The 52967-nt window shown below is 63.0% G+C and carries 61 protein-coding genes, 2 tRNA genes and 2 pseudogenes (1 of these 65 running past the window's edge); 29 read left to right on the top strand and 36 right to left on the bottom strand.

Annotated features, from left to right (window positions below; genetic code table 11):
* Positions 1-59 precede the first annotated feature (59 nt).
* Positions 60-2657, bottom strand: a complete 2598-nt coding sequence (locus V6M61_RS12005) for an AAA family ATPase (RefSeq protein WP_332776812.1) — start codon at positions 2655-2657, stop codon at positions 60-62.
* 314 nt (positions 2658-2971) lie between these two features.
* A tRNA-Arg gene (locus tag V6M61_RS12010) sits at positions 2972-3047 on the bottom strand.
* A 222-nt stretch (positions 3048-3269) separates the two neighbouring features.
* Here V6M61_RS12010 and V6M61_RS12015 point away from each other — a divergent pair.
* Positions 3270-3809 (top strand): c-type cytochrome, encoded by a 540-nt coding sequence (locus tag V6M61_RS12015; protein WP_332776813.1) that lies wholly within the window; start codon positions 3270-3272, stop codon positions 3807-3809.
* Positions 3810-3955: 146 nt separating this feature from the next.
* Here the strand turns inward: V6M61_RS12015 and V6M61_RS12020 are convergent, their stop codons facing one another.
* Genes V6M61_RS12020 through V6M61_RS12030 form a run of 3 tightly spaced genes read right to left on the bottom strand, consistent with a single transcriptional unit; the run spans position 3956 to position 6195 of the window.
* Positions 3956-4501, bottom strand: a complete 546-nt coding sequence (locus V6M61_RS12020) for a DUF2946 family protein (protein WP_332776814.1) — start codon at positions 4499-4501, stop codon at positions 3956-3958.
* A gap of 29 nt (positions 4502-4530) precedes the next feature.
* Positions 4531-5733: a YheT family hydrolase gene (locus V6M61_RS12025; RefSeq protein ID WP_332776815.1), complete on the bottom strand. Its 1203-nt coding sequence runs from the start codon at positions 5731-5733 to the stop codon at positions 4531-4533.
* Positions 5734-5748: 15 nt separating this feature from the next.
* Complete coding sequence (locus tag V6M61_RS12030) at positions 5749-6195, bottom strand: YybH family protein (protein ID WP_332776816.1); 447 nt, start codon at positions 6193-6195, stop codon at positions 5749-5751.
* A gap of 334 nt (positions 6196-6529) precedes the next feature.
* Between V6M61_RS12030 and V6M61_RS12035 the strand changes: the two genes are divergently transcribed.
* The 5 genes from V6M61_RS12035 to V6M61_RS12055 all read left to right on the top strand — a co-directional run bounded on the left by V6M61_RS12035 (position 6530) and on the right by V6M61_RS12055 (position 9931).
* Positions 6530-7132 carry a LemA family protein gene (locus tag V6M61_RS12035; protein ID WP_332776817.1) on the top strand — a complete coding sequence of 201 codons (603 nt, stop codon included), beginning with the start codon at positions 6530-6532 and terminating at the stop codon, positions 7130-7132.
* Between the two features lie 7 nt (positions 7133-7139).
* The gene (locus V6M61_RS12040; RefSeq protein WP_332776818.1) at positions 7140-8045 is read left to right on the top strand and encodes a TPM domain-containing protein; all 906 of its coding nucleotides are present in this window, start codon (positions 7140-7142) and stop codon (positions 8043-8045) included.
* 10 nt (positions 8046-8055) lie between these two features.
* Positions 8056-8598, top strand: a complete 543-nt coding sequence (locus V6M61_RS12045; RefSeq protein ID WP_332776872.1) for a TPM domain-containing protein — start codon at positions 8056-8058, stop codon at positions 8596-8598.
* Between the two features lie 329 nt (positions 8599-8927).
* The gene (locus V6M61_RS12050; protein ID WP_332776819.1) at positions 8928-9350 is read left to right on the top strand and encodes a mobile mystery protein A; all 423 of its coding nucleotides are present in this window, start codon (positions 8928-8930) and stop codon (positions 9348-9350) included.
* Positions 9350-9931, top strand: a complete 582-nt coding sequence (locus tag V6M61_RS12055; RefSeq protein WP_332776820.1) for a mobile mystery protein B — start codon at positions 9350-9352, stop codon at positions 9929-9931. The genes V6M61_RS12050 and V6M61_RS12055 overlap by 1 nt, the downstream gene beginning before the upstream one ends.
* A gap of 92 nt (positions 9932-10023) precedes the next feature.
* On the opposite strand, the gene V6M61_RS12060 is transcribed toward V6M61_RS12055, so the two are convergent.
* From V6M61_RS12060 to V6M61_RS12105, 10 genes are all read right to left on the bottom strand, one after another.
* Positions 10024-10167, bottom strand: coding sequence for a hypothetical protein (locus V6M61_RS12060; RefSeq protein WP_332776821.1), 144 nt, complete (start codon positions 10165-10167; stop codon positions 10024-10026).
* Positions 10168-10398: 231 nt separating this feature from the next.
* A complete protein-coding gene (locus tag V6M61_RS12065) occupies positions 10399-10815 on the bottom strand; it encodes a F0F1 ATP synthase subunit epsilon (protein WP_332776822.1) in 417 nt (138 codons plus the stop codon).
* Positions 10816-10862: 47 nt separating this feature from the next.
* The gene (gene atpD, locus V6M61_RS12070; protein ID WP_332776823.1) at positions 10863-12266 is read right to left on the bottom strand and encodes a F0F1 ATP synthase subunit beta; all 1404 of its coding nucleotides are present in this window, start codon (positions 12264-12266) and stop codon (positions 10863-10865) included.
* A 49-nt stretch (positions 12267-12315) separates the two neighbouring features.
* On the bottom strand, positions 12316-13182 hold the full coding sequence (atpG, locus tag V6M61_RS12075) for a F0F1 ATP synthase subunit gamma (RefSeq protein WP_332776824.1): 867 nt from the start codon (positions 13180-13182) through the stop codon (positions 12316-12318).
* Between the two features lie 55 nt (positions 13183-13237).
* Complete coding sequence (atpA, locus tag V6M61_RS12080) at positions 13238-14791, bottom strand: F0F1 ATP synthase subunit alpha (RefSeq protein WP_332776825.1); 1554 nt, start codon at positions 14789-14791, stop codon at positions 13238-13240.
* A gap of 61 nt (positions 14792-14852) precedes the next feature.
* Positions 14853-15383 (bottom strand): F0F1 ATP synthase subunit delta, encoded by a 531-nt coding sequence (locus tag V6M61_RS12085; protein ID WP_332776826.1) that lies wholly within the window; start codon positions 15381-15383, stop codon positions 14853-14855.
* Positions 15384-15428: 45 nt separating this feature from the next.
* Complete coding sequence (locus V6M61_RS12090) at positions 15429-15899, bottom strand: F0F1 ATP synthase subunit B (RefSeq protein WP_332776827.1); 471 nt, start codon at positions 15897-15899, stop codon at positions 15429-15431.
* Positions 15900-15936: 37 nt separating this feature from the next.
* The gene (gene atpE, locus V6M61_RS12095) at positions 15937-16182 is read right to left on the bottom strand and encodes a F0F1 ATP synthase subunit C (RefSeq protein WP_332776828.1); all 246 of its coding nucleotides are present in this window, start codon (positions 16180-16182) and stop codon (positions 15937-15939) included.
* Between the two features lie 41 nt (positions 16183-16223).
* Positions 16224-17126 carry a F0F1 ATP synthase subunit A gene (gene atpB / locus V6M61_RS12100; protein WP_332776829.1) on the bottom strand — a complete coding sequence of 301 codons (903 nt, stop codon included), beginning with the start codon at positions 17124-17126 and terminating at the stop codon, positions 16224-16226.
* A 38-nt stretch (positions 17127-17164) separates the two neighbouring features.
* A complete protein-coding gene (locus tag V6M61_RS12105; protein WP_332776873.1) occupies positions 17165-17668 on the bottom strand; it encodes an ATP synthase subunit I in 504 nt (167 codons plus the stop codon).
* A gap of 284 nt (positions 17669-17952) precedes the next feature.
* Here V6M61_RS12105 and V6M61_RS12110 point away from each other — a divergent pair, with 284 nt between their 5' ends.
* The 9 genes from V6M61_RS12110 (at position 17953) to V6M61_RS12150 (ending at position 24802) form a co-directional block, all read left to right on the top strand.
* Entirely contained in the window at positions 17953-18387 is a 435-nt protein-coding gene (locus V6M61_RS12110) for a DUF4149 domain-containing protein (protein ID WP_332776830.1), read from the top strand.
* A gap of 76 nt (positions 18388-18463) precedes the next feature.
* Positions 18464-19006 carry a DUF2062 domain-containing protein gene (locus V6M61_RS12115; RefSeq protein WP_332776831.1) on the top strand — a complete coding sequence of 181 codons (543 nt, stop codon included), beginning with the start codon at positions 18464-18466 and terminating at the stop codon, positions 19004-19006.
* A 56-nt stretch (positions 19007-19062) separates the two neighbouring features.
* Positions 19063-19965 carry a D-amino acid aminotransferase gene (locus tag V6M61_RS12120; RefSeq protein WP_332776832.1) on the top strand — a complete coding sequence of 301 codons (903 nt, stop codon included), beginning with the start codon at positions 19063-19065 and terminating at the stop codon, positions 19963-19965.
* Positions 19962-20291 (top strand): YbeD family protein, encoded by a 330-nt coding sequence (locus tag V6M61_RS12125; protein ID WP_332776833.1) that lies wholly within the window; start codon positions 19962-19964, stop codon positions 20289-20291. Before V6M61_RS12120 ends, V6M61_RS12125 begins: the two co-directional genes overlap by 4 nt.
* Before the next feature lie 2 nt (positions 20292-20293).
* Positions 20294-21031 carry a lipoyl(octanoyl) transferase LipB gene (gene lipB / locus V6M61_RS12130; protein WP_332776834.1) on the top strand — a complete coding sequence of 246 codons (738 nt, stop codon included), beginning with the start codon at positions 20294-20296 and terminating at the stop codon, positions 21029-21031.
* A 24-nt stretch (positions 21032-21055) separates the two neighbouring features.
* Positions 21056-22066 (top strand): lipoyl synthase, encoded by a 1011-nt coding sequence (gene lipA / locus V6M61_RS12135; protein WP_332776835.1) that lies wholly within the window; start codon positions 21056-21058, stop codon positions 22064-22066.
* A gap of 3 nt (positions 22067-22069) precedes the next feature.
* Positions 22070-23113: an L-glyceraldehyde 3-phosphate reductase gene (mgrA, locus tag V6M61_RS12140; RefSeq protein ID WP_332776836.1), complete on the top strand. Its 1044-nt coding sequence runs from the start codon at positions 22070-22072 to the stop codon at positions 23111-23113.
* Between the two features lies 1 nt (position 23114).
* Positions 23115-23828 carry an AraC family transcriptional regulator gene (locus V6M61_RS12145; protein WP_332776837.1) on the top strand — a complete coding sequence of 238 codons (714 nt, stop codon included), beginning with the start codon at positions 23115-23117 and terminating at the stop codon, positions 23826-23828.
* Positions 23829-23932: 104 nt separating this feature from the next.
* Positions 23933-24802 carry a DMT family transporter gene (locus V6M61_RS12150; protein ID WP_332776838.1) on the top strand — a complete coding sequence of 290 codons (870 nt, stop codon included), beginning with the start codon at positions 23933-23935 and terminating at the stop codon, positions 24800-24802.
* Between the two features lie 32 nt (positions 24803-24834).
* Here the strand turns inward: V6M61_RS12150 and V6M61_RS12155 are convergent, their stop codons facing one another.
* The 5 genes and pseudogenes from V6M61_RS12155 to V6M61_RS12175 form a co-directional block, all read right to left on the bottom strand.
* Positions 24835-26154 (bottom strand): sensor histidine kinase, encoded by a 1320-nt coding sequence (locus V6M61_RS12155; protein ID WP_332776839.1) that lies wholly within the window; start codon positions 26152-26154, stop codon positions 24835-24837.
* Positions 26151-26840 carry a response regulator transcription factor gene (locus tag V6M61_RS12160; RefSeq protein ID WP_332776840.1) on the bottom strand — a complete coding sequence of 230 codons (690 nt, stop codon included), beginning with the start codon at positions 26838-26840 and terminating at the stop codon, positions 26151-26153. Before V6M61_RS12160 ends, V6M61_RS12155 begins: the two co-directional genes overlap by 4 nt.
* A 51-nt stretch (positions 26841-26891) precedes the next feature.
* Positions 26892-27350, bottom strand: a complete 459-nt coding sequence (locus V6M61_RS12165; RefSeq protein WP_332776841.1) for a DUF4260 family protein — start codon at positions 27348-27350, stop codon at positions 26892-26894.
* On the bottom strand, positions 27343-27807 hold the full coding sequence (locus V6M61_RS12170) for a Spy/CpxP family protein refolding chaperone (RefSeq protein WP_332776842.1): 465 nt from the start codon (positions 27805-27807) through the stop codon (positions 27343-27345). Before V6M61_RS12170 ends, V6M61_RS12165 begins: the two co-directional genes overlap by 8 nt.
* Positions 27808-28112: 305 nt before the next feature.
* Positions 28113-28371: pseudogene (locus V6M61_RS12175) on the bottom strand (putative PEP-binding protein); the annotation flags it as partial.
* Between the two features lie 179 nt (positions 28372-28550).
* Here V6M61_RS12175 and V6M61_RS12180 point away from each other — a divergent pair.
* Positions 28551-29927, top strand: a complete 1377-nt coding sequence (locus V6M61_RS12180; RefSeq protein WP_332776843.1) for an L-serine ammonia-lyase — start codon at positions 28551-28553, stop codon at positions 29925-29927.
* Positions 29928-29961: 34 nt separating this feature from the next.
* Here V6M61_RS12180 and ptsP read toward each other — a convergent pair whose 3' ends face one another.
* The 5 genes from ptsP to V6M61_RS12205 all read right to left on the bottom strand — a co-directional run bounded on the left by ptsP (position 29962) and on the right by V6M61_RS12205 (position 34652).
* Positions 29962-31731, bottom strand: a complete 1770-nt coding sequence (ptsP, locus tag V6M61_RS12185) for a phosphoenolpyruvate--protein phosphotransferase (protein WP_332776844.1) — start codon at positions 31729-31731, stop codon at positions 29962-29964.
* Positions 31732-32037: 306 nt separating this feature from the next.
* Complete coding sequence (locus V6M61_RS12190) at positions 32038-32307, bottom strand: HPr family phosphocarrier protein (RefSeq protein ID WP_332776845.1); 270 nt, start codon at positions 32305-32307, stop codon at positions 32038-32040.
* The gene (locus tag V6M61_RS12195) at positions 32276-32719 is read right to left on the bottom strand and encodes a PTS sugar transporter subunit IIA (RefSeq protein ID WP_332776846.1); all 444 of its coding nucleotides are present in this window, start codon (positions 32717-32719) and stop codon (positions 32276-32278) included. The genes V6M61_RS12190 and V6M61_RS12195 overlap by 32 nt, the downstream gene beginning before the upstream one ends.
* Entirely contained in the window at positions 32716-34065 is a 1350-nt protein-coding gene (locus tag V6M61_RS12200; protein ID WP_332776874.1) for an MFS transporter, read from the bottom strand. Before V6M61_RS12200 ends, V6M61_RS12195 begins: the two co-directional genes overlap by 4 nt.
* 35 nt (positions 34066-34100) lie before the next feature.
* Positions 34101-34652 carry a hypothetical protein gene (locus V6M61_RS12205; protein WP_332776847.1) on the bottom strand — a complete coding sequence of 184 codons (552 nt, stop codon included), beginning with the start codon at positions 34650-34652 and terminating at the stop codon, positions 34101-34103.
* Positions 34653-34844: 192 nt separating this feature from the next.
* Between V6M61_RS12205 and cynS the strand changes: the two genes are divergently transcribed.
* A complete protein-coding gene (gene cynS, locus V6M61_RS12210; RefSeq protein ID WP_332776848.1) occupies positions 34845-35288 on the top strand; it encodes a cyanase in 444 nt (147 codons plus the stop codon).
* 132 nt (positions 35289-35420) lie between these two features.
* Positions 35421-35497: transfer RNA gene (locus V6M61_RS12215), tRNA-Ala, on the top strand.
* Between the two features lie 297 nt (positions 35498-35794).
* On the opposite strand, the gene V6M61_RS12220 is transcribed toward V6M61_RS12215, so the two are convergent.
* The 6 genes from V6M61_RS12220 to V6M61_RS12245 form a co-directional block, all read right to left on the bottom strand.
* Entirely contained in the window at positions 35795-36328 is a 534-nt protein-coding gene (locus tag V6M61_RS12220) for a TetR/AcrR family transcriptional regulator (RefSeq protein WP_332776849.1), read from the bottom strand.
* A gap of 35 nt (positions 36329-36363) precedes the next feature.
* The gene (locus V6M61_RS12225) at positions 36364-36900 is read right to left on the bottom strand and encodes a dihydrofolate reductase family protein (RefSeq protein ID WP_332776850.1); all 537 of its coding nucleotides are present in this window, start codon (positions 36898-36900) and stop codon (positions 36364-36366) included.
* Positions 36901-37113: 213 nt separating this feature from the next.
* Positions 37114-37914 carry a transporter substrate-binding domain-containing protein gene (locus V6M61_RS12230; protein WP_332776851.1) on the bottom strand — a complete coding sequence of 267 codons (801 nt, stop codon included), beginning with the start codon at positions 37912-37914 and terminating at the stop codon, positions 37114-37116.
* Positions 37915-37947: 33 nt separating this feature from the next.
* Complete coding sequence (locus tag V6M61_RS12235) at positions 37948-38919, bottom strand: Bug family tripartite tricarboxylate transporter substrate binding protein (protein WP_332776852.1); 972 nt, start codon at positions 38917-38919, stop codon at positions 37948-37950.
* Between the two features lie 31 nt (positions 38920-38950).
* The gene (locus tag V6M61_RS12240; protein ID WP_332776875.1) at positions 38951-39724 is read right to left on the bottom strand and encodes an aldolase; all 774 of its coding nucleotides are present in this window, start codon (positions 39722-39724) and stop codon (positions 38951-38953) included.
* A 105-nt stretch (positions 39725-39829) separates the two neighbouring features.
* Positions 39830-40756, bottom strand: coding sequence for a LysR family transcriptional regulator (locus V6M61_RS12245; RefSeq protein ID WP_332776853.1), 927 nt, complete (start codon positions 40754-40756; stop codon positions 39830-39832).
* 44 nt (positions 40757-40800) lie between these two features.
* Between V6M61_RS12245 and V6M61_RS12250 the strand changes: the two genes are divergently transcribed.
* From V6M61_RS12250 to V6M61_RS12285, 8 genes and pseudogenes are all read left to right on the top strand, one after another.
* Complete coding sequence (locus tag V6M61_RS12250; RefSeq protein ID WP_332776854.1) at positions 40801-42036, top strand: CaiB/BaiF CoA transferase family protein; 1236 nt, start codon at positions 40801-40803, stop codon at positions 42034-42036.
* Positions 42037-42768 (top strand): alpha/beta fold hydrolase, encoded by a 732-nt coding sequence (locus V6M61_RS12255; protein WP_332776855.1) that lies wholly within the window; start codon positions 42037-42039, stop codon positions 42766-42768.
* Positions 42765-43271: a hypothetical protein gene (locus tag V6M61_RS12260; RefSeq protein WP_332776856.1), complete on the top strand. Its 507-nt coding sequence runs from the start codon at positions 42765-42767 to the stop codon at positions 43269-43271. Before V6M61_RS12255 ends, V6M61_RS12260 begins: the two co-directional genes overlap by 4 nt.
* 553 nt (positions 43272-43824) lie before the next feature.
* Entirely contained in the window at positions 43825-44295 is a 471-nt protein-coding gene (locus tag V6M61_RS12265) for a cupin domain-containing protein (RefSeq protein WP_332776857.1), read from the top strand.
* 77 nt (positions 44296-44372) lie between these two features.
* Positions 44373-44780 (top strand): rhodanese-like domain-containing protein, encoded by a 408-nt coding sequence (locus tag V6M61_RS12270; protein ID WP_332776858.1) that lies wholly within the window; start codon positions 44373-44375, stop codon positions 44778-44780.
* Positions 44781-45079: 299 nt separating this feature from the next.
* A pseudogene (locus tag V6M61_RS12275) lies at positions 45080-45172 on the top strand (Fic family protein); the annotation flags it as partial.
* Between the two features lie 82 nt (positions 45173-45254).
* The gene (locus V6M61_RS12280; protein WP_332776859.1) at positions 45255-45590 is read left to right on the top strand and encodes a type II toxin-antitoxin system RelE/ParE family toxin; all 336 of its coding nucleotides are present in this window, start codon (positions 45255-45257) and stop codon (positions 45588-45590) included.
* Positions 45591-45604: 14 nt separating this feature from the next.
* Positions 45605-45892 carry a helix-turn-helix domain-containing protein gene (locus tag V6M61_RS12285; RefSeq protein WP_332776860.1) on the top strand — a complete coding sequence of 96 codons (288 nt, stop codon included), beginning with the start codon at positions 45605-45607 and terminating at the stop codon, positions 45890-45892.
* A 59-nt stretch (positions 45893-45951) separates the two neighbouring features.
* On the opposite strand, the gene V6M61_RS12290 is transcribed toward V6M61_RS12285, so the two are convergent.
* From V6M61_RS12290 to V6M61_RS12305, 4 genes are all read right to left on the bottom strand, one after another.
* A complete protein-coding gene (locus V6M61_RS12290) occupies positions 45952-47217 on the bottom strand; it encodes a dihydrolipoamide acetyltransferase family protein (protein ID WP_332776861.1) in 1266 nt (421 codons plus the stop codon).
* 159 nt (positions 47218-47376) lie between these two features.
* Positions 47377-48387 (bottom strand): alpha-ketoacid dehydrogenase subunit beta, encoded by a 1011-nt coding sequence (locus V6M61_RS12295; RefSeq protein WP_332776876.1) that lies wholly within the window; start codon positions 48385-48387, stop codon positions 47377-47379.
* Entirely contained in the window at positions 48387-49628 is a 1242-nt protein-coding gene (locus V6M61_RS12300; protein ID WP_332776862.1) for a 3-methyl-2-oxobutanoate dehydrogenase (2-methylpropanoyl-transferring) subunit alpha, read from the bottom strand. The genes V6M61_RS12295 and V6M61_RS12300 overlap by 1 nt, the downstream gene beginning before the upstream one ends.
* Before the next feature lie 187 nt (positions 49629-49815).
* Positions 49816-50520: a DUF4197 domain-containing protein gene (locus V6M61_RS12305; RefSeq protein ID WP_332776863.1), complete on the bottom strand. Its 705-nt coding sequence runs from the start codon at positions 50518-50520 to the stop codon at positions 49816-49818.
* Positions 50521-50545: 25 nt separating this feature from the next.
* Between V6M61_RS12305 and V6M61_RS12310 the strand changes: the two genes are divergently transcribed.
* Complete coding sequence (locus V6M61_RS12310) at positions 50546-51049, top strand: TlpA family protein disulfide reductase (protein ID WP_442957770.1); 504 nt, start codon at positions 50546-50548, stop codon at positions 51047-51049.
* Between the two features lie 157 nt (positions 51050-51206).
* Here the strand turns inward: V6M61_RS12310 and V6M61_RS12315 are convergent, their stop codons facing one another.
* Positions 51207-51659: a c-type cytochrome gene (locus tag V6M61_RS12315; protein ID WP_332776865.1), complete on the bottom strand. Its 453-nt coding sequence runs from the start codon at positions 51657-51659 to the stop codon at positions 51207-51209.
* A 189-nt stretch (positions 51660-51848) separates the two neighbouring features.
* On the opposite strand from V6M61_RS12315, the gene V6M61_RS12320 reads away from it, so the two are divergent.
* Complete coding sequence (locus V6M61_RS12320; RefSeq protein WP_332776866.1) at positions 51849-52514, top strand: cytochrome b/b6 domain-containing protein; 666 nt, start codon at positions 51849-51851, stop codon at positions 52512-52514.
* An 83-nt stretch (positions 52515-52597) separates the two neighbouring features.
* A protein-coding gene (locus V6M61_RS12325; protein WP_332776867.1) for a GNAT family N-acetyltransferase crosses the window boundary here: on the top strand, positions 52598-52967 show its 5' portion. The gene runs 125 nt beyond the window's last position; 370 of the gene's 495 nt are visible here — the first part of the coding sequence; it begins with the start codon at positions 52598-52600; its stop codon lies off the right edge, out of view.

Here is a 52967-nt window from a genome sequence, read left to right on the forward strand (position 1 = left end):
TTTTCCTTTCGTTTGCTTGGCGGCTCACGATTGGAAGTTTCTGCGATGGACACCCATACCTACGCATACGTCAAACTTCTACTGCCTCCCCGGCAGAGCCGGGGGGTCTCCCAACGGACTAGATTTTCCTCCGGGATACCCAAGAGAGTGTTCAAGTTGTCCAGAAGTGGCTGCTTGCTCGCGTGCGCAAAAGTGGCAGCGCCCCGGAGCTTGATTCGTAGCGCATCGCAGAGCGTTCGAAGCTGCGGCTCCTTCCCCGGGCCCTCGATCTGCACGGAGATGTTGCCGACGCGGTGCGACTCAAGCCACTTCCAAGCCTTGTCCGTGAGCATCTCGAGCGACTTGCGCCCGTGGGAGAGCGCGTCGCGCGGGTCAAAGCGATCATCCAACGCTTGCCTCGCGCGCGCCATGTAGTTTTGACTGCCCACATCCGGGTTCACTCGGGGCTGATGATCGCCTCGATGGTGCAGCAACACGTATTGCTGGCAGTCGTCGCGAAGCTCCCGAGGCAAATGATTCTCGACATCTTTTACGAACTCCGGACTGTGGCAGGTGACGATAATCTGCGTCTCGCGGAAGCGGTCGGATTCGAAGATCGCGGCCCGGATGCCACTGCGATGGTCGTGATCAATGGCGTTGATCGCGTCGTCGAAGATGATGAGGGGCGAGCGCACGCTTTGAGCCTTCGCCAACAAGATTGCCAGTCCGAGGCAGCGGATGTGCCCCTCGCTCAGTGCCGTCAACGCATTCACTCGGCGCTGCGGGTTCCCGCGGAACGCGATCTCGATGATGCCGTCGCCGGTTAGGGGCAGGCGGAGGTCGGCGAGCTTGTCCTCGTCTCGGTCGCCGTGGTTGAACTCGTTGTAGAGCTCCAGGGTGGACGCGTTGAGGTCCGCCATCAACATGCCGGGGAGCTGTTCACGGAAGCGCTCCAGGAAGCCGTAGAAGCTGTCGTAGGCCTCCTTGATCGGCCGGTCGCGCTCGTTGGCTTGCGTCTCATCGCCGGCCCGTCTGATCAGGTCGGCGTTCGCTTCCTCCCATTGCGCGATCCGGGCACGGGCTTGTGTCGCGTCCTCCACGACCCGCGCGCGCCGGGTGTCGTGCTGTGCCATCCAGACGCGTGCGTCATTCAGCCGTTGCTGTTCTGCGAGATCGGCTTCGCGAACCCGCAGAGACTCGCGGGTTCTCGCGTCCCGCGCGGCTGCTCGGTCGGCGACTTCCAGAATCTGATCGAGGGATGGAGTTGCACCGGTCTCGTCCCTCTCAGGCGAATGGACCGCCATCCACCAATCGGCGGCGTCGGGGTTGCGCGGCAGTGCACGAAGATAGGCGCTGACGGGGCCGACCACTTCCTCTTCGCTCACCAGGAATTCTTCGAGGTTGCGAAGCCCTATTCGCAACGCGCGGCTCGCCTCTTCACGAACACGCTGCAGCCGCTCGTGATCCGCTTCCAGCACTGCGAGCTCTTCGAGTTCCCTCAGTCCGGCCTCGGCGCGCTCGAACGGATTGTTCGCAGCCTCTGCGATCGGCGTCAGGCAGGCCGGGCAGTGATCGGGGTGCTCCCCGCGCAGCGCCTGCACGGCCGTGAAGAGGTGCCGGAAAGAGACTTGGTTTCGCCGTTCGTTCAGGGCGCGCATGGAGATTGCCACGCCCTCAGCGCCAGCGTCGGCGTGCGCATAGAGCTCCGCGGCGAACTCTCGCGAGTTGTTCGTCAACGATGGCACTAGAGCCCGCAGCTTCGTGTCGAGTTCCTGCAATCTGCTGGGCGCCTCATCACTCCCGATCGCGAGGGCTTTGAGGTCATCGTAGGTGAGATCTGGGCCAACGCCCGCAGCGTAATCGGCCGCCACCTGGTCCAAGGCTCGGAGTTGCTCTGCTTCCGCATCCCGAGTCGCTTCGTCCGTCCTCAGCGCCAGCCTACGACCGGCGAGCTGGATCTGCGTCTGCGTTGTGAGCGTCAGCGCTGCGTCCATTGACTCGTTGAAGTGCGAGGCGAAGTCGTTGAATTGATCCATCCCGAACAGAGTTGCGATCAGGTCGTTCTTGCGCCCTGGTGGAGTGGCTGCGATCCGCGAGAAGTTGTCGATCCGGTTCCTCTCGACGAAGAAGAAGCGGAATGCGTCCTCATCAGCGGCGACGCGAACTTCGCGCCCAGCTGCGTCGCTGGCTGTCAGGACGGGGTCGACGAAACGCCCGGCGTGGAGGTTCGCCAGGTAGTCGCGATGGTCAATCCGCTTCGATCCGGCCTCTTCGACCGTCCCGCGCAGCGAGTATTCGAGCGCCTCACAGAGACTGCTCTTGCCGCTGCCGTTTGGCCCGTAGCAAAGGACCACGCGCTTGCGCAGATCGAAAGTCTGCGGCGCGCGGAAGCCGCGGAAGGGGCCCAAGGTCAGCTCGCGCAGCCGCGTCCATGGCCATTGCCCCTGCGCCACCTCCTCGGGTAATTGCGGGAGATCTGCGCTGAAGGTAGCCAGTTGTTCGCGGGCTATGCGCGCCAACAACTGTGACCGATTGTTGTGCTGTCTAGCCATCGCCGCCACCGCGTCGAAGTGGGCGAGCGTCAAGTTGGCGATCTTGCGCGCCCGCTCTGGCGCGCCACGCTGCGGCTCGTGCAGCCAGCGCACAAAGCGCTCGAAGTCTTGTTTAGCGGTTCCCATCTTGCCCTCCAGTCTGCGCGTATGAGGCAAGAGGGCGCGCGAGACACCCCCATTCTAGAAGGGGGAGATTACGGGCTCTTGGAGGGGTAAGCGCAACTTCACCTACCAATGCCAGCTTAGCGTACCAAGTCGACAGCTTGCTAGTACCCAGTGCAATAGCGCGCACTGTAGTGCAATGCACTCTGCAAAATCCTCCTGCCCCACGCAACACATTGGCACATTTTTGGCACACTCGGTGCGCTATTTTGTGCCGAAAATTGCGATGCACTGCTGCTCATTGCGCAGCGTAATCCATTGATTTTCAACAGGAAAATTGGTGCGGCTGGCGGGGATCGAACCCACGACCCTTGGCTTCGGAGGCCAATACTCTATCCACTGAGCTACAGCCGCAACGCTGGAAAATGACGGGCCCAAAATGCATGTTTTGGCATGCGCTCTGGGCTTCGGCTGCAAAGGTTTGCGCCCTGCTGGGAAGCGCCCTCTTTGCACCGGATGATCGATTCTATCAGCCAGAGAGATGCCTTCGCCGGCCCGCAGGGGCCTTGGCTATAATCGAAGGCTGCTGGAAAACCAGCGGTTCCAGCCCCCGATGTTCAGTTTTTTGAGGACGCCATGAGCGCAAACGATCACACCACGGCCCACGAAGAAGCCCATACCGGCCCGATCAAAACCCCGAAGCAGTTGCTGGCCGCGGTTTTTTTCTCTTTCGTGGTTCCCATTTTCGCCATCATTGGCTTGGTTTACTACGTGACGTCCGACACCCAGCCTGCCGCCGGTGCCGTGGATATCGAAAAAGCCGTGGCGCAACGCATCCAGAAAATCGGCACCGTGGAAATCCGCGACGCCAACCGCCCGCTCAAGTCGGGCGAGGAAGTATTCAAGGCGCAGTGCGTGGCCTGCCACGGCACCCCCGGCATCCCCAGCGCACCGCACCTGGGTGATGCCGGCGCTTGGGGCCCCCGCATCAAGACCGGCTACGACGCGCTGCTGAACTCCGCCCTCAAGGGCAAGGGCGCCATGGCCGCGCAGGGCGGTGGCGACTTTGAAGATGCGGAAATCGGTCGTGCACTGGTGTACATGGCCAACTCGGCCGGCGGCAAATTTGCAGAGCCCCAAAGGGCTGCGGCCGCGGCACCGGTCGCCGCCAAATAAGCCAGACGCATGGCCCCATTGAAAAAGCCGGTCGCTGACCGGCTTTTTTGTGGGTGTCTGGATGACTGCTTGAGCTCAAAAATTTATACAGAATAGAGCGCTAGCCCGCATTAAACATGCGTAAATAGCTATTATTTTAATAGCAACTACTCTTTAGCCTCCTGCCCATTGGCAGGACTGCGCACGTAAGCAAAACGCCCAGGCAGCTCGCGGGTGCTCACTACGCTGGGCACCCACAGGCCCTGCTCGACAGCGTCGGCGGCATACGCCATGTCAGCCGTGTGCACCAGTCCAAACCCGAGCTCGGTGTCGAGGTAAAGCCGCCCATGCTCGTCCACCACGCAGCGCTGCACCCGGGCCGGCTGGCCGGTATGGGCGGTGACTGAAAAATCCGCCGCCACCCGCCAGATCAGCGGCGTGGCTTCCAGCTCCACATACACACGCTGCGGGCCGTTCTGGAAAAACCACTGGCCTGCCACGTCGCTCTCGTAGTTGCGCTGAATGAAGTCAATCAGCTTGTCGTGCTTGAGCAGCGAGCCCTTGCTGGCCGCCGTGCCGCCGGTGAACGGCCCCGCAGCCTGCGCCCTGTCGTCACGCATGTACCAGTTGCCGCGCGCATCCAGCCCAAGCCAGCCGTAGCAGTTGGGCACATGGGGCCATTTGGCGATGGCTTGTCGAACAATGTCATCCATGGCGCTATTTTGCGCCGATCGGCTCAAAGTTAAAGCTGTGCCGCCAGGAAAGCGCTGACCGCCTCGGGCATGGCCCGTACATGCCCCGGAAACGGCGCCGACGGGAACCCTACATGCCCGCCCTCTTCGGTCTGCCAGAGCGTGACGTGGCTGCTGACATCGGCGGGCCGCGGCAGGCTGCTGGCCGGGATGAAGGGATCGTTCAGCGCATTGAGGACCACCGCGGGTACGGCTACCTTGTGCAAATGCGGCATGGCCGACGCGCGCGCCCAGTAGTCGTCGGCGTCCTTGAAACCATGAACCGGCGCGGTGAAGACATTGTCAAAGTCATAGAGGTCACGCGCGGCCAGCAGCTTTTTCCCGTCAAAAAGGCCCGGGTGCTGCGCCAGCTTTTGCAGTGCCTTGGGCACCATGGTTTTGAGGAACATGCGGGTGTACACCAGCCGGTTAAAACCCCGGCCTATGGCCCAGCCGCTGGCCGCCAGATCCAGCGGCGAACAGACCGAGGCGATGCCTGCCACCACTTGCCTGGCCTCCACACCCAACTCGGCGGCCCAGCGCATAAGCGCATTGCCGCCCAGGGAAATACCCACGGCCACCACAGGCCCGGTGTGCTGGCTGGCAAAGCGCCGCAGTATCCAGTCGATCTCGGCGAAATCACCCGAGTGATAGGCACGCGGCGCCAGATTGAGCTCGCCGGAGCAGCCGCGAAAGTGCGGCACGGCGCAAGCCCAGCCACGGGTGCGGGCGACGTCGGCAAAGGCTTCGGCATAGTGGCTGGCCGAGGAGCCCTCCAGGCCATGAAACACCACCAAAAGGGGCTGCTTACACGCTGGCGGCCGCAGCGCGGGGCCGCCCAAAACAATGCCAGCTTCCTGATGGCCAAGCGTATCACCGGCTGCGCCAAGCGTGAGGGCCGAGCGCAGCGCAGGGCCGCCCCAAGCAAGCTCAGCCCCCGAGGGGCTGACGTCCGCGGCTCCAAGCCTGCCTGCGCAGGCTTGGACGGACGGAAGAGCCGCTACGTCTCGTAGCGGCACGTCCAGCGAAGTACACGCAGGGACGAGCGTGGGGGCGCTATCAAGCCAGTCGACATCCACAAAGTCCTTATCGGGCGTGGTCCAGCGCTCGCGGCGAAACACCGGCTGCGGCCCGAGGAAGCGGCGCGAGCGCAATGCGGCCCAGATGGTCTGAAGGTTTCCGCCCGGTAGCCACCAGGGCGCTACATAGTTCATGACTGCCGGCTCCCGTCAGTGAAGCACGGGTGGCGTGTCGGAGATTTCCTGCACCTCGCGTGGCGTGCCCGGGCTGGCATGGTGGGCCACCATGCGCCAGCCTTGCGCGGTCTTCTGGTACACATTGGTCGCGATCACATAGGCATGGCGCGGGCCGTCCTCGGTCATGACGACAATGCGCTCGAGCACGCTGTGCACGCTGGAACTCATGGACTCGACCTTGCGCACCTTTTCGGGCCGCACCTGGATGCTGCCGTTGGCAAACATGGCATCAAACGCGGCCCGTATGGCCCCGGCCCCCACCAGGCGCGAACTGCCGGGATGCACACACACGATGTCGTCCTCATCGGCCCAGCAGGCCATGAGCTTGTCGATGTCGCCGCTTTGCAGGGCTTCATAAAAGGCCGCGGCGATATCGTCGGCGTTGTCGTTAAGGGCGGGAGGAACTTTGGGTTTGGACATGAGAGGTGTTTCAAATACAGACACAGGGCCTCGCGCGCCACGCCGCTGCGGACCTGACGCTGGCATCACCCCCGTATTAAGCCATGCCGGCCTGCCGCCGTGTGCATTTTGCGCCGTACAGGCCGGCACGCCACCTGACCCCCACACTTGTCACTGCGTGTACTGCGCTGGACGTGCCGCTACGAGACGTAGCGGCTCTTCCGTCCGTCCAAGCCTGCGCAGGCAGGCTTGGAGCCGCGGACGTCAGCCCCTCGGGGGCTGAACTTGCTCGGGGCGGCCCTTCGCTGCGTTCTGACTATGTTAGTGTTGCGCCTGAGTTTTTGGAGGCTTACCCATGAAATCCCGCTTTTTGATGTTGATGGTGGCAGGTTTTTTCAGCTTGCTGCTCACGGGCTGCGGCTACAACGACTTCCAGCGCCTCGATGAGCAGACCAAATCGGCCTGGTCGGAAGTGCTGAACCAGTACCAGCGCCGTGCCGACCTGGTGCCCAATATTGTGGCCACGGTCAAGGGTGAAACGGCCTTCGAGCAGGAGACGCTGACCAAGGTGATTGAAGCGCGCGCCAAGGCTACCGCTATACAGGTCACGCCCGAGACGCTGAACAACCCCGAAGCCTTCAACAAGTTCCAGCAGGTGCAGGGCGAGCTCGGCAGCGCCTTGAGCCGGCTGATGGCGGTCAGTGAACGCTACCCTGATCTCAAGGCCAACCAGGGCTTTCGCGACCTGCGGGTGCAGCTCGAAGGCACGGAGAACCGCATCACGGTGGCGCGTAACCGCTACATCCAGGCGGTGCAGGACTACAACGTGCTGGCCCGCAGCTTTCCCAGCAACCTGACCGCCATGGTCTTTGGCTACAGCGTCAAGCCCAACTTCACGGTACAGAACGAGGCCCAGATTTCGACCCCGCCGCAAGTCGATTTCACCAAAAAACCTTGAGGAAATAATGCCTCTGGCCGCCGCCATCCTTGCGCGGATAGCTATATTTTTTATAGCAACCCTGGGCTGGAGCCTGCCTGCGCCGGCGCAGGACGTGCAAGCCGTCCCGCCGTTGACGGCGCATGTCATGGACCGCACCGGCACGCTGGACGCCGCGCAACTGCAGGCGCTGGAAGCGAAGTTGGCCGCTTTTGAGAAAACCCGCGGATCGCAGGTCGTGATCCTGATGCTGGCCAGCACCCAGCCCGAAGACATCGCCGCTTATGCGCAGCGCGTGGGCGATGCCTGGAAAATCGGGCGCCAAGGCATCGGTGACGGCCTGCTGCTGGTGGTCGCCAAAAACGACCGCAAGGTGCGCATTGAAACCACCAAAGCGCTGGAAGGTGCGATTCCCGACCTCGCGGCACGGCAAATCATTGACCAGGCCATCACGCCGCGCTTTCGGCAAGGCGACTTTGCTGGCGGCCTCGATGCCGCGGTTGACCAGATCACGGCGCGCATTACCGGTGAAAAACTGCCCGAACCGAAAACCCCAGGCGACGATGCCTGGAACGATGGCTTTGAGTGGATGGATCTGGCCGTGTTCCTGTTTTTCGCCGTGCCCATAGGCGGCCGCCTGCTGGCCGGCTTGCTGGGGCGCAAGCTCGGCTCGATCCTGACGGGTGGCGCGGTCGGCGTGCTCGCCTGGTTTTTCACGGCCAGCCTGCTCATTGCCGGGCTTGCGGCCATCGTGGCCATCCTGTTTGCCCTGTTCGCCAGCCTGGCGCCCATGGCCCGCGGTGGGCGCTCCTCAGGCTGGAGCAGCGGGTCCGGCAGCTTTGGCGGCGGTGGTTTTGGCGGTGGTGGAGGCGGTGGCTTTAGCAGCGGCGGTGGTGGCGATTTTGGCGGCGGTGGCGCCTCAGGCGACTGGTAGCAGCATCATGATGTTCAACAAGCTGGCAAGCATCCTCAAACACCTGTGGCTGGACGCCTCGGACACACGCCGCGCCATTCCGCCGGACATGCTGGAACGGCTGGCACGGCGCGTGTCCGCCAGCGAACGGCGTCACAGCGGCGAAGTCCGCATTTGCGTCGAGTCTTCCCTGCCCCTGAGCTATTTGTGGCGCTTGAACCGTAGCCTCACCATGGCCCAGTTGGCACGCCAGCGCGCGCTCACCCTGTTTGGCAAGCTCCGTGTCTGGGACACCGAGCACAACAACGGTGTGCTGATTTATGTGCTGCTGGCCGAGCACGCGATTGAAATGGTGGCGGACCGCGGCCTGAACCAGCATGTGAGCCCGGCGCAATGGCAGGCGATGGTGCAGCGCATGGGCAGCGCTTTCAGGGAAGGCCGTTATGAAGACGGCTTGACACAGGCGCTGGAAGAAACATCGGCCGTGCTGATGGCACACTTTGCGGTGGACGCCAACCCGCCGGGCGCCGCGTTCAACCCCAACGAACTGCCGGACAAACCGCAGTTGCAATAGCCCGGCGCCCTGGCTGGCTGGCAGAGCCTGATGTCGACTGGCGCTCAACAAGACGCTGCAGATGACGCACGACCGCCACTTGCAGGAGCGCCGTCATGCGATGTTGAACTTGATACATGCTGAGTTTTGAGTTTGCGGGCAGCCTTCTCACTCAGGTTTGAACTCTTTCTAGCTGAGCCGCAGGCAGCCGTCGCTCTCTCTGAGCCTCGGAAGATACCTGTATGTTTCTTTATTTTGCAAAAAGGAAACTTATAAGTTATATTTAAGACTAAATTAGCAAACCCACAGGTATCATGGACAAGCGCCTTCGTGGTCTTCAAGTTCGGCAAATGGATGCTTCGCTAAGCCAGTGGCGCGAAGCACGTCTGCCCGCGCACCCCTCCGTGGGATGGTCCCGAGCCATCCGTGAAGCCCTGGGAATGCCCGCTGCCACGTTGGCGCGCCGGCTGGGCATGACCAGCGCCGGTGTGCGAAAGCTGGAACAAGCCGAAGCGGGCCAGGTCATCACGCTGGCCAGCCTGCGAAAGCTGGCGGACGCGCTCGACTGTGAGCTGCAATATGCACTTGTGCCGCGCAAGTCGTTGGCGCAGCAGTTGCAGGACCGTGCGCTGCAGGTTGCCAGCGAGCGCCTGCGTCCGGTATCGCACTCCATGTCGCTGGAAGATCAGACCGTGCAGGGCCCTGCGCGCGACGTTCAGCGGGAACTGCTGGCTCAGGAGCTGCTTGATGGGCCGCGGCGGGCGCTCTGGTGATGGACTTCGCGTACGCGCCTGGCGCCACGCCGATCGATCCTGACGAGGCAGCGGGATTGCTACCCAGACATATCACCACGCAAGCCGAGCTGAACACCTGGGAGGAGGCCAACATCGTCAAGGCGGATGGATGGGCTTTCCGGCAGAGGAGGCGAGAACCGCTCGAGGAAGGCTTCGTCCGGGATCTGCACCGCATGATGTTCGACAAGACGTGGCGCTGGGCCGGGACCTTCCGCTCCAGCAACAAGAACATCGGCGTCGACTCGCACCAGGTTTCGATGAGGCTGCGCGAACTTCTCGACAATACGCGCTACCAGAGAGACCACCAGGCCTTCCCTGCCGATGAACTGGCGGTGAGATTCCATCATCGATTGGTCTGGATACATGCCTTTCCCAACGGCAACGGGCGGCATGCACGCCTGATGGCCGACGTGCTGGTTACCCGGTTGGGGGGCGAGCGATTCACCTGGGGGCAGGCTTCCCTGCTGGTTGCGGGCGATGTTCGCGCGCGTTATCTGCAGGCCCTGCGGGCTGCCGATCAAGGGATGCTTGAACTGCTCATACAGTTTGCGAGAAGCTGAGAGGCGCAGTTGGTCGGTTGACGACGAGCGCCGCAGGCCCGGGTACAAACTCAGTGAGAATTGTTCAAACTCTCCGGCAATCAACACCTGGGTCAACCGGCCAGCACCACGCCCAGCACGAACAGAGCCGACAGGCCTACAAGAATCCGCCGCAGCCAGATTTTGCGCGAGCGTCTCGCCTTGCGCTGGGGCGACAGAGACTCTATCCAGAGCAGGCTGTCCATTGCACTGTCCATGGCTTTCCCTTGCAATTCAATCGGTTAAAAAGACAAAGCCCAGACGATAGCGCGCGCGCACGTGAAATGCTGTCAGTTTGGGTATGTAATTGTTACTTTTTGCTCTTGTTTTGATAGCTGTTTGCGCAGGTATTGCCTGGGCCAGGGCCAATTTTGATCACAGGCTTTCAAGCGCAGGCATAAAAAAACCGGCCGCGCGGGCCGGTTTCGACTGGCGGGGGCCAGGCGGGCTTATTTCTTCTGGCGGTATTTGCGCAGCGCCGCAATCTGGGCCGCCATGACAGCCAATTCTGACTGGGCCATGGCGATATCGATATCGGTTTTGGCGTTTTTCAGGGCCTCTTCGGCCGCAGCCTTGGCTTCGGTGGCCTTGGCTTCGTCCAGATCCTTGCCGCGAATGGCGGTGTCGGACAGCACGGTGACGCAATTGGGCTGCACTTCCAGCAAGCCCCCGGCCACGAACACAAACTCTTCACCGCCGTCGGCTTTTTGAATGCGGACCGTGCCCGGCTTGATGCGGGTAATCAGCGGCGTGTGGCGGGGCATGATGCCCAGCTCGCCCGCTTCGCCCGGCAGGGCCACAAAAGTGGCCTCGCCGGAGAAGATGGACTCTTCAGCGGAGACAACGTCGACGTGTATGGTTGACATGGCAGTTCTTTCCAGGCGTTGGCCTCAATACGCAGGGCGTACCGGCTTTAAGCCTTCTTGGCTTTCTCAAACGCTTCGTCAATGGTTCCCACCATGTAGAAGGCCTGCTCGGGCAGATGATCGCACTCGCCCGCCACAATCATCTTGAAACCGCGAATGGTTTCGGCCAGGCTCACGTACTTGCCGGGAGAGCCGGTGAACACTTCAGCCACGTGGAAAGGCTGGCTCAGGAAACGCTGGATCTTGCGGGCGCGCGCCACGGCCAGCTTGTCTTCGGGGGCCAGTTCGTCCATGCCCAGAATCGCAATGATGTCGCGCAGCTCTTTGTAGCGCTGCAGCGTGCCCTGCACGGCGCGGGCCGTGTTGTAGTGCTCTTCGCCGACCACCGCAGGTGACAGCTGGCGGCTGGTCGAGTCCAGCGGATCCACGGCGGGGTAAATACCCAGCGACGCGATGTCACGCGAAAGCACCACGGTGGAGTCCAGGTGGGCAAAGGTGGTGGCAGGCGAAGGGTCGGTCAAGTCGTCGGCAGGCACGTACACGGCCTGGATGGAAGTGATCGAGCCAACCTTGGTGGAGGTAATACGCTCTTGCAGGCGGCCCATTTCCTCGGCCAGCGTCGGCTGGTAGCCCACGGCGGAAGGCATGCGGCCCAGCAGCGCGGACACTTCGGTACCGGCCAGGGTATAGCGGTAGATGTTGTCCACGAAGAACAGCACGTCACGGCCTTCGTCGCGGAAGGACTCGGCGATGGTCAGGCCGGTCAGCGCCACGCGCAGACGGTTGCCCGGCGGCTCGTTCATCTGGCCGTAGACCATGGCCACTTTGGATTCGGCCAGGTTCTCGAGGTTCACCACGCCGGAATCAGCCATCTCGTGGTAGAAGTCGTTGCCTTCGCGGGTGCGCTCGCCCACACCAGCAAACACGGACAGGCCCGAGTGCGCCTTGGCGATGTTGTTGATGAGCTCCATCATGTTCACGGTCTTGCCCACGCCGGCGCCACCGAACAGGCCCACCTTGCCGCCCTTGGCGAACGGGCACACCAGGTCAATCACCTTGATGCCGGTTTCCAGCAGCTCCTGCGAAGGGCTCAGCTCGTCATAGGCCGGGGCCTTGCGGTGAATGGACGCGGTGAGCTCCTGGCCCACGGGGCCGCGCTCGTCAATCGGCGAGCCCAGCACGTCCATGATGCGGCCCAGCGTGGCCTTGCCCACCGGCACCGTGATCGGGTGGTTGGTGTTGTAGACCATGTTGCCGCGGCGCAGGCCGTCGGACGAGCCCAGCGCAATGGTGCGCACAATGCCGTCGCCCAGCTGCTGCTGGACTTCCAGCGTCAGTGCCGAGCCTTCCATCTTGAGCGCGTCATAAATCCTGGGCATCTGGTCACGGGCAAACTCCACGTCCACCACCGCGCCAATACACTGAACAATCTTGCCTTGAACTTGAGCCATGATTGAATCCTTTTCCGTTCTTTAAATCTTGAATGCTGCCGAGCAGCGTTTAAACAGCCGCAGCACCGGCCACGATCTCCGAAAGCTCTTTCGTGATCGCCGCTTGACGCGTTTTGTTGTAAATCAGCTTGAGTTCACCAATCACGCTGCCGGCGTTGTCAGTGGCGGCCTTCATGGCCACCATGCGCGCAGACTGCTCGGACGCCATGTTCTCGGCCACGGCCTGGTAGATCAGCGCCTCGACATAACGCACCAGCAAATCGTCAATGACGGTTTGTGCATCAGGCTCGTAGATGTAGTCCCAGGCGTGCTGGCCGTGGTCGGCCTGCAGGCGATCCGCCGTCAGCGGCAGCAGCTGTTCGACCACCGGCTCCTGGCGCATGGTGTTGATGAACTTGGTGTAGCACAGGTACACCGCGTTGATCTTGCCTTCGCTGTACGCATCGAGCAGCACCTTGACCGGGCCAATCAGCTTGTCCAGATGCGGTTGATCACCCAGGTGCGTGGCATGCGACACCACTTTGGCGCCGATGCGGTTCAAAAAGCCCAGGCCCTTGTTGCCGATGGCCACCGCCATCGCGCCCTGGCCAGCGGCCTGCAGCTCCTTGAGCTTGGCCGTCACGGCGCGCAACACGTTGGTGTTCAAACCGCCGCACAAACCCTTGTCGGTGCTCACCACGATAAACCCGGTCGTCTTGGCGTCGTTCGACTGCATGAAGACGTGGGTGTATTCGGGGTGGGCCTGGCTCAGGTTGGCGGTGACGTTGCGGATTTTGTCGCTGTAAGGACGGGCGTGGCGCATCCGGTCCTGCGCCTTGCGCATTTTGGAGGCTGCCACCATTTCCATGGCCTTGGTGATCTTCTTGGTGTTTTCCACCGATTTGATCTTGCCGCGTATTTCCTTGCCTACTGCCATATGTATTCCTAAATGATTTCTAAAGCCCTTGGCTTTTCTTTATTCAGGCACAACTTCAGGCAAAGGACTTCTTGAACGCCGCCACCGCCGTGTTCAGTTCCGCCTCAGCATCCTTGTCCATGGCTTTGTCGGCTTCAAGCTTGGCGACCAGCGCAGCGTGTTTGTCCTTGAGGTAGCCATGCAGACCGGCTTCGAATGCCAGCACCCGCTTGACATCCACATCGTCCATGAAGCCCTTGTTCACGGCGAACAGCGAGGCGGCCATGGCAGAGATGGACAGTGGTGAATATTGCGCCTGCTTGAGCAGCTCGGTCACGCGGGCACCGCGGTCCAACTGCTTGCGGGTGGCTTCGTCCAGGTCGGAAGCGAACTGCGCGAAGGCAGCCAGCTCACGGTACTGCGCGAGGTCGGTACGGATACCACCGGACAGGTTCTTCACCAGCTTGGTCTGGGCAGCGCCACCGACGCGCGACACCGAGATACCGGCGTTGATGGCGGGGCGGATACCGGCGTTGAACAGGCTGGTTTCCAGGAAGATCTGGCCGTCGGTGATCGAGATCACGTTGGTCGGCACGAAAGCGGACACGTCGCCGGCCTGCGTTTCGATGATGGGCAGCGCGGTCAGCGAGCCGGTCTTGCCCTTGACTTCACCCTTGGTGAAGGCTTCGACGTAGTCGGCATTCACACGAGCGGCACGCTCGAGCAGACGGCTGTGCAGATAGAACACGTCGCCGGGGTAGGCTTCGCGGCCTGGCGGGCGGCGCAGCAGCAGCGAGACCTGGCGGTAGGCCACGGCCTGCTTGGACAGGTCGTCATACACAATCAGGGCGTCCTGGCCGCGGTCACGGAAGTACTCACCCATCGTGCAGCCGGAGTAGGCGCTCACGTATTGCATGGCAGCCGATTCAGAAGCAGATGCCGCCACCACGATGGTGTAGTCCATCGCACCGGCTTGCTCCAGCGAGCGCACCACGTTCTTGATCGAAGAAGCCTTCTGGCCGATCGCGACGTAGACGCAGGAAACGCCTTTGCCCTTCTGGTTGATGATGGTGTCAATCGCCACGGCGGTCTTGCCGGTCTGGCGGTCGCCAATGATCAGCTCGCGCTGGCCGCGGCCGATAGGCACCATGGAGTCGATGGATTTGAGACCGGTCTGCAGCGGCTGGTCGACCGATTTACGGGCGATCACACCGGGCGCGACTTTTTCGATCACGTCGGTCATCTTGGCGTTGATCGGGCCTTTGCCGTCAATCGGCTGGCCCAGTGCGTTGACCACGCGGCCCAGCAGCTCGGGGCCGACCGGCACTTCCAGAATGCGGCCCGTGCACTTGACGGTGTCGCCTTCGGCAATGTGCTCGTACTCACCCAGAATCACGGAGCCGACCGAGTCGCGCTCGAGGTTCAGGGCCAGACCATAGGTCGGCGTGCCGTCGGCGGTCGCGGGGAACTCGAGCATCTCGCCCTGCATCACGTCGGACAGGCCATGGATGCGCACAATGCCGTCGGTCACGGAAACCACCGTGCCCTGGTTGCGGATATCGGCGCTGACTGCCAGGCCTTCAATACGGCTCTTGATCAGTTCAGAAATTTCTGCGGGATTGAGTTGCATGACTCTTTCCTTCTTTCTATGTTGTTGGCTAAAAACTTGAGGTCAGCGCAGGCGCGCCGGATCAGGAAATTAGCGCCACTTTCATTTGCTCTAAACGGGCTTTGACGGAGGTGTCCAGCACCTCGTCACCCACCACCACACGAATACCGCCAATCAGCGCCGGATCCAGCACCACCTTGACATTGAGCTTGCGGCCAAAGCGCTTTTCCAGCATGGCGGCCACATCGGCCAGGGCCGCACCCTCGACCGGAAACGCGCTGAACACCGTGGCGTCAGCGGAGCCGCCCACGGCGTTTTTGAGCACGCGGAACTGGCTGGCAATTTCTGGCAGCACGCTCAGACGGCCATTTTCGATGACCGTGCGCAGGAAGTTTTTGCCCGCATCCGGCAGCGCCGACTTGGTCACGCCCGTCACCACGTCGAAAACCTGCGCCACACTGGCTTTCGGGTTGTCGGCGAACTGCTGCAGTTGCGCATTGCCGGCAACCGCTGCAAGTTCATCAAGCCACACGGCAGTGCCGGCAAGGTCGGACGCCGAAGCCTTGAACAGCGCTTCAGCGTAAGGGCGGGCAATAGTTGCGAGTTCAGCCATGATTTGCTTCTTTAACTTGGATGACAGCCTGGGTCAAAAGCGCGATCAAAGTTCAGTCTTCAGACGGCTGAGCAAATCGGCATGGACGCCAGCATTGACTTCCTTGCGGAGAATCTGCTCGGCACCCTTGACGGCCAGTGCCGCGACCTGCTCGCGCAATGTCTCACGGGCCTTGACCGTTTGTTGCTCGGCTTCTGCCTGGGCGGCAGCGATGATCTTGTTGCCTTCTTCGGCCGCGCGCGCCTTGGCCTCATCGATGATGGCGCGGGCGCGGCGTTCGGCATCAGCCAGGCGTACGGCATTTTCGTCGCGCGATTTGGCCAGCTCCTGCTCTACCCGCTTGTTGGCGGAAGACAGTTCAGACTTGGCTTTCTCGGCGGCGGCCAGGCCGTCAGCGATTTTTTGAGCCCGCTCGTCCAGCGCTTTTGTGATCGGGGGCCACACGTATGTCATCGTGAACCACACCAGAATCGCAAAAACGACAGCCTGCAGGAACAGGGTTGCGTTAATGTTCACGGTTCAAGCCCTTTCGCTCGTGAAAGGTCGCCCAAAATCAGATGGCGAAAGGTTTGGCGAAAGCGAACAGCAGGGCAATAGCCACACCGATCAGGAACGCAGCATCGATCAGACCGGCCAAGATGAACATCTTGACTTGCAGTTCGTTCATCAATTCAGGCTGGCGAGCCGAAGACTCGAGGAATTTGCCGCCCATCAGCGCGATGCCGATGGATGCGCCCATAGCGCCCAGACCAACGATCAAACCACAAGCCAGTGCGACGAGGCCGAGAATGTTTTCCATGATTGCTCCTAAAAAGTACGGAAAAGTAAAAACGAAAAAAGTTAGTGTTTATCGTGGGCTTGCCCCACGTAAATCAGCGTCAACATCATGAAGATGAAGGCTTGCAGCGTGACCACCAGAATGTGGAAGATGCTCCACGCGGTTCCGGCAATGACATGCCCAACACCCAGCCAGAAACCACCCGCCAACGGGTTGAACTGCCAGGCCCACGTGCCGCCCATCAAGGCGATCAACATGAATACCAACTCGCCGGCAAACATGTTGCCGAACAATCGCATGCCGTGGGAAACGGTCTTTGCGAAGTACTCGATCGTCTGCAACAGCAGGTTGAACGGGTACAAATACACTTTATCGCCAAAGGGCGCAGCCACGAGCTCGTGCGCCCAGCCGCCCGCGCCCTTGATCTTGACGTTGTAGGTCAGGCAAACCAGCAGCACACTGATCGACAGCCCGAAGGTGGTGGACAGGTCGGCCGTGGGCACGACCCGCAGGTAGGCGTGGCTCGCATCATGGCCGGCAGCGCCGTAAGCTTCGGCCCAAAGGCGCGGCAGCACGTCCACAGGCAGAAAGTCCATGCTGTTCATCAGGAAAATCCAGACAAATACGGTCAGCGCCAGCGGAGCCACGAGCTTGCGGCTCTGGGCATTGTGGATCACGCCCTTGGCCTGGGTTTCGACCACTTCGGACATGATTTCAACCGCCGCCTGGAAGCGACCGGGCACGCCGGAAGTCACCTTGCGAGCCGCGCGCCACAGAAAGTAGCAGCCCAGCACGCCCAGAATGATGGAGTAAATCAGGGAGTCCAGATTGAAGAGACTGAAGTCAACAATGCTGCTTTGCTTGACGCTCTGAAAGGAGAAATCCTTCTGCAGGTGCTGCAAATGGTGAACGATGTAATCGCCAGCGACAGGACCTTGGGTTCCAGAATGTTCAGCAGCAGCCATAAATCACCAGTTCGCCTGTTCCAAATACTACGTTTAACTCAAACCGTGTCCGATGGCCGGCGCTTGGGGCGAAACAGCAACAGCACCCAAACCACCTTCATCGTCACCACGAAGCCAGCCACCAGGGCCAGCCAGCTCAGCGAAGCAACCAGCCTTGGCGCGGCGAACAGCATCGCCACCGTCAAAGCAATCTTGACTGCTTCCCAGAAAAAGAAACCTGCCATCGCGGCTCCGGCACCACCTGCCGCCAACCCGCGCTTCATACCTCGCGCAAACAGCGCCGCCGGAATCACCACCGACAAAGCGCCGTACAGCGCCGACCAGCCGGCTTCCGCCCGGCCCGTCAAACCCCAGGCCAGCAGCGCCACCAGGCAGCCCGCCAGCGATTGCACCGCCAGCACCCGCCAGGGAGACGCCAAGGGATTGGCCTTGCTCAACTGCGAGGACAGCTTTTGGGCCTCCTCGCGCGTCAGCGGCGTAAACCCTTCGTCGCCCTCTTCCTGCGCTTCCTGCTTTTCTCGCTTGTCTTCATGCGCCGACATGTTGTGCGGTACGTTCAAAATGGCTGAATGGGCGATTTTGGACATTACAAATTACATGCAGGTTACAAAATTCCCGGATTTCTTTTGCCTAGCAAAGCCTCTGATTATACGTAGAAACCCGCGCGCGCCGTCAAGGTTTTGGGCTGGGCACCGAAATACTGCCTAAATTAGAAGCGTTTTACATTGCAGGCGACAATTACCTCTTATCTCCAGCTCGTCCTGCCCGGCGGGCCCGAGTTCCTGCCAAGTCCAGCCTGCGCCCGAAAGAAAACATGTCTGCCCTGATGAAGTTCCTCCACATTGCCGCTGCCGTTGTCTGGCTGGGCGGCATCGTCTTCATGCTGTTTGCGCTTCGCCCTGCCGTCACCACCCAGCTGCAGCCACCGCAGCGCCTGCCGCTGATCGCGCTGGTGCTGAGCCGGTTTTTCACCCTGGTCTGGATCAGCATCGGCACCCTGCTGCTCACCGGGCTGGCCATGCTGCTGGCGGTCGGCATGAAAAACGCGCCGCTCGGCTGGCACCTCATGCTGGGCCTCGGTTTGCTGATGTTTGCGCTGTTTGGCCACCTGTACTTTGGTCCCTACAAGCGCCTCAAGCAAGCCATCGCAGCCGCCGATTGGCCCGAAGGTGGGCGGCGCACGGGCCAGATCGCCACGTTGGCCACGGTCAACCTGGCACTGGCGGCGATCGCCATCGCCGCCGTTTTGTTCGTTGTTTAAGCGCCCCAGCCCCATCACGTCAACCCGGCCATCCCACTGACTATCTTGACCAGACGCCATTTCCAATGAAATCGTCATGAAAACACCAAAGTCATCGTCAAAAACCGACAAAACCCAGAATTCATCCTTCTGGAAAAATGGCTTTAAGAACAATGTGGAAACCCGCGAAGTGCTCGCTGCGCACCCCTGGCTCAAGCCGGTGGCGCACCACGTGCTCGACCCCGCGCTGTGGCATGTGCAGCATGAAGCCGTGGCACGGGGCGTGGCCATCGGCATCTTCTGGGCGTTTGCCATTCCATTTGCCCAGATGGTGGCGGCGGCGGTTCACTGCATCTGGTGGCGTGGCAATATCCCGGTCGCCGTCGGCACGACGCTGATCACCAATCCCTTCACGATCGGCTTCTGGCTGTGGCTGGCCTATAAAGTCGGCGGCCGGCTGCTGGATGCGCCAGCGCCGCCGCCCGTGCAAAGTGTGAGCTTTCTGAACTGGCTGGAGGCTTTTGGCGGGCCCGCCCTGCTGGGCATGGGCATGCTGGCCGTGGCCGGCGCGGCAACAGGCTATGTGAGCGTCAAGCTGATCTGGCGTCTGCGCGTCTGGTTCAAACGCCGCCACCGCTAAGCCAGCCACGAGCCTTTTGCAAACTTCTTTTCGACAAACTCCTTTTTTTTTGCACCATGACCCTCCCCCACACCAGTCAACTGCCCGACACGCCCTGCTACCTCAACGGTGAATTTACCGCCCTGAAAGACGCCAAGATCAGCGTGCTGGACCGCGGCTTCATCTTCGGTGACGGCGTGTACGAAGTGGTGCCCGTGTACGGCGGCCGGCTGTTCCGCTTTGCCCAGCACATGGCGCGCCTTAGCCGCAGCCTGGCCGAGCTGCGCATCGCCAACCCGCTGTCGCATGCCCAGTGGCATGAAATCGCTCTCAAATTGATAGCTGACTACGCACAATCGACGGGGACCACTCCCGAAATGAGTGATCAACTGATTTACATCCAGATCACCCGCGGCGTGGCCCTGCGCGACCACCCCATGCTGCCCGGCTTGACGCCCACGGTGTTTGTCATGACCAACGCCATGAAGCTGCCCAGCGCGCAGCAACGCAGCGAAGGCGTGGCCTGCGTGACGGCGGACGACTTCCGCTGGGAAAAGGCTCACATCAAGAGCACCAGCCTGCTGGGCGCGGTGTTCTCGCGCCAGATCAGCGTGGACGCCGGCGCGCTGGAAACCATCATGTTCCGCGGCGAGCACCTGAGCGAAGCCTCATCGAGCAACGTCTGGGTGGTTAAAAACGGCAAGGTCATGGGCCCACCCAAAGACCACCTGGTGCTCGAAGGCATACGCTACGGCCTGATCGAAGAGATGTGCCGCGCGGCCGAGATCGATTTTGAGCTGCGCCGCCTGAGCCGCGAAGAAGTTTTTGACGCCGACGAGCTGCTGCTGTCGTCGGCCACCAAGGAAGTCCTGCCGGTCACCTTGCTGGACGGCCGGGCGGTTGGAAAAGGCACGCCCGGCCCCATCTATGCCCAATTGCACGCCGCTTACCAGCAAGCCAAACGAGATCTTTCCACATGAGCCCATCCAACACCCCCGCCCCCACGCCTGCCCCCGACACCAGCGCCCAGCCCCCGCTGCAGCCACGCAAAGACTCGCTGATCGAGTACCCGTCGCCATTTCCCATCAAGGTGATGGGCAGCAAAACGGACGACCTGGTGCACGCCATCACCCTGATTGCCAGGCAGTTTGACCCGGCGTTTGACGCCACCACCATCGAGCTGCGCGAGAGCAAGGGCGGCAAGTACCTGGGCGTGACCGTGACCGTGACCGCCACCAGCCGCGAGCAACTCGACGAGCTGTACCGCACGCTGTCGACCCACCCCCTGGTGAAGGTCGTGCTCTGAGCATGGAGCTGCTTGTCAAGGGCCGGGTCGACTACCCGCCCACCTACGCCGAGATGCAGGACTTCACGGCCTTGCGCACGCCCGACGCTCCGGACGCGCTATGGATTTGTGAGCATCCGGCGGTCTATACGCAAGGGCTGGCGGGTAAAACAGACCATATTTTGAGTCCCGGCAGCATCCCCGTGGTGCAGACCAACCGGGGCGGCCAGGTGACCTACCACGGCCCCGGACAGGTGGTGGCTTACCCGCTGATCGACCTGCGGCGCGCCGGCTACTTCGTCAAGGAATATGTCTACCGGATCGAAGAGTCCGTGATCCGGACACTGGCGCATTTTGGCGTCACCGGCCACCGCGTCGCGGGTTCGCCGGGCATTTATGTGCGGCTCGACGACCCCTTTTCGCACGCGCGCCTGCAGCAGCCCTCACCCCGACCCTTTCCCGCAAGCGGGAGAGGGAGTGAACGGCCCCCTCTCCCGCTTGCGGGAGAGGGCGGGGGTGAGGGTGACCCGTTTCGCGGCCTGGGGAAAATCGCCGCGCTGGGCATCAAGGTCAGCCGCCACTGCAGCTACCACGGCGTGGCGCTCAATGTGGCGATGGACCTGGAACCCTTTACCCGCATCAACCCCTGCGGCTACGCCGGGCTGCAAACGGTCGATCTTCGTACAATCGGCGTATCTGTCACGTGGCAAGAGGCGGCGGATGTGCTGGGTCAAAAACTCATCACTTACCTGGCCCCATAACCTTGCCCCCTTAAGACACACACCATGAGCACACCCGAAGTCGTCCGCGAAGTCCAGAACCTGGAGACCTACAACCCGCTGGCCAAGCAGAAAGCCGCAGCCAAGCTGTCGCGCATCCCGGTCAAGGTCGAGCGCGCCGAGGTGCTCAAAAAGCCTGACTGGATCCGCGTCAAGGCCGGCAGCCCCAGCACCCGCTTTTACGAAATCAAGCAGATCCTGCGCGAAAACAAGCTCAACACCGTCTGCGAAGAAGCCAGCTGCCCCAATATCGGCGAATGCTTCGGCAAGGGCACGGCCACCTTCATGATCATGGGCGACAAGTGCACGCGCCGCTGCCCATTTTGCGACGTGGGCCACGGCCGGCCCGACCCGCTGGACGTGAACGAGCCGCTCAACCTGGCCCGCACGATTGCCGCCCTCAAGCTCAAGTACGTGGTAATCACCAGCGTGGACCGTGACGACCTGCGTGACGGCGGCAGCGGCCATTTTGTGGAGTGCATCCAGAAAATACGCGAGCTCTCCCCCGGCACCACCATCGAAATCCTGGTGCCCGACTTCCGCGGCCGCGACGACCGTGCGCTGGAAATCCTGAAAGCCGCGCCGCCCGATGTGATGAACCACAACCTGGAAACCGCGCCGCGCCTGTACAAGGAAGCGCGCCCCGGCAGCGATTACCTGTTTTCACTGAATCTGCTCAAGAAATTCAAGGCGCTGCACCCCGACGTGCCCACCAAGAGCGGCATCATGGTCGGCCTGGGCGAAACCGACGAAGAGATCCTGCAGGTGATGCGCGACATGCGCGCGCACAACATCAACATGCTGACCATCGGCCAGTACCTCGCGCCCTCCACCAGCCACCTGCCGGTGCGCCGCTATGTGCACCCCGACACCTTCAAGATGTTTGAGGAAGAAGCCTACAAAATGGGCTTTTCCCACGCTGCGGTGGGTGCCATGGTGCGCTCGAGTTATCACGCGGACCAGCAAGCCCATGCGGCGGCTGAGGCCGTCGCCGCAACCCGCTCCTCAACAACATAAACCATGTACCAAGCAGTTCCCCAGCGTTACGACACCATGCTCTACCGCCAGGTAGGCAGCAGCGGGCTCAAGCTGCCTGCGGTTTCACTGGGTCTGTGGCACAACTTTGGCGACGCCACCCCGATGGATGTGCAGCGCAACATGCTGCGCACCGCTTTCGACCTGGGCATCACGCATTTCGATCTGGCCAACAACTACGGCCCGCCCTCTGGCAGCGCTGAAACCAACTTTGGCGAACACCTGCGCCGCGACTTCAGGCCTTACCGCGACGAACTGATCATCTCCAGCAAGGCGGGCTACGACATGTGGCCCGGCCCCTATGGCCAGGGCGGTGGTTCGCGCAAATACGTGCTCGCCAGCCTGGACCAGAGCCTGAAGCGCATGGGGCTGGAGTACGTCGATATTTTCTATTCGCACCGGTTTGACCCCGACACCCCGCTGGAGGAAACCATGGGTGCGCTGGCCACGGCGGTGCAGCAGGGCAAGGCCCTGTATGTGGGTATCTCCAGCTACTCGGCCACCAAAACACGTGAAGCCGCGGCCCTGCTGCGCGCGATGAAGGTACCGGCCCTGATTCATCAGCCGTCCTACAGCCTGATGAACCGCTGGATTGAGGAAGATCTGCTCAACGCGCTGGGCGAGACTGGCATGGGCTGCATCGCTTTCAGCGCGCTGGCGCAGGGCCTGCTGACAGACAAATACCTCAAGGGCACGCCGTCTGATGCGCGTATCAACCGCCCCGGCGGCGGCTCCTTCAAGGCCGAACACCTGAGCGAGAAAAACCTGACGCATGTGCGCGCACTCAACGAAATCGCTCGTGCGCGTGGCCAGAGCCTGGCGCAAATGGCGATTGCCTGGGTGCTGCGTGATGCGCGTGTAAGCTCCGCTCTGATTGGTGCCAGCCGTCCGGAGCAGATCGTCGAACTGGCAGGCGCACTCCAGCAACTCAGCTTCTCGGCGCAAGAGCTGGCAGCCATTGACCAGCACGCGGTCGATGGCGGCATCAACTTGTGGAAGCGCCCTTCCACCGACCAGCGGCTGGCCTGACATGCGCGGCGTGCACGGCTCGCTGTCGCTGCGCCACTATGGCGCTTCGCACGGCAGCCATGCGCATGACCATTTCCAGGTGCTGCTGGGCCTGGATGGTGTGCTCGAACTGGAAGTACAAGGCCGCGGCCAGCGTATTGGCGCAGGTGACGGCTGCGTGATTGCCCCCGGCGAACGCCATGATTTTGAAGCCCGTTCGGGCAGTTGCTGCCTGGTGCTGGACACTGCCGACAAGGGCTGGGCTCGTTGTGCATCTCAACCGGCCCGTCCCGACCAAGCGCTGGCGCTGGCCCGCTACCTGGTGCACGCCCTGCAGCAACCAGATGCGATGCCGCTGCACTACGCCCCGACACTGCTGCTGGACGCCTGGCGCGCGCCGTCGCTCGGTGCCGCGCAGTGTAGCCAGCGCCCTGTTCGCCTGATTGACTGGCAGCAGCTTGCCGATTGGGCGCAGCGCCATCTGCATGAACCGCTGAGCGTGGCGCAACTGGCAGCGCAGGTGTTTTTAAGCCCGACCCAGTTTGCAGCGCGCTGCCGCCGCGAAACCGGCCAGAGCGTGATGCAGTGGCTGCGCCACCAGCGCCTGGTGCAAGCCCGGCAACTGCGCGCCAGCGGCGTCAGCGTAACCGAGGCCGCCCTGCGCTGCGGCTACCAGTCACCGTCTGCGTTGACGGCAGCGATGCGACGGCATTGGCCAGACGGGTTGCCCGCATAGGTCGGCCGCATCCGAAGGCCAGACAAAACCAAACCGTCGTTGCGCAACAGCAAAGCGTGCTTGCGCGACGATATGGCGCACAAGCTGCCTCTATCCTTGGGGCCATGCCAGCCAATTTATACGCACTGGGCGCCATCGCCTTATGGGCCGCGCTCGCCTCGCTCGGGGTGTCGCTCAAAAATGTGCCGCCCTTCCTGCTCACGGGTCTCGCCTTGATCATCGGCAGCGTTCTTGCCTTGCCCCATGTGGTGAAAGACCGGCGGCAATGGCAGGTCGCGCCAGGCACTCTCGGCCTGGGCGTGTTCACCCTGTTTGGTTTTCACTTCCTGCTGTTCATGGGTCTGCGCATCGCGCCGGCCGTCGAGGTCAATTTGGTCAACTACCTGTGGCCCTTGTTGATCGTGGTGCTGGCGCCGCTGTACTTGCCAGGCTTCAAACTGCGCGGCGTCCATGTCGCGGCAGCGTTGGTGGGCTTTGCCGGCGCGGCCCTTGCCATCCTGGGCGGACGTGAACCCGCGGGCCGGGCGATCAACCACGCGGGCTGGGGCGCCGGCCTGGGTTACCTGCTGGCGCTGGCCTCCGCCATGATCTGGGCCAACTACTCGCTGCAAACCAAACGTGCCGCGTTGACCGGTAAAAGATTTCCCACCGCGGCGATTGGCTTGTTTGGCCTGGTGTCGGGCCTGCTGTCGCTGCTATGCCACTGGGCGCTGGAGCCGCAGGTAGCGCTGTCAGGACGCGACTGGCTGCTGCTGGCGGTGATGGGACTGGGCCCGCTGGGCGCGGCGTTTTTTCTGTGGGACAAGGCGCTCAAACTCGGTGATGCGCGGCAGATCGGCATCCTGAGCTACCTCACGCCACTCGGCTCCACCGCCCTCTTGATGCTGGTGACAGGTCGCGCTCTGAGCTGGAGCATTGGCCTGGCGGCGCTGATGATCATTGGCGCGGCGTTGCTGGGAACAAGGGCCAAATAGGACTTTCGCCAAGTGTTTACGGGCGTAATTCGCTACAAATTTAATAGCAATCGCACACTCAGACCGGGCTCGCAACGGCGCACCTCCAGCCGGCTGCCATGCGCCTGCGCCACCAACTGGCACAGGTACAGGCCCAGCCCGACACCGCCGGTCGCGCGCTGGCGGGCGCTGTCGGTGCGGTAAAAAGGCTCGGTCAGCCGTTCCAGCTGCGTGGCATCGACCCCGGGGCCGAAGTCGCGCACTTCCAGCATCACTCCGCCGGCCTCCCGGGTCAGGGCGATGCGCGGCGGCTGCGCGGCATCGACGCTGTAACGCAAGGCGTTGTCGAGCAGGTTGCGCAGCAACAGGCGCATGCGCGTGCGGTCCAGCGCAATCAGCGGCAGGCCAGGGGCCAGGTCGAGCACAACGCCAGCGGCCGTCGGCAGGTCGGCCACGGTCTCGAGCACCAGCGCCGCCAGATCGCTCGACTCGCGCTGCAAGGCGGCATGGGGGCTGGCCAGGCGCTCGCTCTCCAACAGGTCGCTGATCAGGTCGCGCATCTCGCCCAGGTCGCGCAGCAGCGCGGCGCGTTCGCGATTACCTCCCCCTGTAGCCGCGCCAGTCCCCTGCGCCGTGGTGGGCAGCAGTTCGGCATTGAGGCGCGCCCGTGTCAGCGGTGAGCGCAGCTCATGGCTGAGCGCCAGCAGCAGCCCGCGTTTGGCGTCCAGCATGCCTTCGATGTCGTGCGCCATGGTGTTGATGCGCTGAGCCAGATCACCCAGTTCATCGCGCCGGCGCAGCGGAATCGGCGCGTCAAAGACGCCGCGACCAAAGCGCTCGGCACCGGCGCGAATGTCGTCCAGCGGGCGCAGCAGGCGGCGCACATACACATACGCGGCGGCAATCAGGGCCAGCAGCAAGGCCAGCGTGATCCAGCCAATGCCGTGCGGCCCGCCCTGCCAGGCCACGGTACCCAGGCCAAAGCTCACGCGGTGGCCGTCGGCGGTGCTGCGGCTGAGCCAGTCACTCGCGCGCCCCTCGAAAGCGGGCCGGTTGCGCCAGTCTGGCCGGTCCGGATGCGATTGCCAGTTGACCTGCGGCCCGGCAATGCGGATCGCGATCGGCAGCCGCGTTGCCAGCGCCTGGGCGCGGCCCACGTCGGGGGGCGTGCCCAGCTCGGCCACCAGCCGGTCCATGTAGTCGGTGATGAGCGGGCGCGCGGCATCGCGCCAACCGGTCGAGAAGGCCCGCTGCATGCCGCCCAGGAACACCACGCCCATGGCCAGCGCCAGCAGCACGAACACGGTGATCAGCCGCAGCCGCAGCGAATGGCGCCAGCGATGGCGCCAGGGGTGCCGCGCCACCTTCTTCATCGCGCCTCGCCCCGGCCCATCGCCAGCGCATAGCCGGCGTTGCGCAAGGTCTTGATGCAGTCCAGCGGCTCCAGCTTTTTGCGCAGGCGGCTCACCACGATATCCACGGCGCGCGTGTACAGATCAGCCTCGTGACCGCGCAAGTGGTTCAGGATGTCGTCGCGGCTGAACACCTTGCCGGGCTCGGCGGCCAGCAGCGCCAGCAGTTCGAACTCGGTGCCCGTCAGCTCGACCGGCAGGCCATGCTTCATGACTTCGCGTGTTTCAAGATGGATGGCCAGCCCCTGAAACACCAGGCGCTGGTTTTGCGCTGGGACGGGCACCGCGCGCTGACGGCGCAAGATGGTCTGCAAGCGCGCCACCAGCTCGCGCGGCTCGAACGGTTTGGGCAGGTAGTCGTCGGCGCCAAGTTCGAGGCCGACCACGCGGTCCATCACATCGCCCCGGGCCGTCAGCATCACGATGGGAATGTCGCTTTCCTTGCGAATCTCGCGGCACAGGGCAAAACCGTCCATCTCCGGCAGCATCACGTCCAGGATGACCGCGTCGTAGGCCGTGGCACGCAGCAGGGCCAGCCCCGCGCTGGGCCGGGTGGCGCTCTCCAGCACCAGCTCAAAGCGTGCAAGGTAAGCCGCCAGCGGTGCGGCCAGATGCTCGTCGTCGTCAATCAGCAAAATACGGGGCATAGGTCCATCATAAGAGCCTGTTCACGATCTACAGGGGCCGCTGGATGTCGCTCACCAGGGGTCTGCCCGTCCCAACCGTCCCAGGTGCGTCTCGCCAAAGCCCGCCGCGTACTTGAGCCCATGGCCCAGCGCGCGGTCAAAACCGATATGCGCGCACCACACCAGCGCCACAGCCAGCACCAAGGGCATGGCCCCCAGCACGCCGGCGGCCAGCAGCCCCAGGGCACCGGCGTAGGAATGCGCGGCGTTATATGCGGCTGCACCGGCGCGTGGCCCGACCAGGTAGGCTAGACAAGACAGGTCGGGCAGCAGGAACAGCCAGGCAAACAAGCCCCAGCCTGCGCCAAACTGCGCATACGCCGCCACGGCGACTGCGAAAACGGCCAGGCCTTCCAGGCGCAGAACGGTGCGCACCCCACGACTGACGCTGCCGGTCTTCGCGTGGCTCAGGACTTCAAGGCGGGTGCCGTGCGCTGCCCGCCTTGCGACAACTAGCAGCGCCTCAGCCACGGTGGCCCCAGCGGCGGCCGCGTTCCATGAACTCGCGCACCTTCTGCTGCTGCTCGGGCCGCAGGTTGTCAAAGAAATCGGCGGCGGCGGCGATCACCTCGGGGCTGCCGGCCTGGATGGCGGCGGTTTTCTCGGCTATGAGCTTTTTGGCGCCCGCCTGGTCCAGCTTGTCGCCAACAAACAAGCCGCGAACGGCCACGCGCGGATCACTTGCACCGCGCAGCGCGGCGCGCTGGGCCTGAAGCTTGTCGGCCAGCACGTCCAGCTTCTGTTTTTGGGCCGCGTCCAGATCGAGCTTGGAGCCGACTTTCTCGACCATGCGGGCGCGAAATTCCGGGGAACCGTCAGCGCCCGCGTGCCAGCCGCCGGGGCCGCGCTGCGAGCAGGCGCCCAGGCTGCCGACGATGAGCGCCCCGCCAAAAAGGCCGAGCAGGGTTTTCTTGATCAAGCGTTTCATGAAGGCACCTTGCAAAAAGAGTGGATGAGGCTTTGCATGGTGCCCGCGCAGACAGCGCAGGTCTTTTCGCGCCGGTTTCGGCATGTTTCGCTTTGTTTCACCGCACGCCCAGCCCAGCCCAGCCCAGCCCAGCCCAGCCCAGCCCAGCCCTGCCCTGCCCCGCCCCGCCCCGCCCCGCCCCGCCCCGCCCCGGCAGGCCGGGTTTTACAAGGCATTTATGGCTTTGACCCAGACAGAACGGGCGCAAAGAGCTATGTTTTTGATAGCGGCCAACATCGAACAGCTGGCGGCCAGGCGGACTGTTCATAGGGCAAGCCCTTGTTGTCCAGCTGCGCGCGCATGGTCAATCAGCACCATGGTCTGGCGAATCTCGCTGACATGGGCCAGCATGGGCACCAGCAGGTTGACCTGGCCGTGGGCCGCCGCCCGCAAAATGGCGCGCAACTGCGTCAACAACATCGGCGGATCGGCCAGGCTCCAGCGGATGGCGCGCAGGCCCAGCGCCAGGTTGAGGTGGCTGTCCTGCGCCCTGTCCAGGCGGTCGAGTGGCTTGTCCGCGCCGACGCGTCCACCCTGCTGCTGTTGCTGGTGCGCCAGGACAGCCCCAGCGCTTCGCTGCTGCTGGCCACGTTCATGATCGTGGGCGCGGCGCTCGTCGGAACGCGCACCCGCTAAAAACCTGCGATTGCCGCAGGTAGCCGCATCCGTGGCAAACTGGTTGTTTCATAGCAAAAAGCGTTTCCATGTACATCAGCCTGTTTGACATGTTCAAGATCGGCATTGGCCCTTCCAGTTCACACACGGTTGGGCCCATGCGCGCGGCGCGGCGCTTTTTGATGGAGTTGCCCGCAGCACAGTTCGACGCCATCGCACGGCTGGAGGTCGAGCTGTACGGCTCGCTGGCCCACACCGGCCACGGCCACGGCACCGATGTGGCCATCCTGCTCGGGCTGTGCGGCGAGCTGCCCGACCAGGTCGACACGGCCGGCGTGCCGGCGCGGGTGCAGGCCATACGCGCGGCGCGCGAGCTGGTGCTGCTGGGCAAAAAACCGATCCCGTTTGATGTGGACCGCGCCCTGATTTTCAACCGCAGCGACCTGCTGCCGGTGCACTCCAACGGCATGCGCTTTCGCAGCTTTGATGCCAGCGGCCAGCTGGTCAGCGAGCGCGACATGTACTCCATTGGCGGTGGCTTTGTGGTGGACACCGACGAGGCCTTTGTGGGCAGCCCACGCGGCGTCGAGGAACGCGTGCCGCACCATTTTGAAACCATGGAAAGCCTGCTGGCCATGGCCGAAGCCGCCGGGCAACCGCTGCACCAGCTGCTGATGGCCAACGAGATCGCCCTGCATGGCGAAGCCGCCACGCGCGACTTCATCCATCGGGTCAAGACCGTGATGTTTGACTGCATTGACCGCGGCATGCACACCGACGGCATGCTGCCCGGCGGCCTCAAGGTGAGCCGGCGCGCCAAAGGCGTGGCCGAGCGTTTGCGCCACACGCCCACCCACGCCAGCGAGGGTGCGATGAACTGGGTCAGCGTCTACGCCATCGCCGTCAATGAAGAAAACGCCGCCGGCGGCCGCGTCGTCACCGCGCCCACCAACGGGGCGGCCGGCGTGGTGCCCGCAGTGCTGCGCTACTACCAGGACTTTCGCGATGGCGACGCGCCCGGCATCGAGCGCTTCATGCTGGCGGCCACCGCCGTGGGCGCGCTGTGCAAGCGCAACGCTTCAATTTCGGGTGCCGAAGTCGGCTGTCAGGGCGAGGTGGGCTCGGCCGCGGCCATGGCAGCGGCCGGCCTGGCGGCCGCGCTGGGCGCCACCAACACGCAGATTGAAAATGCCGCCGAGATCGCCCTGGAGCACCACCTGGGCATGACCTGCGACCCCATCGGCGGACTGGTGCAAATCCCCTGCATCGAGCGCAATGCCATGGGCGCCGTCAAGGCCATCAACGCCTGCTCGCTCGCCATGCTGGGCGACGGTTCGCACATGGTGAGCCTGGACCAGGCGATCGAAACCATGCGCCGCACCGGCGCGGACATGCAAAGCAAGTACAAGGAAACCTCGCTGGGCGGCCTGGCCATCACGGTGTCCGTGCGCCAAGTGGAGTGCTGAGAGCCTGCTGAGCAGGCTCTCAGCAGCAGGTTTTTCAGATATCGAGCACCAGGCCCGGCTCCTCGGCTGCCAGCACGCGCAAGGCCCAGGGCACCAGCTTGCCCGCATCTGCCCGCAGGACCTGCTGCTTGACCGCCAGGATCTGCGACGGGTGCATTGAAAAACTGCGCAGGCCCAGGCCCAGCAGCAGACGCGTCATGTTCACATCACCGGCCATCTCCCCGCACACGCTCACCCCTTTGCCTTGGCGCTGGCATTCGGCAATGGTGTCGGCGACCAGCCGCAGCACGGCCGGGTGCAACGGGTCGTACAAATGCGCCACCGACTCGTCAGACCGGTCAATCGCCAGCGTGTACTGGATCAGGTCGTTGGTGCCGATCGACAGGAAGTCAAAGTACTTGAGGAACAGTTTGAGCGTGAGCGCTGCTGCGGGGATTTCAATCATCGCGCCCAGGCGCACCGGGCCGTAGGCCACACCCTTGTTGTCGAGCAGCGCACGGGCATGGTCGATCAGCGCCAGGGTCTGGCGGATTTCGCTGCCGTGTGCCAGCATCGGAATCAGCAGATTGACCTGCCCGTGCGCCGCGGCGCGCAAAATCGCGCGCAGCTGGGTCAGGAACATGGGCGGATCGGCCAGACTCCAGCGGATGGCGCGCAAGCCCAGCGCCGGGTTCAGATGGCCCTCCTGCGCCCGGCCCGCCGGCTTGTCGAACGGCTTGTCCGAGCCCACGTCCACCGTGCGAATCGTCACCGGCAGGCCATGCATGCCTTCAATGGCCTTGCGGTAAGCCAGGTACTGCTCTTCCTCATCGGGCAGCTGGCCGCTGCGGCCCATGAACAGGAATTCACTGCGGAACAGCCCCACGCCCACGGCCCCGGCCTTGACGGCGCCCAGCGTGTCCTCCGGCATTTCAATGTTGGCCAGCAGCTCGACTTTCTGCCCGTCGAGCGTGAGCGCAGGCGTGTGCTTGAGGCGGTTCAGGCGCTCGCGTTCGAGCTCGCCCTGGCGCTGCTTGAAGCCGTATTCGGCCAGGATGATGGGCGACGGATCGACGATCAGCACGCCCGCATCGCCGTCGATGATGACCCAGTCGTCCTGCTTGATCAGCTGGCTGGCGCTGCGCGCGCCCACCACCGCCGGAATGTCCATGCTGCGCGCCACAATCGCCGTGTGCGAGGTCTTGCCGCCCACGTCGGTGGCAAAACCGGCAAACAGGCTTTGCTTGAACTGCAGCATGTCGGCCGGTGAGATGTCGTGCGCCACCAGCACCAGCGGCACGTCCATGGTGTCGTCCAGCAGCAGGTCCTGCTGCGACTTCTTGCGCGAGGCGCCGGCTTGCGCGGCCGGCTGCACCGGCGAGGCCACGCCCTTCATGTGGCGCAAGATGCGCTCGACCACCTGCTCCAGATCGGCCTTGCGCTCGCGCAGGTACTCGTCTTCCATGTCGTCGAACTGGCGCGCAATGATTTCGTACTGCGTGGTCAGCGCCCATTCGGCGTTGTAATGCCGGTCGATGATCCAGTGCTTCACGCCGCTGATCAGCTGCTCGTCCTGCAGCAGCAGCAGGTGCACGTCGAGCAGCGCGGCCAGCTCGTGCGGCGCGTCCTTGGGCAGGTCGTGCTGCACACGGGTGATTTCCTCCGTGACGGCGTTGCGGGCCATGCGTACGCGCTGCACCTCTTCGGTGGTTTTGGACGCATCAATGAAGTAATGCGCCACATCGGCACGGCTGGACGCTACCAGCACGGCCCGCCCGATGGCGATGCCCCTGGAAACAGCCAAACCGTGAACCGAAAAAGTCATTCAGATCTCCTGGAAAAAAATGCCAACTCAGCGCAATAAAAGGCCCACCAACGGGCAGCACAGTTTCCCGCCGGGCCGCCCCATGCAAGCGCTACCTTTCTTCGTGGGGAAAGGGGCCATGTAACGCCAAAGGCACGCGAGACGACCGTGCGCCGCGAAGGGCCGCCCCGAGCAAGCACAGCCCCCTCGGGGCTGACGTCCGCGGCTCCAAGCCTGCCTGCGCAGGCTTGGACGGACGGAAGAGCCGCTGCGTCTCGCAGCGGCACGTCCAGCGCAGTACGCGAAGCGACAAGCGTGGGGGCCATATCACTCACCTTCTCCAAATTTGTCATTAATCAACACTAGCAGTGCGTCCATCGCGGCTTGTTCGTCGGCGCCATTGGTTTCCACCTCGACCGTGCTGCCCAGGCCGGCGGCCAGCATCATGACGCCCATGATGCTTTTGGCGTTGACGCGGCGCTCGCCCTTGCTCATCCAGACCTCACAGGGGAAGCTGCCAGCGAGTTTGGTGAGTTTGGCCGATGCACGGGCATGTAGTCCTAGTTTATTGCTGATGATTATGGTGGTCGTGATCATGGTTTTTGCGTGTCTGATTTTGCGGTGCGGTGATGGCCACCTGCATCACCCCCTGGGTGGCGCCAATCAGGGCGCGCGCCACCAACGCATCGAGCGACTCATGCCGGTAGGACACCGTGCGCAGCAACATGGGCAGGTTGATGCCGGTGATCAGCTTGGTGTGAACGCCATCGGCCAGTTTTTGCGCCACATTGCAGGGCGTGGCGCCAAATACATCGACCAGCACCAGCACGTTGGCGGTGCCCAGTTGCGTCAGCATGACGCGGGCTTGCGCCAGCGTTTCCTCGGGCGGCATGTTGGGCTGCACGTCCAGGGCGGCCACGGTAGCCGCATTGTCGGGAAACACATGCAAAGCACAATGCCGCAAGGCCGAAGCCAGGGGTGCGTGGGCGATGATGAGAATGCCGTTCATTGCAATGAATTATCGGTCTTCACGCTCAGGAAATAGGCGTATGAGGCGATACAGCAACACAAAAACACGCCCATGGCAGCCTGAAAACTGAGCACCTCGCCCAGGCCCACCGCCCGAAAAGCATCGATCAGCAACCCAATGCCCCACTGCACGACAAACACGCCGGCAAAAATCACCAGGTTGTAGGCCGACAGGGCGCGCCCGGCCAGCGCGGCCGGAAAAGCCATGCCCACCGCCGGCTGGGACAGGCCCATGAAGCTGGAGCACATGCAAAACAGGGCCCAGCCCGGCCAGCCGGTGGCGGGCCCTGCGGCAATATTGATCGCCAGCATGACCAGGCTGGACGGCACGCCCCAGGTCAGCAGCCGGTTGGTGTTCCAGCCGCGCTGCGCCAGCCACGGATTGACCATGCCCCAGGTCCAGAAGGTGCACAGCATGGTGGCGTTGATCCAGAACAGGCCGGTGGCGGCTTGCAGCGGCGTGTAGCCGGCCACCCTGACCATCCAGGGCCCGGCCCACAAGGTCTGCATGGCCACCATGCCGCCGTAGCTGAAAAACCCCAGGGGTGCCAAGCTCTGGAAATAGCGGTTGCGCCAGATCTGGGCATAACTAGGCGGTGCGGAAAAAGGCGGCGCAACGTCTGAGACGGCGAGCGAGAGAGCGGAATTTTCCGACGGGCCGCCCCCAGGAAAATTAGCCCCTCTTCGTCGTGAAAGGGGCAGCGCACCGCCGAAGGCACGCGAAGCGACAAGCGTGGGGGCCCAACCAGGCACCACCCACGCAATCAGCACCATGGACAGAAAAATCATGGCCGCCAGCATCCAGAACAGGGGGCGCCAGCCCAGCAGCGGCATCAGCCACTGCACCGGCAGCGTGGACGCCAGCATGCCCAGCGAGCCTGTCATCAGCATCCACGAATTGGCCCGCAGCTGGGTCGCGCCGTCAAACCAGCGGCGGTAGCCGGTCAGGGGCGCCATCAGGCAGGCACTCACCCCCATGCCCACCAGCACGCGCGCCGCCAGCAACCAGACAAAGCTGGTGGCCATGGAAAACGCCAGGCAGCCCAGCACGGCCACTGCCAGAAAGCACAAAATGACTTTTTTGGGGCCGTAGCGGTCCAGCCAGGTGCCCAGCGGCAGCTGGGTGACGGCAAAACCCAGAAAGTAGCCGCCCGCCAGCAGGCCCAGATCGCGCGCGTGCAGGGCAAAGTCCTGCGTCAGAACCGGCGACAAGGTGGCGGTGATGGCCCGCACCAGCGCCGATAAAAAGTAGGCGACTGCAAAGGCCAGAAAAACGACGATGGCGCCCTTTCTTTCGAGTTGCCCGTCCAGGCCTGGCGGCTCCATGCCGGGTCGCACGGCGGCGCTTGCGGCTGTCGTGTTCATTGAAACCTCAATCCCGCAAAAAAGGTTTCGGCCACCTCCGGCTTGAGCTGCTCGGCATAAATCACCGCCTGGAACACCTGCGAGCCCTGCGCAAAGTAAGCGGCCTGGCTGAGCACGGCCCGGCCATCCGCGCGCCGGCCCTGCGCCTTGACCAGCACGGCGGGCGGTTGCGCGGCCGCACCGGGCAAGGGCAAGGAGCTGCTCTGGCTGCTGCTGCCGGGAGCGTCCAGCAGTGGCGCCCTCATGTTCAGCAAGGTCGCGCTTTGCCACTTGGCCAGCACGTCGGCCGCCTGGCCCGCATCGCCAATATCCGCCACCGCAATGGCAAAGGTCGCGCCCGCGGCGTCGCAGCCGAGCATGGACAGCACCGTGGGCTGCCCACCCAATGGCACGGTTTTCTGGGCCTTGTCGGGCTTGCAGGGCAACAAGGCATGGAGCCGGGTGTGCTCGGGCCGCACCTCGCGCCAGTTGAAAGCGGGGCTGCAGGCGGCGAGCGCCAGCAGCGCCGCCACCCCTGCAGCGGAAAGAGTCAAGGTCGGTCGTGGCATCAAGCGCTCTATAGCCTTATGGACAGAGATAGTAAGCAAGCATTGAACTTTACAGGCATTCGAGCACCGCGCTTGGGCGCTCACCACCCTGCACGTTTTGCACCAGTCTGGGCACGATGCTTGCTTTTTTGGCAGGCATGAAGTCATGCCACCGAACGCGTGACTTCACATGTTTTAAACACGGGAGCATTCATGAACCGCAACGACATCACCGAGAAAATCATCACCGTCAAAGTCGCCAAGGGGATCACCTGGGAGTCGGTCGCCAAGAAGGTGGGCCTCAGCAAAGAGTGGACAACCGCCGCCTGCCTGGGCCAGATGACGCTGGATGAAAAGCAGGCCAAAGTCGTCGGCAAGATTTTCGGTTTGACGGCCGAAGAGCAAAAGTGGCTGCAGGTCGTGCCATACAAGGGCTCGCTGCCCACCCCCGTGCCCACCGATCCGCTGATCTACCGCTGGTATGAAATCGTCAGCGTCTACGGCACGACCATCAAAGAGCTGATTCATGAGGAGTTCGGCGACGGCATCATGAGCGCGATCGATTTTTCCATGAACATCGTACGCCAGCCCGACCCCAAGGGCGACCGCGTCAATGTCGTGCTGTCGGGAAAGTTCCTGCCGTATAAAACCTACTGAGGAAACCTGCCTAGCCCGTGATGCAGCGGCCGAGGGTGACCAGTGGACTGGCACCCCGTCCGCCGGGCCGCGGGTGAGGGCGCACAAGTCGCATGCACTGGCCGGCGATCCGGATTAGTATTCAAGGTGTGTGGGGCGGTAGCTCAGTTTGGGAGAGCGCTGCGTTCGCAATGCAGAGGTCGTGAGTTCGATCCTCATCCGCTCCACCAATATTTGAAATCCCAACCCTTATCGGTTGGGACTTTTTTCCCAAAGCGCCAGTGTTGGCGCGGATTTCGGGCTTTGCCTCGCGAGCGCTGTCCCTGCGAACCCCGCATCTCTACCCCCGCCGACGCCTCTCTGTTCTCCGTTTTCTCCGGTGGTCTCGCGAGCGTTCTTGAGGCCAGTTCCTTTGCTGGTGCGGGTTTAGAGGCGTCCGGTTGTAGTTGGGAACTGCTGTAGCGGAGGCGGCCAGAACGCGAAGACGAGAAAACGTTCGATGCTGCCCCCTGTTCGGTTCCTTGCCTTCAGGGTTCCACCAATTGGTCTAGCAATTGGTCTAGCAAGCGATCCAGCGCATGCTGATATTGTTCTCGCATGGATTCGGCCTGCTTCTGATCACCTCGGGCCGTGGCGAGGGCCAGACCACTGCCATGTGCATGGTCAACCAGAATGTCGCGCCAAAGGATGTGCTCGGCCGTGATCTCTGCCAGCAGCGAGGTCAGGCGGTCGGTGATCTGGCGGCTCACCCCGGCAAACGCCTCCGGTTCGGCAAAGATAGTCAGCGTTAGCTGCGGATGCCTCCCGACGGCGTTGTGATAGCGGGTCAGAATCGCCCGAATTTCCGCCCGATGGTCTGCTGGCCTGCCTGTTGTCTCCAGCACCTCGGCATACACCCGGTCCGATAGCGCCCGCAGCAACCCGGTGCGATCTTCCACGTGGTGATAAAGACTCATCGGAGTGACGCCCAGCCGAGTGGCAAGCGCGCGCATCGTCAACCCTTGCCCCCCACCTTCATCCAACAGAGTCAGCGCGGCGGTCAGGATGTCGTCGCGCTCCACTCCCTTCCCTCGGGCTGGACGACCACGCGGTCGGGTCATGGGACCAGCCGATAGGTGGATTGCACCAGACCTGAAGGGAAGCTGCGGCTAGATACCAGTGCCAGATCAATGTCCTGCGGCAGTGGCCCAAACAGCGGCCGTCCAGACCCGATCAGAACAGGAACAGTTGTAACTACCATGTCATTGATCAGCCCATCGCGCAGGAACGACTGCACCAGCCGCCCGCCATCGACATAAACCCGGTGCACGTTTTGCCGAGTCAGTTCCTCCAACGCGTCCTTTGGTGCGAGATTGGAGAAGCGGACCTTTCCTTTCAGCGCCTCGGGCACCAGCGTGCCGGCAAGTTGTTTAGACAGCACGAGGATGGGTCGGTCGTAGGGCCACTTGTCGAAGGTCACAACCTTTTCATAGCTCCCCCGACCCATCACGATCATGTCTTTGTCGGCGATGAAATCTGAGTAGCCGTGATCCTCGGTTGGGTCATCGCGCTGCAGAAGCCAGCCGATGTCGCCATCGGGCCGAGCGATGAAGCCATCCACACTGATGGCGATGAATACATGTGTGGTGATCATTGGATGCTCATTATTTATACAGCGTATATATTTTCATCCAAACACGGCCCGAACACAAGGCTCCCCAGCACTTCAAGCGCCGGCCACGCTCATCTGACAGGCTGCCTTCGCTGCCCTGCTCCACGACGGCCGGTGTCGCCTCAGTCGAGCACCCGCATCTGGTCGCTCCACCAGTTTTCCCCCGCGCCACGCGAGGTTCCGGCCAGTTCCGCGTTATTGCGTGGTGCTCGCAAGGGCGCCGCGCATTCCGACCCTCTCGATCGCCGCCTTGACCAGCCCCTCTGACTTTGCGTTCTCAACGAATTTGCGCGCGTAGGCCACGCCGGGGTCCCGTCCCTTCGGCATCGCCATAGCGTGCGGATCGATGCCAGGCCGACCGTCGAGAACCCGGGAACCGGGCAACTGATTCGACAATTCGAACAGGATGGGCTTGATGCTGCCCATGACGTCTGCTTTCCCGGATTTCAGCAGATCCAAGGTGCCAGGGTTGCTTGATGCACGGACCAGCACGGCATTTTTCAGCAGGGGTGTAAAGAAGACATCCGGGCCGGACCTCTCCTGCAGGGCAACCCGAATTCCGGGGCGATCCACATCAGCCATGGTTGAGATGGAAGAACCGGCTGGGACGAGGTAGCCGAATTCGACTTCCAGGTGCGTCGTGGCGAAATCGAAATCCTTCGCGCGCCCAGGCGTAAACCCAATAAAGGTGACGTCCCAGGCGCCGGATTTTCCGCTGTCGAGGAGGGCCGGGATCGATGGGTAAATGATCGGATCAAACGGAACCCCCATGCGCCGGGCCAACTCTTTTCCGAGGTCAAATCCCACCCCTTTCATCTCGCCCGACGCGGCATCCTTGATCACGTGTGTGGGACTGCCAAGCAGGAGCCCAACGCGAAGCTTGCCGGTTGGAGCCAAGGCCTGTCGCGCTTCCGGTGTGGGGGCGGTACTGATGCCCGCACAGCCCGCCAGCACCAGCCCAAGTATCCCAGTCATCAGCCAATGAATCGTTCGCATGGCGTTCTCCTTTGAAATTACTTTCCTATCCCTTTACTGGTCGGCCTTGATGTTCGCCTGCTGCGCGATCTTGCGGTACTTGTCGATTTCCGCCTTTTGAAAGGCCGCCAGTTCTGATGGCGAATTGCCGATGGCCTCGCTGCCCTGCTCCGCCATGCGCGCCTTGTAGTCGGGCGACTGCACGATGCGCGTGATTTCCGTGCTCAGCTTGTCGAGCACGTCCTTCGGCGTCGCGGCCGGCGCCCACACCGCGTTCCACTGGCTGATGTCGAATCCGGGCAGCGTCTCGGCGAGCGCCGGCACGTCCGGCAGCAACGGCACGCGCTTTTGCGTCGTCACCGCCAGGGCGCGCAACTTGCCGGCCTTCAGATGCTGCATCGCCGGCAGCAGCGTGGCAAACCCGCTTGGTGAATGCCCGCCGAGCAGATCGATGACCAAGGGGCCGGAGCCCTTGTACGGCACGTGCACGATGTCGATCTGGGTCAGCATCTTCAGCCACTCGCCGGCGAAGTGGTGGGGGGTGCCGGCGCCGACCGAGCCGAACGCCATCGATCCGGGCTTCGCCCTTGCGAGCTCAATGTATTCCTTCAACGATGTGATGGGCACCGAAGGATGCACGACGAGCGCCATCGGGGTCACCGTCGCCAGCGTGATCGGCGCGAAATCCCTGACCGGGTCGTACGGCATCTTCGAAAAGAGCGCGACATTGAGCGCGACTTCCGCCGAGGCACTGACCATGAGCGTATAGCCGTCGGGCGGCGCTTTGGCGACGATGTCCGCGCCTATCATGCCGCTCGCCCCGCCGTGGTTCTCGATGATGACCGGCTGGCCCAAGCGTTCACTGAGCATCTGGGCGATCGGCCGCGCGGTGATGTCGGCGCCGCCGCCCGGCGGGTAGGGCACGACGATGCGAATCGCCCTGTTCGGGTAGGTTTGCGCCGACACCGTCGCGACTGCAAGCGCGAGCAGTGCCGCGCAAATTCGGTGCATTGAGAGGTGTGTCATTTTCATTCCTTGGTTGGAATCAACTGCGGCGTCAGTTCAGACAATCCGGCGCCTCCCGCAGCACGCGCCGCGCGAGGTAATTGAACGTCGCAGCGATGTACTTGGGACTGCCGCGATAGCTACGGGCCTCGCGCGCGAGTTCCGGCTTCACCCGCTTGATCGGCCCCACCGCTCGCGCCATGAGTTGCAGCTTCGCCGCGCGCTCAACGTAGAACGCGAGCACCGCCGCGTCCTCGATCGTCTTCGCCGCAGTCAGCAGGCCGTGGTGCGCGAGCAGCACCGCCTGCTTGTCGCCCAGCGCGGCCGAAATCATCTCGCCCTCCTCGTCGCCGATAGGCACGCCCGGCCACTCGGGCAGATAAGCGCAATTCTCGTACAGCACGCAGGTGTCCATGTGCGACACGATGAGTTCCTCCGCGATCATCGACAGCGCCGAGGCGTGCGGCGGATGGGTGTGCACGATCGCGCCGGTCTCGGGACGGGCGCGATAGATCCACAGATGAAATCGATTCGCGGGGTTGGCCATGCCCTCGCCCGCGAGGACGTTCAAGTCATCGTCGATCAGCAGGATGTTGCTCTCGCGGGCCTCGTCGAAGCCCAGCCCGAAGCGCAGCGTCCAGTAGGTGCCGGGCTTCTCCCCGCGCGTCGAAACCTGGCCCGCGAGCGCGGATTCGTGGCCATCGCGATCGAGGACGCGGCACGTGAGCGCCACCTTCTGTTGCAGCGTCCAGCCGGTCATCTGCACGAACTTGTCCAGATCGGCGCGGAACTTCGCGTCGTACTCGGATTTCGGCCTGCCTGCCATGGCGTTCACTGGTGATTCCTTTCTCTCGCAGGCCCCATATTCAACTCACGCGGCTTCGTTCGCAAGTGACCTTTCGGAACGCTTGCCATCGCGGGCCGCGAAGGTTCAAGCCGCGGTGAGATGCGCCAGGAGCTCCTCGATCGCAGGAATGCCGGCCGCCCCCCGGTCGCACACCAGGTAGAGCTGCATGCGCGCCCAATCGTCGGTGAGCGGCAGCGCGCGCACCTGCAGGAGGTCCTCGTACGGCAGGATGTTTGCCGCGGGCATGACCGCGATCCCGAGACCCGCCTGCACCATCGCGCGCATCGCCTCGTAACTCTGCACCTGCATGGTGAACTTCGGCTTGCGCGCCATGCGGGCTGCTGCTGCCAGTGCCCAGCCGCGGATGGCGGTGCCTTGCACCAGCGTGATCAGATCGAACTCGAGCGCTTGCGCGAACGAGAGCACCCCGCGGCCGGCCAGCGGATGCGACGCCGGCATGACCAGCATGAGAGGAATGCTGCGATAGGGAACGACGTGCAACCGGTCGGTGGGCTGAAAGTGGCCGATGATGCCGATGTCGGCGCTGCCTTGCGCGACACTTTCGATGATCGGCAGGCTCTGACCTTCTTCGAGGCGAATCTTCACCCCGGGCCGCCGTGCGATGTAGCTCGCGAGGTCCGCAACCACGACGACGACGCCGGTCTGATTCGCCAACATCCGGATATCGGGCTGATCGTCCGCGGCAAGCGTGCTGAGCGCGCCGGGTATTCGGTCGAGCGTCTTGATGACCTCGCGCGCATGGCGGGCGAGCGCTTCGCCCGCGGCGGTCGGGACGACTCCCGCGTGCTGGCGTACGAGTAGCGCGACTCCGAGCCCGGCCTCGAGGTCACCGATGCGTTTACTCGCCGCCGAAGCGACGATGTGCTCGCACTCTGCGGCTCTTGCGATGCTGCCATGCTCGATCGCGCTGACGAAGAGCTTTAGCGTGGTGAGGTCGAATCGCACGGCTGGTAAAGCGTTGGAGCATTGGGGAGGGAGGGAAAGAAACATACTACTACTCTCGCTGGCAGCCCTCATCAAGGCAAAATAGCAGGATGAATTCACTTGACGGCATTCGCATTCTCGATTTGTCCCGCGTCCTCGCCGGCCCCTGGTGCACCCAGACCCTGGCCGACCTGGGCGCCGATGTCATCAAGATAGAACGTCCCGGCACCGGTGACGACACCCGCACCTGGGGCCCGCCGTTTTTGCAGGACGACCAGGGCGCTGACACGCATGAGGCGGCTTATTACCTGGGCGCCAACCGCAACAAGCGCTCCGTCACCTGCGACATCGCCCAGCCGGCCGGGCAGGCGCTGATTCGCGATCTGGTCCGGCATTGCGACGTGTTTGTCGAAAACTTCAAGGTCGGCGACATGGCGCGCTACGGGCTGGACTACCCCTCGCTCAAGGCATTGAACCCCCGGCTGGTGTACTGCTCGGTCACCGGCTTTGGCCAGACCGGCCCCTACCAGGAGCGCGCCGGCTACGACTATGCGATCCAGGGCATGGGCGGCCTGATGAGCGTGACCGGCGAGCGCGACGACCTGGGCGGCGGCCCGCAAAAAGTCGGCGTGGCCGTGGCGGATTTGATGACCGGCATGTACGCCACCGTGGCCGTGCTGGCTGCGCTGCGCCATGCCGAAAAAACCGGCGAAGGCCAGCAGGTCGACATGGCCCTGCTCGACACCCAGGTCGCCATGCTGGCCAACCTGGGCGCCAACTACCTGGTCAGCGGCAAGGCGCCGGGCCGCGCCGGCAATGCGCACCAGAACATCGTGCCCTACCAGGTGTTTGAGGTCGCGCCGGCTGCAGATGGCAGCAAGGACCACCTCATTCTTGCCGTGGGCAACGACCAGCAGTACGTGAAATTCTGCAATGTGGCGGGCATCCCCGAGCTGGGCGTGAACCCGCTGTTTGCCCTGAACCGGGACCGGGTGCGCAACCGCGATCAGTTGGTGCCGATGCTCGAAGCCGTCATGAAAACCCGCAGCAAGGCCGATTGGCTGGCGGCGCTCGAGGCCGCCAAAGTGCCCTGCGGCGCCATCAACAACCTGGCCGAGGTCTTCGCCGACCCGCAGGTGCAGGCGCGGGGCATGGTGCACCACTGGCAACACCCGCTCAAAAACGAACTGAAACTGGTGGCCAGCCCCATGAAACTCAGCGCCACGCCGGTGCGTACCGACCTGCCGCCGCCGCTGCTGGGCCAGCACACGGAAGAGGTTCTGCGCGGCATATTGAACTACCCCGATGCGCAGCTGTCAGACCTGAAACACAAAAAGGTGATCTAAATGGCCAACTTTGTTCTGGTGCACGGTGCCTGGCATGGCGGTTGGTGCTGGCAGCGGGTAACGACCGCATTGCAAGCCCAGGGACACCGCGTCCATGCCCTCACGCTGACCGGCGTAGGTGAGCGCGCGCACCTGCTGTCCCCTGCCATCACGCTGGATACCCACGTCGACGACGTGATCAGCGCCATTGAAGTGGAAGAGCTCAGCGATGTCATTTTGGCCGTGCATTCCTACGCCGGCATGATTGGCACGGCGGTGGCCGACCGCCTGCCCAAGCGACTTAGGCATCTGGTGTATGTCGATGCCGTGCTGCCCAAACCCGGCGAAAGCTGGAGCAGCACCCAGTCGGCGGCCACGCAGCAGCAGCGCCTGGCAGCGGCCCAGGCCTCGACCCGCTTCAGCTTTCCGCCGCCCGACCCTGACGCCTTTGGCCTCAAAGGCGCTGACCACGACTGGGTCAAGCGCCGCCAGACGCCCCACCCCGGCAACACCTACCAGGCGCCGCTGAACTTTGATGTGCAGCGCGTGGCGGCCATCCCGCGCACCTTTGTCAGCTGCACCCAGCCGGCGCTGGCCACGATAGACCCCAGCCGCCTGCGCGCGCGGGACGCCAAATTCTGGGACGGCGCCTGGCTGCCCAACGCCAAAGTCGTCGAGATCGCCACCGGCCACGACCCCATGATCAGCGAGCCGCAGATACTGACGCAAATCCTGCTGGACTGCGCCGCTTGACCCCGCTGCAGCCATTGCGCAGGCGCCAGTTTTCCGCCGCACTCGCGGGCGGGCTCGGCCTGCCCACCTTGTTTTTGCCTGCACTGGCTTTCGCCAAGAGCACGGCCTTGCCCGTGCCCGCCTCACTGGCTGCCGCTGCGCAGGCCGCAGCCGCCCGGGGCGAGCCGCTGGTGCTGCTGGTCAGCCTGCCCGGCTGCCCCTACTGCGAGCTGGTGCGGCGCAGCCACCTGCTGCCCGCGCGCCATGAGTCCGGCCTGCACGCCTGGCAGCTCAACAGCACCGACAAAACCACCCCCTTGCTGGGCTTTGCCGGCCTGCCGACCAACGCCGCAGCGCAGACCCAGCAGTGGAAAGCCACTTTCACCCCCACCGTGCTGTTTTTTGGCAGCCGCGGCCAGGAGGTGGCCGAGCGGCTGGTGGGCGTGGCGGTGCCGGATTTCTACGGCGCTTATCTGCAAGAGCGGCTGGCGACCGCGCGCAAGGCGCTGGCCGCACCGGGGTAGCCGCGAGCCGACGCATTTGCTGACGCAGCTCACTTGAGTAGCTACTATTTTGATAGCAATCTGCGCCCAAAAATCTTGGGCCAATGGCACTTTTTGCATTGGAACCGGCTCCAAACGGCGCTTGCATGGGTTAGGACGGTGACGCCTGTCCTGAGCGCGGGCCAAGAGGTCTAGGCCCAATGCTGGTCATTTAAGCGTTACCACCCCGTTCGGGCTGAGCTTGTCGAAGCCTGTTTGCACTGTGACGACCCTTCGACAAGCTCAGGGCGAGCGGTTAAGTGACGTGTATTGGGTCTAGGCCCCCACGGTCGTTCACAACGCGCGAGCTCCCTGCCCCCGAGGGGGCCGTCGCTTGCTCGGGGCGGCCCTTCGCTGCACGCTAAGCCGTTCATCCTTTTGCTTACAGATAACTCTGGAAGTTGACGCATGAAACGGTTACCCTGTTAACCCGCGTTTTTTTTCTCTCTCTCTATCAGGTTAGGCGGGCGTGATGGAGCCGACGCTCTCGCCACCATCTTTCACGGGCTCCAAAAACAGTTCGTAGGAGGTCACCATGAGAAGCACGCTTGCCGCACTATCCACAACGCTGGTGCTTGCCTGCCTGGGAGCGCCCGCCGTTTGGGCGCAGTCGGCTACCCATATGATGGTCATGCCAGATCAGATGAAATGGGCGGATGTGCCTTCGCTGCCACCGGGCGCGAAGATATCCGTACTCGAGGGCCCGCTCAGCGAAGCCGTCCCGTTTACCGCTCGCTTGAAGTTCCCGGCGAACTACCAGATACCCGCCCATTGGCATCCGGTCATCGAGCATGTCACGGTGATCTCCGGTACGTTCAACATTGGGACTGGGGACAAACTGGACGCCTCCAAAACAATAGCCCTGCCCGCTGGCAGCGTCGCCATCATGCAGCCCAAGACCCCTCACTTTGTCTGGACTAACGATGAGACCATTATTCAGGTCCACGGCGTGGGGCCTTCGGGAGTGAACTATGTCAATCCGGCAGACGACCCGAGGAAGAAATAGCGCATCCCTGCCCAAGCACATTCACTGGACTCCCCCTCAGCGTCGTTACGCCACATCTTTACACAATGGAGGAAGCCATGCGCGAAAATGAGAAACCGAAAACAGCTGCCCAACTGGTTGCCGATGCGCGCACCCGCATCAAGAGCCTTACCCCGGGACAGGTTGCTGCCGAGCTGGGCCAAGGCGCGCTCCTGATCGATCTGCGCGAGAGCGAGGAACGGACCGAGCACGGCTACATCCCCGGTGCGGTACACGCAGCGAGGGGCATGCTCGAATTCTGGGCGGATCCGACCAGCAGCCTGCATCGAGCGGAGTTTGACCCCAAACGCCGCGTCATCGTGCACTGCATGGCCGGGGGGCGCTCCTCTCTGGCTGCGGATACCTTGCAGCAAATTGGCTACGCCAACGTGGCCCACATGGATGGGGGCTTCGAGCGCTGGGCGAAAGAAGGACGCCCCGTTCAGGGTGGTCATGCCACTCCCTAGCTTTGAGCCTGGCATTTCCTCTTGACGGGTCATCGGCTGCGGCCTTCTGTTCAAAATGCGATTGCGGCAGCCAAGGTCTGAGCATCAGCCCCAGGCATTCATGCCCGGCCTTGCCCGAAAATTGATCTCTTTTTGATAGCTTATTGCGCGTATCCCGCGCGGGCTAGCGCTTGATTTGACCACCACTCCAACCGAAACCGAATGGCTTGCGGAGCTTGGACAGCCCATTCGTCGCAAATATTGCGGCGAATAAAGCCCTTAATCTCCGCACAAGCAGCGGAGATTCAACCTACAACCGGCAACGTTGGGCGGGAACCCTGGTGAATGAGCGGCAGATCAAACTCATCAACCGGTTGCTCGAGGGCTTCGAGGGCAAACTGACCAGCAGCAAGTGAGTGGCGAGCGGCGTGCTGAAGAGATCGGAGCCGGGTGGGCGCAGTGCGGCAAAACTACGCCATTGGATTACAATAACCCATGCTCCAAGCCATTGTTGAATTGCCTGAGTTCATTAAAAAAGCGCAAGCACTGTTCAACGAAACCGAGGCCAGAGCGCTCATCAGCTACTTGGCACAGCACCCCGCTGCAGGTGACTTGATGCAGGGCACCGGTGGTTTGCGTAAGTTGCGCTGGGCTCGTGAGGGACGAGGTAAAAGTGGCGGTGCTCGGGTCATTTATTGCTTTCACAGTGAGCGTATTCCGCTGTATTTGTTAACGGTGTTTGGCAAGGGTGAAAAGGCTAACTTGAGCCTTGCAGAAAGAGCTGAGCTGGCCGAGTTGGTTCAAATTTTGAAGCGCACTGCGTTGCGTTAACTGGGGGAAATGAGATGAGTGCATTCGCAAGTATCAAACAAGGGCTGCAAGAAGCTATTGCCCACAGCAAAGGAAAACCTGTGGCTGTACGCACGCATCGCTTGCCCGAGCTGAACATCAAAGCTGTGCGAGAGACCACTGGCCTGACGCAGGAGCAGTTTGCCTCCACCTTTGCCATTAGTTTGGGCACGCTGCGCCACTGGGAGCGCGGTGATCGCAAGCCCAGCGGCACAGCCTTGGTGTTATTGCACGCAGTGGCCAAACAGCCCAAGACGGTGTTGAAAATTTTGGAAGCTGTTTGATATGGGAAGTCAGGGGAATCAGGTCAGATTCCCCTGACACAAAAAGGCGCGATGGATACCTACTCCACGAACAGCGTGGTCGGGGATTCGAGATAGCCGCGCAAGGCCTGCACGAATTGGGCTGCGTCCACGCCATCAACCACGCGATGGTCGAATGACGAGGACAGGTTCATCATCTGCCGCGCCACCACCGCACCGTTACGCAGCACCGGCCGTTCCACGATGCGGTTGACGCCGACGATGGCCACTTCGGGGTGGTTGATCACCGGCGTGGAGACGATGCCGCCCAGGGCGCCGAGACTGGTGATGGTGAGGGTCGAACCGGTGAGTTCGTCGCGCGTGGCCTTGCCGGCGCGCGCGGCCTGCGCCAGGCGCGCCACTTCCGCCGCGCTGGCCCAGAGGTCTTTAGCCTCGGCATGGCGCAGCACCGGCACCATGAGGCCGGCGTCGGTCTGGGTGGCGATGCCGAGGTGCACTGCGCCATGGCGCGTGACCACGCCGGCTTCGTCGTCGAAGCGGGCGTTGATCTGCGGAAACTCGCGCACGGCCAGCACCATGGCCCGCACCAGCAGGGGCAGCAGCGTCAGGTGGCCGCGCTGCGCACCCCACTTCGCGTTGAGCTGCGCGCGCAGCGCCTCCAGCTCGGTGACATCGACTTCCTCGACATAGGTGAAGTGCGGGATGCGGCGCTTGGACTCCTGCATCTTTTGCGCAATGCGGCGGCGCAGGCCGACCACCGGGATCTGTTCTTCGTCGTGACGCTGCACAGGGCGCACGCCGGCCGGCACTCCCGCTCCATGAACCGCCCCATGCGCTGCAACATGGGCGTCGAGATCAGCCTGCATGATGCGACCGCCCGCGCCGGTGGCGGCCACCTGCTGCAGGGCTATGCCGAGCTCCCAGGCGCGCCGGCGCACGGCGGGCGAGGCGATGGGCCGTTCGCTCCGTCCCTCTCTGGGGGAAGGCTGGGATGGGGGCTGGCCTGCCTGCGTCGCTGGCACTGCTTGCACTGCTTGCGCTGCTTGCGGCGGCTGCCCCCACCCCGGCCCTCCCCCGGCAGGGGAGGGAGAAACAGCCTCTTGCGCCTGCACTTCAATGCGGATCAGCTCGGCCCCCACCGCCAGCACCTGGCCGACCTCGCCGCCCAGGGCCAGCACCTGGCCGACCACGGGCGACGGGATCTCGACGGTGGCCTTGTCGGTCATCACGTCGGCCAGTATCTGGTCCTCGACCACGCGCTCGCCGGGCAACACACGCCAGGCCACCAGTTCGACCTCGGCAATGCCCTCGCCGAGGTCGGGCATCTTGATGATGTGGGTTGTCATGTCAGTTGCTCCACTGCACTGTGAACGACCCACGACGCATGAAACGCGACGCCTGTTCGGGGAACACCGCGGAACCGGCTTTGCCGGGCCGCTGGTGTTGCCCCCTTGAGGGGGGAGGCGGCTACACGCAGTGAGCAAGCAACGGGGGTGGGTTTCATCCTAGGCCTCCATCGCGCGTTTGAATGCCGCTGCCACGCGCCCAGGGTCCGGGAAGTAAGCCCATTCCTGCGCATGCGGATAGGGCGTGTCCCAGCCGGTCACGCGTTCAATCGGCGCTTCGAGGTGGTAGAAGCAATGCTCCTGGACCAGTGCCGTCAACTCGGCCCCGAAGCCGTTGGTGCGCGTGGCCTCGTGCACCACCACGCAACGGCCGGTCTTTTTGACCGAGGCGACGATGGCCTGCAGGTCCAGCGGCCAGAGGCTGCGCAGGTCGATGATCTCGGCGTCTATGCCGCTCTCCTGCGCCGCCGCCTCCGACACGAAGACCATGGTGCCATAGGTCAGCACCGTCAGCTCGGCGCCAGGGCGAAACACCGTGGCCGACTCCAGCGGCACGGTGTAGTGCCCCTCAGGCACCTCGCCCAGCGGGTGCGTGGACCAGGGCACCGCCGGCTTGTCGTGGTGGCCGTCGAAGGGGCCGTTGTACAGGCGCTTGGGTTCGAGAAAAATCACCGGGTCGTCGTTCTCGATGCAGGCAATCAGCAAGCCCTTGGCGTCATAGGGATTGGACGGCATCACCGTGCGCAGCCCGCAGACATGGGTGAACAGGGCCTCCGGGCTCTGGCTGTGGGTCTGCCCGCCGTAGATGCCGCCGCCGCAGGGCATGCGGATGGTGATGGGCGCCGTGAAGTCGCCGGCCGAGCGGTAGCGCAACCGCGCCGCTTCGGAGACGATCTGGTCGTAGGCCGGGTACATGTAGTCCGCGAACTGCAGCTCGACCACCGGACGCAAGCCGTAGGCCGCCATGCCGATGGCCGCGCCGACGATGCCGCCTTCGGAGATCGGGGCGTCGAACACGCGCGAGCGGCCGTACTTGGCCTGCAGGCCGTCGGTGCAGCGGAACACGCCGCCGAAGTAGCCCACGTCCTGGCCGAAGATCACCACGTTGTCGTCACGCGCCAGCATCACGTCCATGGCCGAGCGCAGCGCCTGAATCATGGTCATTTGCATCATGAGCCTCCGAGCAACTGTCGGCGTTGTTGGCGCAGGTGCTCCGGCATATCCTTGTAGACGTCCTCGAACATCGCCGCGGCGCCGGCCATGTGGCCGGCGGCCAGCGAGCCGTAGCGTTCGGCCTCTTTGAGCGCGGCACCCACCTGGGCCTCCAGCTCCTTCTGCGTGGCTTCGTGCTCCTCTTCGGACCAGGCGCCGATCAGCATCAGATGTGTTTTTAGCCGCGCGATCGGGTCGCCCAGCGGAAAATGCGCCCAGTCGTCGGCCGGTCGGTAGCGCGAGGGATCATCCGAGGTCGAGTGCGCGCCGGCGCGGTAGCTCACCCATTCGATCAGCGTGGGCCCCAGGTTGCTGCGCGCACGTTCTGCTGCCCACAGCGAGGCAGCGTAGACGGCGAGGAAGTCGTTGCCGTCCACGCGCAAGGAGGCGATGCCGCAGCCGACGCCACGCGCCGCGAAGGTGGTGGCCTCACCGCCGGCGATGGCCTGAAAGGTCGAGATCGCCCACTGGTTGTTGACCACGTTGAGGATCACCGGTGCGCGGTAGACATGGGCGAAGGTCAGTGCGGTGTGGAAGTCCGACTCGGCGGTGGAGCCATCGCCAATCCAGGCCGAGGCTATTTTGGTGTCGCCCTTGATCGCCGAAGCCATGCCCCAGCCCACGGCCTGGATGAACTGCGTGGCCAGGTTGCCCGAGATGGTGAAGAAGCCGGCCCGCTTGTACGAGTACATCACAGGCAGCTGCCGCCCCTTGACCGGGTCGCGCTCGTTGGACATCAGCTGGCAGATCATCTCGACCATGTCCACGTCGTCGCGCGCCAGCAGCAGGCCCTGCTGGCGGTAGGTGGGAAAGCACATGTCACCGGGCTGCAACGCCAGCGCATGCGCGGTGGCGATCGCCTCTTCGCCCAGGCATTGCATGTAGAACGAGATTTTCTTTTGCCGCTGCGCGATCAGCATGCGGGCGTCGTAGATGCGCGTCTTCATCATGGCCCGCAGGCCCTTGCGCAGCCGCTGCGGCTCCACCTGCGGCGCCCACGGTCCGACGGCGCGGCCTTCGTCGTCGAGCACCCGCACCAGGCTGTAGGCCAGGTCGCTGGTGTCGGCCGGCGCGGCCTCCACCGGCGGGCGCCGCACCGCGCCGGCCGGTGACAGATGCAGGTAGGAAAAGTCGGTCTCGTGCCCTGGCCGCCCCGAGGGCTCAGGCACATGCAGACGTAGCGCTTGGTTTTGGTTCATCCGCACCCCCTGGAGCACATCGTAGCCCTGAGCCGCTCAAGGTGCAAACCAGGTCCTGCGTATCAGAAGCAGGCTTTAAACCCGGTTTTGCCCGGCATTCGCTCTCTTTTTGATAGCTAATTGCGCATGTTTTGCCTGGGTTAGAGGCCGATTTGGCCAGGCACTGACGGCAAACCGCCCTACCGCCCTACTTCAGCGCCCCAAACACCTTCTTCAGCACGGCGCTGCCGGTGCCGACCGGGTCTTGCCGGATTTTCTTTTCTTCTTCGCCGATGATCAGGTACAGGCCGTCCAGCGTCTTGCCGGTGACGTACTGCTGGATGTTGGCGTCTTCTTTTTTGACCAGGCCAAAGCCGGCTGCCTTGCCGGCGAATTCGTTGTATTTGTTGGCCAGCCCGACTTTTTCGGTGGCTTTGGTGACCACCGGCAAAAACTTCACGCCCAGCGGAGCGCGGGTTTTCTCGGCGAAAAAGTTGGTCACCGAGGTCTCACCGCCGGCCAGGATGTTTTTGGCGTCGGTCACGCTCATGGAGCGGACGGCGCCCACCAGCAAGTCCTTGCCCATGGGAACGGCGGCTTCGGCGGCGCGGTTGATCGAGGTCACCAGCTCGTCAACCCGCTTGCCCTGGCCCAGGGTTTTGAGGATTTTTGAGGCATCTTCGAGGTAACCGGGCAAAGGAATGCGAACTTTTGGGTTGCCGAGGAATCCATCTGTCTTGCCGAGCAAGGCCACGGCCGCCAGGGCGCCCTTTTCGAGGGCGGTTTTCAGGCCGCTGCTGGCCTCGGCATTGGTCAAATCGCCCAGTGAAAGGGCATGGGCTTGGTGGTAGGTGGCCAGTATCAGTGTGCCCAGCGCGCTGACACCGGCCCGGTTAAAATCTCGACGTAGCATGATGAGGTCCTTCCCGATGAAAAGAATGTCTAGCGCAGTATGCCGCATTGTGCTGGCCGGCTCGCTGGTGCTTGCCAGTGTGCTGGGCCTGTCAGCCTGCAGCGGCGTGCAGGCGGCCCCCGAAACGACATTTGTGCTGCTCGATGGCAGCAAAAAGACCACTGCCGACCTGAAGGGCAAGGTCACCCTTGTCAATTTCTGGGCCACCAGCTGCGTGACCTGCGTGGCGGAGATGCCCAAAATCATCTCGACCTACAACAAGTACAAGGGGCAAGGCTTTGAGACGGTGGCCGTGGCCATGAGCTACGACCCGCCCAGCTATGTGGTGAACTACACCGAAACCCGCAAGCTGCCTTTCAAGGTGGCGATCGACAACACCGGCGCGGTGGCCAAGGCCTGGGGCGAGGTAAAACTGACACCCACCACCTACTTGGTCAACAAGCGCGGCGAGATCGTCAAGCAGTATGTGGGCGAGCCGGATTTTGCGGCTTTGCACCAACTCATAGAAAAACTACTAGCCGAGACCTGACTCGGTTTTGCGGTCCCCAATAAAAAAGCCAGTTCAAAAGAACCGGCTTTTTTGTTGCCCCATTCAAGCAGGGGCCGCGGAACCGGCTTTGCCGGGCCGCAGGCGCAGCGGCCCCCTCGGGGGGCAGGGAGTTACGCGAAGCGAACGACCGTGGGGGCTACTGGTTCCGATAAGCGTCGTGGCAGGCTTTGCAGGTGCCGCCCACGGCAGCCACGGCAGTTTTGATCTGGTCGATATTGCCGGTTTTGCTGGCTGCAGCCAGCTTGGTCATCTCGCCCTGCATTTTTTCCGAAGCTTCCTTGAACTTGGCCGGCTCCTTCCAAATTTCCGGCTTGGCCTTGGTTTCGCCCTTGTCCGTGTCCGCCATAAAGCCGGCCCATGGCAGTTTTGACATGAAGGCGGCCGTTTCAGCACTCTCGGCAGCCACCTTGGCATCAAAAGGCGTACGGCCACTGGCCATGCTGGCAACGCGTCCAAAGTTTTGTTGCATCACGAACAGGGCGTTTTTGCGGTATTTGATGGCGTCTTCCGGTTTGGCAAACTGGGCGGAGGCCGGAGCGGCCAGGGCGGTCAGCGTGGCGGCGACAGCGATGCAGGCTAAAACTTTCATTGTTTTCCTCGTGGGTTTTGACTGACTGGGGTGATTGGCGGCTTACCGATAAACTGCCAAGCTGCTGGAGTTTAGCGGGGCCCGATAAGTTCCGCAGGAACTTCTGCGTTATGGGAAAGCACCAAGTGAGCAGCCCTGATCACAGCGGCATAACAGCGGCATCAAACAAAAACCATCACGGAAGCAAACATGAACAAGGTCAGGGTCTGGGATTTACCCACGCGCATTTTCCACTGGGCCCTGGTGGCCTGCGTCTTCGGGCTGGCGATCACCGGCACCTTGGGCGGCAATGCCATGGTCTGGCATTTCCGCTTTGGCTATTCGGTGCTGACGCTGTTGCTGTTTCGCATCATCTGGGGTCTGGTCGGGGGCCGTTGGTCCCGTTTTGGGTCCTTTCTCTACGCACCGCAAAGCGTGCTCAACTACCTCAAGGGGCGCGGCAAGCCCGAGCACTCGGTAGGCCACAGCCCGATTGGCGCCGGCTCGGTGTTTGCCATGCTGTTCATCCTGATCGCGCAGGCCGGCACCGGCCTGTTCAGCGATGACGAAATCGCCTTTGCCGGCCCGCTGACGCGTTTTGTTTCCAACGCCACGGTCGGCACGGCGACGAATTACCACAAGAATATTGGCAAATGGGTTTTGCTGGCACTGGTGGTCTTGCACATCACGGCCATCGTTTTCTACCTGTGGCGCAAGCACAATCTGGTCCATGCCATGCTGCATGGCGACAAGAAACTGGTGGCGCCTGTTCCCGCCTCGCGCGACGACACAGTCTCCCGCCTTGCGGCACTGGCGGTTTTGGGCGTTTGCGCGGCCACGGTGTACTGGCTCTCTAGCCTGGCCCCTGCCTTTTGACCACGACCACAGGCCCCGGGCCGGGCTGAAGCCAGTCAGAGCCTGCTGGCCAAAAAATCGATACACTTTGCCTTTCTGAGCCGATGACCGACGCCCGCCCCTACATCCAGTTCATCACACCGGCAAGCGCCGGGGAGCTGGATGCGACGCGCCTGATCTTCAGTGAGTACGCCGACAATCTGGGCATTGACCTGTGCTTCCAGAACTTCGAGGCCGAGCTGGCTGGTTTGCCGGGTGAGTATGCGGCCCCGCAGGGCGCCCTGCTGCTGGCGCTGGTCGATGGCGAGGTAGCCGGCTGCTGCGCGCTGCGCCCGCTTGATTCGGTGGATTACCCCAATGCCTGCGAGATGAAGCGCTTGTATGTGCGCAAGGCCTTCCGCCGCTTTGGCCTGGGCCGCCAGTTGGCTGAGGCAATTCTGGACGCTGCCCGCGTGGCGGGCTACCACAGCCTGC

This window comes from Polaromonas sp., assembly GCF_036676035.1.
Classification (GTDB): domain Bacteria; phylum Pseudomonadota; class Gammaproteobacteria; order Burkholderiales; family Burkholderiaceae_C; genus Polaromonas.

Bases quoted from the DNA above. Each gene is read 5' to 3' on its own strand.
- V6M61_RS12005 (WP_332776812.1), bottom strand. From the start codon at position 2,657: ATGGGAACCGCTAAACAAGACTTCGAGCGCTTTGTGCGCTGGCTGCAC.
- V6M61_RS12015 (WP_332776813.1), top strand. From the start codon at position 3,270: ATGAGCGCAAACGATCACACCACGGCCCACGAAGAAGCCCATACCGGC.
- V6M61_RS12020 (WP_332776814.1), bottom strand. From the start codon at position 4,501: ATGGATGACATTGTTCGACAAGCCATCGCCAAATGGCCCCATGTGCCC.
- V6M61_RS12025 (WP_332776815.1), bottom strand. From the start codon at position 5,733: ATGAACTATGTAGCGCCCTGGTGGCTACCGGGCGGAAACCTTCAGACC.
- V6M61_RS12030 (WP_332776816.1), bottom strand. From the start codon at position 6,195: ATGTCCAAACCCAAAGTTCCTCCCGCCCTTAACGACAACGCCGACGAT.
- V6M61_RS12035 (WP_332776817.1), top strand. From the start codon at position 6,530: ATGAAATCCCGCTTTTTGATGTTGATGGTGGCAGGTTTTTTCAGCTTG.
- V6M61_RS12040 (WP_332776818.1), top strand. From the start codon at position 7,140: ATGCCTCTGGCCGCCGCCATCCTTGCGCGGATAGCTATATTTTTTATA.
- V6M61_RS12045 (WP_332776872.1), top strand. From the start codon at position 8,056: ATGTTCAACAAGCTGGCAAGCATCCTCAAACACCTGTGGCTGGACGCC.
- V6M61_RS12050 (WP_332776819.1), top strand. From the start codon at position 8,928: ATGGATGCTTCGCTAAGCCAGTGGCGCGAAGCACGTCTGCCCGCGCAC.
- V6M61_RS12055 (WP_332776820.1), top strand. From the start codon at position 9,350: ATGGACTTCGCGTACGCGCCTGGCGCCACGCCGATCGATCCTGACGAG.
- V6M61_RS12060 (WP_332776821.1), bottom strand. From the start codon at position 10,167: ATGGACAGTGCAATGGACAGCCTGCTCTGGATAGAGTCTCTGTCGCCC.
- V6M61_RS12065 (WP_332776822.1), bottom strand. From the start codon at position 10,815: ATGTCAACCATACACGTCGACGTTGTCTCCGCTGAAGAGTCCATCTTC.
- atpD (WP_332776823.1), bottom strand. From the start codon at position 12,266: ATGGCTCAAGTTCAAGGCAAGATTGTTCAGTGTATTGGCGCGGTGGTG.
- atpG (WP_332776824.1), bottom strand. From the start codon at position 13,182: ATGGCAGTAGGCAAGGAAATACGCGGCAAGATCAAATCGGTGGAAAAC.
- atpA (WP_332776825.1), bottom strand. From the start codon at position 14,791: ATGCAACTCAATCCCGCAGAAATTTCTGAACTGATCAAGAGCCGTATT.
- V6M61_RS12085 (WP_332776826.1), bottom strand. From the start codon at position 15,383: ATGGCTGAACTCGCAACTATTGCCCGCCCTTACGCTGAAGCGCTGTTC.
- atpE (WP_332776828.1), bottom strand. From the start codon at position 16,182: ATGGAAAACATTCTCGGCCTCGTCGCACTGGCTTGTGGTTTGATCGTT.
- atpB (WP_332776829.1), bottom strand. From the start codon at position 17,126: ATGGCTGCTGCTGAACATTCTGGAACCCAAGGTCCTGTCGCTGGCGAT.
- V6M61_RS12105 (WP_332776873.1), bottom strand. From the start codon at position 17,668: ATGTCGGCGCATGAAGACAAGCGAGAAAAGCAGGAAGCGCAGGAAGAG.
- V6M61_RS12110 (WP_332776830.1), top strand. From the start codon at position 17,953: ATGAAGTTCCTCCACATTGCCGCTGCCGTTGTCTGGCTGGGCGGCATC.
- V6M61_RS12115 (WP_332776831.1), top strand. From the start codon at position 18,464: ATGAAAACACCAAAGTCATCGTCAAAAACCGACAAAACCCAGAATTCA.
- V6M61_RS12120 (WP_332776832.1), top strand. From the start codon at position 19,063: ATGACCCTCCCCCACACCAGTCAACTGCCCGACACGCCCTGCTACCTC.
- V6M61_RS12125 (WP_332776833.1), top strand. From the start codon at position 19,962: ATGAGCCCATCCAACACCCCCGCCCCCACGCCTGCCCCCGACACCAGC.
- lipB (WP_332776834.1), top strand. From the start codon at position 20,294: ATGGAGCTGCTTGTCAAGGGCCGGGTCGACTACCCGCCCACCTACGCC.
- lipA (WP_332776835.1), top strand. From the start codon at position 21,056: ATGAGCACACCCGAAGTCGTCCGCGAAGTCCAGAACCTGGAGACCTAC.
- mgrA (WP_332776836.1), top strand. From the start codon at position 22,070: ATGTACCAAGCAGTTCCCCAGCGTTACGACACCATGCTCTACCGCCAG.
- V6M61_RS12145 (WP_332776837.1), top strand. From the start codon at position 23,115: ATGCGCGGCGTGCACGGCTCGCTGTCGCTGCGCCACTATGGCGCTTCG.
- V6M61_RS12150 (WP_332776838.1), top strand. From the start codon at position 23,933: ATGCCAGCCAATTTATACGCACTGGGCGCCATCGCCTTATGGGCCGCG.
- V6M61_RS12155 (WP_332776839.1), bottom strand. From the start codon at position 26,154: ATGAAGAAGGTGGCGCGGCACCCCTGGCGCCATCGCTGGCGCCATTCG.
- V6M61_RS12160 (WP_332776840.1), bottom strand. From the start codon at position 26,840: ATGCCCCGTATTTTGCTGATTGACGACGACGAGCATCTGGCCGCACCG.
- V6M61_RS12170 (WP_332776842.1), bottom strand. From the start codon at position 27,807: ATGAAACGCTTGATCAAGAAAACCCTGCTCGGCCTTTTTGGCGGGGCG.
- V6M61_RS12180 (WP_332776843.1), top strand. From the start codon at position 28,551: ATGTACATCAGCCTGTTTGACATGTTCAAGATCGGCATTGGCCCTTCC.
- ptsP (WP_332776844.1), bottom strand. From the start codon at position 31,731: ATGACTTTTTCGGTTCACGGTTTGGCTGTTTCCAGGGGCATCGCCATC.
- V6M61_RS12190 (WP_332776845.1), bottom strand. From the start codon at position 32,307: ATGATCACGACCACCATAATCATCAGCAATAAACTAGGACTACATGCC.
- V6M61_RS12195 (WP_332776846.1), bottom strand. From the start codon at position 32,719: ATGAACGGCATTCTCATCATCGCCCACGCACCCCTGGCTTCGGCCTTG.
- V6M61_RS12200 (WP_332776874.1), bottom strand. From the start codon at position 34,065: ATGGAGCCGCCAGGCCTGGACGGGCAACTCGAAAGAAAGGGCGCCATC.
- V6M61_RS12205 (WP_332776847.1), bottom strand. From the start codon at position 34,652: ATGCCACGACCGACCTTGACTCTTTCCGCTGCAGGGGTGGCGGCGCTG.
- cynS (WP_332776848.1), top strand. From the start codon at position 34,845: ATGAACCGCAACGACATCACCGAGAAAATCATCACCGTCAAAGTCGCC.
- V6M61_RS12225 (WP_332776850.1), bottom strand. From the start codon at position 36,900: ATGATCACCACACATGTATTCATCGCCATCAGTGTGGATGGCTTCATC.
- V6M61_RS12230 (WP_332776851.1), bottom strand. From the start codon at position 37,914: ATGCGAACGATTCATTGGCTGATGACTGGGATACTTGGGCTGGTGCTG.
- V6M61_RS12235 (WP_332776852.1), bottom strand. From the start codon at position 38,919: ATGACACACCTCTCAATGCACCGAATTTGCGCGGCACTGCTCGCGCTT.
- V6M61_RS12240 (WP_332776875.1), bottom strand. From the start codon at position 39,724: ATGGCAGGCAGGCCGAAATCCGAGTACGACGCGAAGTTCCGCGCCGAT.
- V6M61_RS12245 (WP_332776853.1), bottom strand. From the start codon at position 40,756: ATGTTTCTTTCCCTCCCTCCCCAATGCTCCAACGCTTTACCAGCCGTG.
- V6M61_RS12250 (WP_332776854.1), top strand. From the start codon at position 40,801: ATGAATTCACTTGACGGCATTCGCATTCTCGATTTGTCCCGCGTCCTC.
- V6M61_RS12255 (WP_332776855.1), top strand. From the start codon at position 42,037: ATGGCCAACTTTGTTCTGGTGCACGGTGCCTGGCATGGCGGTTGGTGC.
- V6M61_RS12265 (WP_332776857.1), top strand. From the start codon at position 43,825: ATGAGAAGCACGCTTGCCGCACTATCCACAACGCTGGTGCTTGCCTGC.
- V6M61_RS12270 (WP_332776858.1), top strand. From the start codon at position 44,373: ATGCGCGAAAATGAGAAACCGAAAACAGCTGCCCAACTGGTTGCCGAT.
- V6M61_RS12280 (WP_332776859.1), top strand. From the start codon at position 45,255: ATGCTCCAAGCCATTGTTGAATTGCCTGAGTTCATTAAAAAAGCGCAA.
- V6M61_RS12285 (WP_332776860.1), top strand. From the start codon at position 45,605: ATGAGTGCATTCGCAAGTATCAAACAAGGGCTGCAAGAAGCTATTGCC.
- V6M61_RS12290 (WP_332776861.1), bottom strand. From the start codon at position 47,217: ATGACAACCCACATCATCAAGATGCCCGACCTCGGCGAGGGCATTGCC.
- V6M61_RS12295 (WP_332776876.1), bottom strand. From the start codon at position 48,387: ATGCAAATGACCATGATTCAGGCGCTGCGCTCGGCCATGGACGTGATG.
- V6M61_RS12300 (WP_332776862.1), bottom strand. From the start codon at position 49,628: ATGAACCAAAACCAAGCGCTACGTCTGCATGTGCCTGAGCCCTCGGGG.
- V6M61_RS12305 (WP_332776863.1), bottom strand. From the start codon at position 50,520: ATGCTACGTCGAGATTTTAACCGGGCCGGTGTCAGCGCGCTGGGCACA.
- V6M61_RS12310 (WP_442957770.1), top strand. From the start codon at position 50,546: ATGTCTAGCGCAGTATGCCGCATTGTGCTGGCCGGCTCGCTGGTGCTT.
- V6M61_RS12315 (WP_332776865.1), bottom strand. From the start codon at position 51,659: ATGAAAGTTTTAGCCTGCATCGCTGTCGCCGCCACGCTGACCGCCCTG.
- V6M61_RS12320 (WP_332776866.1), top strand. From the start codon at position 51,849: ATGAACAAGGTCAGGGTCTGGGATTTACCCACGCGCATTTTCCACTGG.